Below are 57,135 nucleotides of genomic sequence, written 5' to 3'. Positions count from 1 at the left end.
TTCAGGCGCACCAGGTCGCCATGGCGCCACAGCTCGGCCATGCGGCCGCGCGGCTGGTCGGCGTGGCGCGCGGGCTCGGGCGGGACGACCCAGAGCACGACGGCAATGCCCGCCAGCGCCAGGGCGCAGGTCAGGCCGAAGATGCCGGGCAGCCCGCCCCAGGCAGCCAGCAGGGGACTGAGCACCAGGGCCAGCGCAAACATGAGTCCGATGCTGCCGCCCACCATGGCCATGGCCTTGGTGCGCACGCTGTCGCGCGTGAGGTCGGCCAGCAGCGCGGTCACGGCCGCCGAGACGGCGCCCGCGCCCTGCAGGCCCCGGCCCCACATCAGACCCAGCAGCGAGTCGGCCGTGGCCGCCAGCAGGCTGCCCGCCGCAAAGACCAGCAGCCCGGCGACGATGACGCGCTTGCGCCCGAACTGGTCCGAAGCCAGGCCCAGGGGCAGCTGGAACACGGCCTGGGTGAGCCCGTACAGGCCCATGGCCAGGCCGATCATGGCCGGATCATCCCCTCCCGGGTATTTGCGCGCCTCCAGCGCGAACACCGGCAGCACCAGGAACAGGCCCAGCATGCGCAGCGCAAAGATCAGCGCCAGGCTGGCGCTGGATCGGCGTTCCTGCGAGGTCATGCGGCCCGATGCGGCCGAGGAGGGGGCGGGCGCCTGGGCGCCGTGGACGGGTGTGGGGGAATCGAGCACGGGGTGCACTGTTGTGGGGGCAAGCAATCCGCCATTCTCGCCCATAGGCCGGCGCTGCGGGGTGGCTGGGTTATGCAAGGCAGTGCAAGACAGTTTTGTGAAGGGGCGCCGCAGAAGGCCCTGCCGCCCCGCAGACCGAGCCGCCATGCGGTGGCACGGGTTCTGACCTATCATGGCGGGTTCGCCTTCGCAGGGGTTTTCCCGATGCCTGGTTCCCACACGATTTCCGAAGACGGCGGCCTGGACCGGGCCGCCGACTCCCGCTCCCAGCCCGACGGCCGCTACCTCGGCCAGGCGCTGGCGCAGTCACGCATCGCCATCCGCGGTGCGCGCACGCACAACCTCAAGAACATCGACCTGGACATTCCGCGCAACCGCCTGGTGGTGATCACCGGGCTGTCGGGCTCGGGCAAGTCCAGCCTGGCTTTCGACACGCTGTATGCCGAGGGCCAGCGCCGTTACGTGGAGAGCCTGTCGGCCTATGCGCGCCAGTTCCTGGGGCGGCTGGACAAGCCCGATGTGGACCTGATCGAGGGCCTGTCGCCCGCCATCAGCATCGAGCAGAAGGCCACCAGCCACAACCCGCGCTCCACCGTGGGCACGGTGACCGAGATCAACGACTACCTGCGCCTGCTGTTCGCACGCGCCGGCACGCCCTACTGCCCCGACCACAACCTGCCGCTGCAGTCCCAGACCATCAGCCAGATGGTGGATGCGGCCCTGGCCCTGCCCGAGGACACGCGCCTCATGGTGCTGGGGCCGCTGGCGCGCAACAAGAAGGGCGAGTTCGCCGAGCTGTTCGCGCAGATGCAGGCCCAGGGCTATGTGCGCTTTCGCATCGACGGCAAGATCCACGAGTCCCATTCCCTGCCCGCGCTGGAGAAGAACGAGCGCCACGACATCGACGTGGTGATCGACCGCCTCAAGGTGCGCGCCGACGCCCAGCAGCGCCTGGCCGAGAGTTTCGAGGCCGCCCTGCGCGCGGGCGGCGCCGACGCCGGCGGCCGCGTGATCGCCCTGGAGATGGACAGCGGCAAGGAACACCTCTTCAGCGCCAAGTTCGCCTGCCCGCTGTGCAGCTATTCGCTGCCCGAGCTGGAGCCGCGCCTGTTCTCGTTCAACTCGCCCATGGGCGCCTGCCCGGGCTGCGACGGCCTGGGCTGCACGGAGTCCTTCGACCCCGAGCGCGTGGTCGCCTTCCCCACGCTGAGCCTGGCCAGCGGCGCCGTCAAGGGCTGGGACCGGCGCAACGGCTACTACTTCTCCATGCTGGAGAGCGTGGCGCGCCACTACGGCACCGATGTGGAACTGCCCTTCGAGGAGCTGCCCGAGAAGGTGCGCCATGTGGTGCTCTGGGGCTCGGGCGAGGAGGAAATGCCCTTCAGCTATGTCTTCGACAGCGGCGCGCGCAAGGGCGAGTCCATGGTCAAGAGCCATCCCTTCGAGGGCATCATCCCCAACATCACGCGGCGCTGGCGCGAGACCGAGTCCAGCGTGGTGCGCGACGATCTGGCGCGGCTGCGCAGCGTCGCCGTCTGCCCCGACTGCGGCGGCACGCGGCTGCGCCGCGAGGCGCGCTTCGTGCGCATCGGCGAGGGCGAGCAGGCACGCGCCATCTACGAGGTGGGCCATGCCACGCTGGCCGAGGCCCATGCCTGGTGCGCGTCCCTGCAGCTGTCGGGCGCCAAGGCCGAGATCGCGGGCAAGGTGGTGCGCGAGATCGCCTCGCGCCTGCTGTTCCTCAACGACGTGGGCCTGAGCTACCTGAGCCTGGAGCGCGGCGCGGACACCCTGTCCGGCGGCGAGGCCCAGCGCATCCGCCTGGCCAGCCAGATCGGCAGCGGCCTGACGGGCGTGATGTATGTGCTGGACGAGCCCAGCATCGGCCTGCACCAGCGGGACAACGACAAGCTCATCGGCACGCTGCAGCACCTGCGCGACATCGGCAACAGCGTCATCGTGGTCGAGCACGACGAGGACATGATGCGCGCGGCCGACCAGATCATCGACCTGGGCCCCGGCGCGGGCGTGCATGGCGGCCGCGTCATGGCCCAGGGCAGCTACGAAGAGGTGCGTGCCAACCCCGATTCACCCACGGGCCGCTACCTGGCGGGCACCCAGCGCATCGAAGTGCCTGCGCGGCGCACGCCCTGGCAACCCGTGCTGGAGGCAACGGCCGAGGGCGAGGCCCGGCCAGCGGCCAAGGGCTTCCCGGCCCGCGCCCAGCAGCCCCCCGCCAATCCCGATAACGCAACCGCGCCCGGCGCGCCGCAACTGCAGGCCCTGCGCGTGGTGGGTGCGCGCGGTCACAACCTCAAGGGCGTGACGGCGGACTTTCCCGTGGGCCTGCTGACCTGCGTGACCGGCGTCTCGGGCTCGGGCAAGAGCACCCTGGTCAACGACACGCTCTATACCGAGGCGGCGCGCCAGATCCACCGCGCCGGCGGCGAGGCCGCGCCGCACGACGACATCATCGGCATGGGCCATTTCGACAAGGTCATCAATGTGGACCAGTCGCCCATAGGCCGCACGCCGCGCAGCAACCCGGCCACCTACACGGGCCTGTTCACGCCCATCCGCGACCTGATGGCCGAGACCAACACCGCCAAGGAGCGCGGCTACGGCCCCGGGCGCTTCTCGTTCAACGTGGCCGGCGGCCGCTGCGAGGCCTGCCAGGGCGATGGCGTGGTCAAGGTGGAGATGCACTTCCTGCCCGATGTCTACGTGCCCTGCGACATCTGCAACGGCCAGCGCTACAACCGCGAGACGCTGGAGGTGCAGTGGAAGGGCCGCAACATCTCCCAGATCCTGGAGATGACGGTGGAGGACGCCCATGCCTTCTTCAAGGACGTGCCCACCATCGCCCGCAAGCTGCAGACCCTGCTGGACGTGGGCCTGTCCTATATCCGCCTGGGCCAGAGCGCGACCACGCTGTCGGGCGGCGAGGCGCAGCGCGTCAAGCTGGCCCAGGAGCTGTCCAAGCGCGACACGGGGCGCACGCTCTACATCCTGGACGAGCCCACGACGGGCCTGCACTTCGCCGACATCGCCCTGCTGCTCAAGGTGCTGCAGCAGCTGCGCGATGCGGGCAACACCATCGTGGTCATCGAGCACAACCTGGACGTGATCAAGACGGCCGACTGGATCATCGACATGGGCCCCGAAGGCGGCTCGGGCGGCGGCCAGGTGGTGGCCACGGGCACGCCCGAGGACGTGGCGGCCAACCCGGCCAGCCACACGGGGCGCTATCTGCGGCCCTACCTGGAGGCAGCGGCGGCTCCCGCGCAGGCCAAGCCAGGCCGCAAGAACGCAAAGTGAGGCCGGCCATGGACAGCAGCATCCGTGATTTCGTGGTGGTGGGCGCGGGCATGGCCGGTGCCTCGGTGGCCTGGCAGCTGGCGCGCGATGGCGGCGCCTCGGTGCTGGTGCTGGAGCGCGAATCCCAGCCTGGCTACCACAGCACGGGCCGCTCGGCCGCGCTGTATGAGGAGCACTATGGCCCGCTGCAGGTCCAGGCGCTGACGCGGGCCAGCCGCGCCTTCTACGAGCAGCCGCCGCAAGGCTTTGTGCAGGCGCCCATCCTGGCGCCGCGCGGCGTGCTCTATGTGGGCACGGCCGCGCAGAAGGACCTGCTCGATGCCGCCCATGCCGAGGCGCTCCTGCACTCGCCCCAGGCGCGGCGCCTGGGCCCCGATGAACTCAAGGCCCTGGTGCCCTGCCTGAATACCGCGCTGCTGGTCGATGGCTTTGCGGACGACGGCGCGCGCGACATCGACGTGCACGGCCTGCACCAGGGCTTCCTGCGCGGCCTGCGCCAGTGCGGTGGCGAGCTGCGCTGCGGCGCCGAGGTCCGTGCGCTGGCGCATGACGCAGGTGTCTGGACCGTGGACCTGGCCGACGGCAGCCGGGTGCGTACGCGCTGCGTGGTCAACGCGGCCGGCGCCTGGGCCGATGCGCTGGGCGCGCTGGCGGGCGCAGCGCCCATCGGCCTGGTGCCCAAGCGGCGCAGTGCCTTCACCTTTGCCGTGCCCGAAGGCATGGACGCCGCGCACTGGCCCGCCGTGATCAGCGCCGACGAGGGCTTTTACTTCAAGCCCGATGCAGGCCAGCTGCTGGGCTCGCCCGCCAACGCCGACCCCGTGGCGCCGCAGGACGTGGCGCCCGAGGAGCTGGACGTGGCCACGGGCATCTGGCGCATCGAGGAAGTGACCACGCTGCAGATTCGCCGCCCCTCCCACACCTGGGCCGGGCTGCGCAGCTTTGTGGCCGACGGCGAGATGGCCGTGGGCTGGGATGCTTCGCCTGCGCCGCTGCCGGGCTTTTTCTGGGTGGCCGCCCAGGGCGGCTACGGCATACAGAGCGCCTTCGGCTACAGCCTGCTGGCGCGCAACCTGCTGTGCGGCGAGCCGCTGGATGCGCGCCTGGCCGCGCAGGGCGTGCAGCCTGAACGGCTGTCGCCCGCGCGCTGCCAGCGCGGCTGAGGCTCGGTTGAAGCGTGCCGCTCAGAGCGGCGAGCGCCTGGCAAAGCGCACCACGGTCACGCCCGCGCGCGCCTGGCGCACCGAGGGCATGACCAGCACGCAGTCGCCATAGGGCGTGATCACCGGCTCGCCATCGTTGTCGCCGATCACCGTGCCGGCCTTCTCGAAGCGCTCCAGCCCCGTGAACGGCGCCGTGAAGCGAAAGCCGCTGCTCTTGGCCACCACGGGCGCCGTGACTTCCAGCGCCCACTGGGCCGGTGCGTCGGCCTGCTTCCAGCCGGGCAGGGCGGCGTGCAGCGCGCCGTTGTCGAAGATGGCGGCCACTTCGAGGAAACGCAGGCACTGGTCGTGCGCCACGTCGCGGCTGGCCAGATCGCCGTGGAAGCCGCATTCGATCAGCAGCGAGCGCGAGTCGCCGGCCTCGGCGTCGGGCACGCCGAAGCGCCCGTAGTCGCGCAGCCGCGTGCCGTCCTTGTGGCCGGCATCCACGACGATGTTCGCCGGCGCGCCCATCTGGCGTGCCAGATCGCGGTTGCGCGGCTGCATGCCGGTCAGCAGCAGCGGGGCCGAGGGCTCGTGCATGGAATGCAGGTCCAGCAGCCAGTCGGCCTGCTGCACGAAGGGGCGCAGCGCGGCGGCGCGGCGGCGCTCGCGGGTGCTGCCCTCGTCGATGCGTGCGTCTATCCACTGGCGGTTCATGTCCTCGTCCACGAAGCGCGAGGCATCGTGGCTGGCCGCGTCGAAGCGGTCGAAGGCATCGAGGTTGGCCAGCACCAGGGTCAGGCGGCCGTTGTCCAGCGCCAGGCCGTTGTTCAGGGCCTGAAGCAGCCCGGACACGGCCCAGGCGCCGCAGATCTCGTTGCCGTGCACCAGCGCGGAAATCATCACGTGGCGGCCCGGGCGTCCCGAGTCGAATTGCCACACGCCCTCGGTACCGGTATTGCCCGCGCGCCAGGCGCTCAGGTCGGGCAGGGGAAGGTCAAATTGCAAAGCGTCCATGGCTGGCTCAGTTCTCGATGTGGGCAAACTGGACGATCTTGGTGTACTTGGCGATCTCGGCGTTGATGTACTTGCCGGCATCCGTCTTGGGATCGGCCACCACCGAGCCTGCCTCTTCCATCTTCTTGCGGAACTCGGGCGAGGCCATGGTCTCGTCCAGCGCCTTCTTGACCTTGGCGGCCACGGGTGCGGGCAGGCCCTTGGGCGCCATCAGCGCGAACCAGACGTTGATGTCCACGTTCTTGTACTGGGGCAGCTCGGACAGGGCCGGGATGTCGGGCGTGATGGCCGAGCGCTTGGCCTCCGTCGTGCCCAGGGCGATGACCTTGCCCGCGCGGATCTGGGGCAGTCCCGAGGACAGCACGAACATGCCGAACTCGATGTTGTTGCCCACCAGGTCCGTGGTCAGGGGCGCCACGCCCCGATAGGGGATGTGGGTCATGTGCAGCTTGCCCTGCTCCTTGATCATTTCACCGGCCAGGTGCAGTGCCGTGCCCACGCCCGAGCTGCCGTAGCTGAACTTGCCCGGGTTCTTGGCCACCAGGGCGCTGAACTCGGCGGCTGTCTTGACGCCGGCCTTCTGCGAGGCCACCAGCACCATGGGCTGCGAGCCGATCATGCCGATGGGCGTGAAGTCGCCGATGGAGTACTTGATGCTCTTGTTGATCAGCCGTGCGATGGCCAGCTCGTTGTTGGCGCCCACGAACAGCGTGTAGCCGTCGGGCGTGGCCTTGACGGCCTTTTGCGCCCCGATGGCGCCGCCTGCGCCGCCCAGGTTCTCCACCACCACGGGCTGGCCCAGGCGCGAGGCCAGGCCATCGGCCACGAAGCGGCCCACCAGGTCGGTGCTGCCGCCAGCAGGGTAGCCCACGATCATGGTGATGGCGCGGTTGGGGTAGCTGGCGGCGTCGTCGGCCAAGGCGCTGCCGGTGGCGGCGATCAGCAGGCCGCAGGCCAGGGCGGTGCGGCGCAGGAGGGATTTGCTGGGCATGGGGTTATTCCTGAAATGTATGAGATTGATTGTGCGAAGGACTACCCAGGCATTTGGTGCTGATTCGGCACGAGGTGGAGCCATTGCAGCACCAAAACCCGCTTGTTCCACAGCTCGGTGCGGGTTTGCACCAGGAGGGCGCATGCATGCACCCGTCAGGCGCCCGTGATGTCGCTCCAGAACTGCTCGGCCGCGGGGCCCAGGTGGCGCTTGGGACGGTACAGGCGCACGTCGAAGTGCACTTCCAGGCCCGGGTCGCCGGCCACGGCCAGGCGGCCGGCCTGGCAGTCGCCGCGCACCATGGACCACGGCATCCAGGCCAGGCCCAGGCCGCGCAGCACGTATTCGTAGTGGGCGTCGGCCGAGTCGCAGTCCACGCAGCGGCGCAGGCGCGGCGCCAGCGGATGCCGGGCCAGGTGGTCTTCCACCAGGCGGCCCAGGGCCATGCTGTGGGAGAAGGCCAGGTAGGGCACGGGAGCGACGGGCTGGTGGCTGGCCGACAGCTCGTACAGCGGACGGCCCTGGGCATCGGCGCGGGCCACGGGGACCAGCCTGTCCTGCATCACCGTCAGGTAGCTGAACTGGCGGCCGTCCAGGCGCACGCCAATGGCGGCGTGGTGGTAGACCAGCGTGAAGCTGACTTCGCCGCGCTGCAGCATGGCCACGGTCTCGTCCAGCGTGCGCGTGACCACGCGCAGCTCGGCCGTCTGCAGCACGCTGCCGTGGCGCGTCAGCCAGTCGGCCACGATGGTGCGCGCCAGCGTGCGCCCCGTGGCCAGGGTGATCACGCGGGCCTGGCGCCCGGCCACGGCCTGCAGTTCATCGTGCGACTGGGCCAGCGTGCGCACCAGTTGCTCGGCCGTATCGCGGAAGGCTTCGCCGGCCGGCGTCAGCCGCACGGGGCCGCCGCCGGGCTCGACCAGGGGCGTGCCGGCCCAGGCCTCCAGCGCGCGGATGCGCCGCCCGAAGGCCGGATGGGTGACATGGCGCAGCTCGGCCGCGCGCGTGAAGCTGCGCTCCTGGGCCAGCAGCAGGAAGTCTTCCAGCCATTTGCCTTGCATGGCCGGGCTTCCCTGCCGTCTCAGGCGGCGGCTGCGTCTTGCAGCGTCTGGCGCGTGGCCTGGGCGGCGGTGCGCGCGGCGGCAGCGAAGTTGTCGCCCTGCGATGCATAGAGCACCGCACGCGAGGAATTGATGATGATGGGGCCGCCGCCGATGCGCGCCGCCTTGACCGTGGCCACGGCATCGCCCCCCTGGGCGCCCACGCCGGGAATCAGCAGCGGCAGCGAGGGCGCGAATTCACGCACGCGCTCGATCTCCTGCGGGCGCGTGGCGCCCACCACCAGGCCGAGCTGGCCGTTGGTGTTCCAGGGCCCCTGCGCCAGGCGCGCCACATGCTCGAACAGGTGGGGCTGGCCCGGCAGGTCGGCCAGGCGCTGGGCCTGCAGGTCGTCACCGCCGGGGTTGGAGGTGCGGCACAGCAGGAAGGCGCCCTTGCCCTCGTACTGCAGGTAGGGCGTGATGGAGTCGAAGCCCATGAAGGGCGACAGGGTCACGGCGTCGGCGCCGTAGCGCTCGAAGGCTTCCTTGGCGTATTGCTCGGCGGTGGAGCCGATGTCGCCGCGCTTGGCGTCCAGGATGATGGGCACATGGGGCGCGACGGCGCGCATGTGCGCCATGAGCTTTTCCAGCTGGTCTTCGGCGCGGTGGGCCGCGAAGTAGGCGATCTGGGGCTTGAAGGAGTTCACCAGGTCGGCCGTTGCGTCGACGATGGCGGCGCAGAAGTCGTAGATTTTGCTTGCATCGCCGCGCATGGCCGCAGGAAAGCGGCTGGGTTCGGGGTCCAGGCCCACGCACAGCATGGATTGGTTCTGGGCGGTGGCATTGCGCAGCATGTCGAGAAAGGTCATGGGGCGCGATTTTAGCGATCGGCCCTTCCCGGGGCCTGTCGCCGGGCATCCAGCGGGCCTGGCGGCCCGCGGGCACAATCGGCGGCCTATGCCTGCCTTCACCGCCCGACAAATCCTTTTGCTGATCGCGCTGACCCTGATCTGGGGCATCAACTGGCCGGTGATGAAGCTGGGCGTGCAGCATTTCCCGCCGCTGAGTTTCCGCATGGCCTCGATGTGGGTGGGACTGCCCATCCTGGCGGCCTTCGTGGTCTGGCGCCGCCTGCCGCTGGCCGTGCCGCGCGCCTATTGGCCCCGGCTGGCGCAGCTGACGCTGTTCAACATGGTGCTGTGGAACAGCCTGATCATCATTGCCATCCCCATGCTGTCCAGCGGGCGGGCGGCCATCCTGGGCTACACCATGCCCATCTTCTCGGCCGTGCTGGGCAGCCTGTTCTTCCATGACCGGCTGGCGCCGCGTGCCTGGGCGGGTGTGGCGGCGGCCTTGGCGGGCGTGCTCCTGCTGCTGTGGCACGAGGTCGGCGCCCTGGGCAGCCGCCCCATCGGCGTGGGCCTGATGCTGGCCGCCGCGCTGAGCTGGGCCTTCGGCACGCAGAAGCTGCGCCGCGCCGAGGTGCCCGTGCCCCTGCTGACGATGACGCTGTGGATGGTGGCGCTGACCGCGCTGACGCTCACGGTGCTGGCCTTCGTCTTCGAGCGCCACCTGTGGCACTGGCCCGACGCCCAGGCCACGGGCGCCATCGTCTTCAACGGCGTGCTGGTGCTGGGCTTTGGCCAGACGGTCTGGTTCTTCCTGGCGCGCAGCCTGCCGCCCGTGGCGTCCACGCTGAGCGTGATGATGATCCCCGTGCTGGGCGTGTTCAGCGGCGCCTGGTGGCTGGGCGAGGTGCTGCACTGGCAGGACTGGACGGCCGTGGCGCTGATGGTGGTGGCCATCGCCTCGGTGCTGTGGCCGGCGCGCGGCCGCTGAGGGCAAGCAGGGGAAGGTCGGGAGAAGAAGACGCAGCCTGACTGCGCACACGGGCGCAGTCAGGCTGCAGGGCCTCAGCGTTGCGCCGTGGCCGGGGCGCCCAGCAGGCGCTGGATGTCGATGTTGTTGGGCAGCGCGTAGTCGTGGCTGCGCACGATGCGGCTGTCGTCGGTGCGAACCAGCTTCAGGCTCACATAGGTGTACTTGGCAGCCGCCGAGTACGTGCCCACCAGGACCAGGGCCGCATTGTGGTTGCGGGCGATGTCCTTGATCTCGCGCGACAGCAGCAGCTCGCCCGTGCCTTCCTTGACGTACACATCGCCGCGCAGCTTCAGCTCCTTGACGTTGTAGCCCTTGGCGGACAGCTGGGAGGCGTACAGCTCGCTGAGCGTGCGGCCCAGGGGGGCCGAGCGCGTCAGGTCGTTGACGTTGACCACGGTGGCCACGAGCACGGGCGCTTCGCCCAGTTCCTCGGTGTTCAGGCCCTTGACCAGCTCGTCCACGGCAGCGCGGCTGCTGGCGATGAAGGGGTTGGCTGCGGCCGACTGGTAGGTGGGCTCGCCGCGGCGCGCGGCCGACGATTCGGGCGTGGTCGCGGGAGCGGGCACGGCGCAGGCGGACAGCAGGGCCGCCGCAGCCAGTGCGGCAGGCAGGAGGGGCGTGCGCAGTGTCATTGGCCCACCACCTTCAGGTTCTTGGCGGGGAATTCGGGGCGCTCGTCCTCGGCCGTGAACAGCACGGCGTCGCTCTTTTCGAGGTAGTAGACGTCGGTCTTGCGCGCCAGGTACTGGTTGTTGCGCACCACCGTCGTCGTCAGCACGAGTTCGGGGTTGGGCAGGCGCTTGCCGTGGCGCACGACCTGGGCGCCGTAGCTCACCTGCAGCTGGGCCTGGGCCGGCTGCTGCATGACGGTCACGCCGCTTTGCACGAGCTTGGTGATGATCAGCTCACGAAAGCCCTTGTCGAACTGGCTGGGCTCGGCCGGCAGGGCCACGTGGACTGGCGTGGTGCGCTCGATGCCGGTCTTTTGCAGTGTTTCCAGCGTCTTGGCGACGACATCGTTGGCCACGGAGTCCCAGTGGCCGGCAGCGCCGATCTTGGGCTGGGCCGTGGCTTCGAAGTAGCTGGTCATCGGTGCATTGACGCAGCCCGCCAGGGCCAGGCAGAGGCCCGCCAGGGCCAGGCCGCCAGCGGATTTGAACGATCGCATGGATTTCTCCTCGGTGCGGGGGCGCGCTGCGGCGGATTGCTGCAGCTGCGCAAAGTGTCGATTGTGGCTTCGCCGCGAGGCACTGACAAGAAAGTGCCCCGTATCCGGATGTTGCCGTGCTCAGCCGTTGGCGCGCTTTTGCAGGATCTCGAAGGCGGGCAGGGTCTTGCCTTCCAGCACCTCCAGGAAGGCGCCGCCGCCCGTGGAGATGTAGCCGACCTTGTCCTCGATGCCGTACTTGGCGATGGCGGCCAGGGTGTCGCCGCCACCGGCGATGCTGAAGGCGTCGGACTCGGCAATCGCCTGGGCCACGACCTTGGTGCCGTTGGCGAACTGGTCGAACTCGAACACGCCCATGGGGCCGTTCCAGACGATGGTGCCGGCCTTGCGCAGTTGCTCGGCCAGGCGGGCGGCGGTCTCGGGGCCGATGTCCAGGATCATGTCGTCGTCAGCCACTTCGGTGGCCTTCTTGACGGTGGCGGGCGCGTCGGCCGCAAAGGTCTTGGAGACCACCACGTCGGTGGGAATCGGCACCTCGGCGCCGCGTGCGGCCATGGCGTCGATCACGGCGCGGGCCTCGCCGACCAGATCGGCCTCGGCCAGGCTCTTGCCGATGTTCAGGCCCGCGGCCAGCATGAAGGTGTTGGCAATGCCGCCGCCCACGATGAGCTGGTCCACGTTCTTGGCCAGCGACTGCAGGATGGTCAGCTTGGTCGACACCTTGGAGCCGGCCACGATGGCGGCCAGCGGGCGGCGCGGGTTGGCCAGGGCCTTGGTGATGGCGTCGATCTCGGCCGACAGCAGGGGACCCGCGCAGGCAATGGGTGCGAACTGGGCGATGCCGTAGGTCGTGCCTTCGGCACGGTGGGCAGTGCCGAAGGCGTCGTGCACGAAGATGTCGCACAGCGCGGCCAGCTTGCGGGCCAGTTCTTCCTTGTTCTTCTTCTCGCCCACGTTCACGCGGCAGTTCTCCAGCAGCACGACCTGGCCGGGCGCCACCTGCACGCCGTCCACCCAGTCGGCGACCAGGGGCACTTCGCGGCCCAGCAGCTCGCCCAGGCGGCGGGCCACGGGCGCCAGCGAATCGGCGGGCTTGAACTCGCCTTCGGTGGGGCGGCCCAGGTGGCTGGTCACCATCACGGCGGCGCCGGCCTTCAGCGCCATCTCGATGGCGGGCACGGAGGCGCGCACGCGCGTGTCCTCGGTGATCTCGCCGGCATCGTTCAGGGGCACGTTGAGGTCGGCGCGGATGAAGACGCGCTGGCCCTGGGCCTTGCCCTGGGCGCACAGATCGGAGAAACGGAGAATGTTCATGACGGCGGCGTTGCGATCGGTGGCGATCGCCATGGAATTGAAACGAAAAAGAGGTAAAGCGCGGCCATTGTAGGCGGCGTGCCCGCCCCGGCAGCGGGCGGGCGCACCGGCGATCCGGGGCATCGGGAGCCGCCTGTAATCCGGTTTCAGCCGGGGAGCCGGGCGCTCTCGGCCGCTCTTGGCCGCGCTGCGCCTACCAGCCCAGGCCGATATGCAGTGGCAGATAGACCGCCATGCCAAGCGCGATCGTTCCCATGATGCTGCGCTTGTAAAAAAAATACATGACCGCGCAAGCCAGGGCCGGCAGGCGCGCATCGACCACGGTGGAGATCAACCGGCCGTTGGTCATCACGATCTCGGGCGCAATCACGGCCGCCAGGGCCGCCAGCGGCGCGTACTTGAGGCCGCGCTTGAGCCATTGCGGCAAGGGCACCTCGCGCTCTGGAATCAGGAAGAAGGCGCGTGTGAACAGCGTGATGGCCGCCAGGCCCACGCAGGCCAGCCAGGGCCACAGCCAGGACAGATCCATCAGAGCGTTTCCTTTTCCTTGGTTTGCACGGGCCGGGCGTCTTCGTCCAGCGGCAGCCGGGCATGGCGCTCGCCGCGGGCTGTATCGGGCGGGAGAATCACCGGGCCTGGCTCCCCTTTTTCAGGCGCCTGCAGGGCGCGCAGGCGCTGCTGCAGCGTTTCCGCCAGCAGGCCTGCGGCCACGGCTGCCGCGATGGCCACGAGGATATTGAGCTTGAGCGGCAGCGCAAAGGCCGCCACGGCCGCGCTGGCAGCAACCACGCCTGCCACCCAGGTGGCCCGGTCGTTGAGCATGGACAGCAGCACGCCCATCAGGGCCAGCACGCCCGCAAAGCCCAGGCCCCAGGACAGGGGCACCTGGTCGGCCAGCAGGATGCCCAGCGTGGACGGGATCTGCCAGGCCAGCCAGTTGGTCGATGCGGCGCCCCAGAAATAGGGCAGCTGCTCGGGCTGGGGCCGGGCATCAGGGTAGCGCTTCATGAAGCCCACGAAGATCACGTCGCCGCTGAAATAGGCGATGGCCAGGCGGTGGCGCAGGCGCAGGTGGGCAAAGTAGCTGCGCCACATGCTGCTGAGGATGACGAAGCGCAGGTTCACGCAGATGGCCGTGAACCAGACCACCCACATGGGCGCGCCCACGGCCATCAGCGGCAGCACGGCCAGCTGGGCACTGCCGGCATAGACCAGCAGGCCCATGAACAGCGCCAGGGGCAAGGACATGCCGCTCTTGATCATGGCCACGCCCGTGACCAGGCCCCAGGCGCCTATGCCTAGCGCCGTGCCCGACATGTCGCGCACGCCGGTCATGAAGGCGGGATCGCGCGCAATGCCGCGTGCGCGCTCCACCAGGGGCTGCAGGTTCATGGCGTGCCGCCGCTGGCAGCACCGTCCAGAACGGCTCCTTCAGGCAGATCGAAGCCGCGCAGGAAATCGCCGGCCGCCAGCCGCTTGCCGCCCGCGCGCTGCAGCAGCGTCATGCACAGCACGCCATGGCCGCAGGCCACGCGCACGCCGTCGGCGCCTGCGGACAGCACGGTGCCGGGGGCTGCCGTCCCCACGGCGATGGCGGGGTCGGCGTGAGCCTCCCAGACCTTGATGGATTCATCGCCGTACTGCGTGGCGCCGCCCGGGAAGGGGTTGAAGGCGCGCAGGCGCCGGGCAATGGCCTCGGCATCCTGGCGCCAGTCGATCTGGCTTTCGGCCTTTTCGATCTTGTGCGCGTAGTTCACGCCCTCGGCGGGCTGGGGCGTGCGCGGCAGGCCGCCGCAGGCGCTCATCTCCAGCGCCTCGACGATGAGGCGCCCGCCCAGGTCGGCCAGCTTGTCGTGCAGGCTGGCCGTGGTGTCGTCGGCGGTGATGGGCAGGCGCTCGACCAGGCACATGTCGCCCGTGTCCAGGCCGGCGTCCATCTGCATGATGGTGACGCCGGTCTCGGCATCGCCGGCCTCGATGGCGCGGTGGATGGGGGCGGCGCCGCGCCAGCGCGGCAGCAGGCTGGCGTGGATGTTCAGGCAGCCGCGCGGGGGCGTATCGAGCACCCACTGCGGCAGGATCAGCCCGTAGGCGGCCACGACCATGACATCGGCCTGGGCCGCTTCGATGGCGGCGCGGGCGGCGGCGGCCTCTTCGGGGTATTTGCCGTCCAGGCGCAGGCTGCGCGGCTGGGCCACGGCAATACCATGCTCCAGCGCGCACTGCTTGACGGGCGAGGCCTGCAGCTTCATGCCGCGCCCGGCGGGACGGTCGGGCTGGGTCAGCACCAGGGGGACGGTAAAGCCCGCGGCGAGCAGGCGTTCAAGGGCAACGCGCGCGAACTCGGGCGTGCCGGCAAAAATGACTCTCATGCAATCCAGTAGGGACAGTGGGACGGTGTGCCGGCTCAGCGACGGTCGTCGTCGTTGAACACTTCGTCGGTGAACATCACGCGGCGCACCACGCCGGCGGGGTCGATATGCACATGGGCCTGGCGGCGAATGCCATTTTCCAGAATACGGTAGGTCCAGATGTCGCCGTTGAAACTGTAGACCCTCTCGATCAGCGCAGGCGGGCCGAAGAGCTGACGCACGCTTTCCCGGGTGTCCTCGCCATTGCGCAGGGCGTGGAAGCGTTCGATGGTGAGCGCCTGCTCCACGCGCACCAAGCGCTGGCTGGCGTCGAAATCCATGTGGTAGACCTGCTGGCCCGCAGGCTGCCGGCTGTAGACCAGGCGCGTGCCGCCACCGTCCAGCGGCAGGCTCAGGGTCGGGCGGCCCATGGAGCGCTCGATCTCGGAGCGCGGCGTGCCGGGCTTTTGCCACTCGGGCACGGCGCAGCCGGCAAGCAGCAGGGACAAGGCCAGGGCAAGCAGCGCCCAGGCAACGAGGCCCGCGCCGTCCATCTTCCAGCGCGGCATGAAGCGAAGCGCTGGCAGGTGGGTCATGCGCGTTCTGCCTGTTTCTGCTGCTTGAGCAGCTTGGTCTTGATGCGGTTGCGCTTGAGCGGCGACAGGTACTCGACGAAGACCTTGCCCATCAGGTGGTCCATCTCGTGCTGGATGCAGATGGCCTTGAAGCCTTCGGCCTCGATGATGCGTTCGTTGCCGTTCTCGTCCAGCGCCTTGACCTTGATGGCGGTGGAGCGCTCGACGCCGTCGTAGATGCCGGGCACCGACAGGCAGCCTTCTTCGCCCAGCTGCGTTTCCTCGCTGGCCCAGAGCAGCTCCGGGTTGATCAGCGCAAAGGGCTCGTCACGGCCTTCGGAGACATCGACCACGACCACGCGCTCATGCACGTTCACCTGGGTGGCTGCCAGGCCCACGCCCTGGGCGTCATACATGGTGGCGTACATATCCTGGACCAGCTGGCGAATGCGGTCATCGACCTTGGCAACCGGCTTGGCGACGGTGTGCAGGCGGGGGTCGGGATAGCAAAGAATGGGCAGAATGGACATGGCGTGGTCGGTGAATGTCGTTATTTTCGCCACTTTTCTGCCTGGGCGCAGCGGGACGACGCAATAAGCGTTGCCCTCTCATGGCCTTGCACGCAGAATCTTTGCTGATTTGTAAGACCTGTATGGCCGTTCATGACAAGATCGGTCGTGCCGCAGTGCCTAGGAGGGACGCTGCGTCAGCCACAAGAAGAGGAATTCCATGACTGCATTCGCCACAGCTCGTACCTGGACTGTCGCAACGGCCCTGATCGCTGCGTTCGCAGCGGCCCACGCGCAGCAGCTTCCGGTGACGGCATCGCAGCGCTCGGCCGCCCAGCAGGTGGCCCAGCAGGGCGTTCCCGTGGGCGAGCTGGCGCCCGATGCGCCCGACAGCTATACCGTCAAGCGCGGCGACACGCTGTGGGGCATCTCCGGCATGTACCTGCGCCGTCCCTGGCGCTGGCCCGAGCTGTGGGGCATGAACATGCAGGCCATCGCCAATCCCCACCTCATCTATCCGGGCCAGGTGCTGTACCTGGACAAGCGTGATGGCTATGCCCGCCTGAGCACGGCGCGTCCCATGGGCGACGGTGGCGAGCCCGGTGTGGTGCGCGTGTCTCCGAGCACGCGCAGCGAATCCCTGGCCCAGGCGGCCCTGCCCACGCTGCAGCCCCATCTGATCGAGCCCTTCCTGGCCGAGCCGCTGGTGGTGGATGCCGAAACGCTTCTGCGCGCACCCCGCCTCATCGCCACCACGGACGAGCGCGTGCTCATGGCCAGCGGTGACCGCGCCTATGCACGCGGCACGGCCGAGGCGCCGCTGCGCAAGGGCGAAGGCCTGCCGCGCCAGTACCGTGTCTTCCGCGATGCGGTGGCGCTCAAGGACCCCATCTCCGGCGAGGTGCTGGGCTACGAGGCCAAGTACCTGGGCCTGGCCGATCTCATCGAGGGCGAGACCTCGCTGGAGATCGTGGACAGCAAGGGCGAAAAGCACGAGCAGGCCTCTCCCGCCACGGTGGACCTGTCGCGCGCCAAGACCGAGATGCGTGCTGGCGACCGCCTGCTGCCCGCACCGGAACGAACCTACATGAACTATGCGCCGCATGCGCCGCAGGCTGCCGTGAAGGCCCATGTGGTGTCGCTGTACGGCGACCAGGCCGTGCGCTGGGCGGCCAACAACCAGGTCATTGCCATCAACAAGGGCACGCAGGACGGCATGGACGTGGGCACGGTGCTGGAGCTGAGCCGCCGTGGCGCGCGCATCGTGGACAAGACGGGCGACAAGAAGGAGCAGGTGCAGCTGCCCGATGAACGCAATGGCCATGCCATGGTGTTCCGCACCTTCGATCGCGTCTCCTACGCGCTGATCCTGGAGGCGCGGCGCGGCGTCGAGGTGGGCGACAGCCTGACCTCGCCGGCTCCCTGAGCCCCAGCGGCCTGCCGGCAACGCCATGGCGGCCGCCTTGCAGTCCACCGACCGGCTCGCTCCCGAGGAGCTGTCCGCCTGGCTTCGGCTGCTGCTGACGCCCGGAGTGGGCCGCACCACGGCGCGGCGCCTGCTGGCGGCCTGCGGTGGCGCGCAGAACATCTGGAGCGGCCCTCCAGCCGCCTGGCAAGGCCTGGTGACGGCGGCACAGGCCCATTCGCTGCAGACCGTGCCCCAGCGCCTGGAGCAGCTTGTGGCGGCCACGGCGCAATGGCTGGACCAGCCCGCTTCCGGGCAGTTGCATGCCGTGCTTGCGCTGGGCCATCCCCAGTATCCGCAGTCGCTGCTGCAGACCGAAGATCCGCCGCTGCTGCTGCATGTGCAGGGCAGCGAGCGCTGCATGACAGGGCCGGGCCCCTGGTTCCCCTATCCACAGTCCCTGGCCATGGTCGGCAGCCGCGGGCCGACGGTCCAGGGCGCGGCCAATGCGCGTGCCATGGCGCAGGCGCTGGCCGAGGCCGGCCTGTGCATCGTCTCCGGACTGGCGCAGGGCGTGGATGGCGCTGCCCATGAGGGCGCACTGCGAGCGGTGCTGCGCACGGGCGCCCAGGCGGCGCCCGTCACCATTGCCGTCGTGGGCACAGGCCTGGACCAGGTCTATCCACGGCGCCACATAGGCCTGGCCCGCGAAGTGGCCAGCCACGGGCTGATCGTCAGCGAGTATCCGCTGGGCACCGGCCCCATGGCCGCGCACTTTCCGCAGCGCAACCGCATCATTGCGGGCCTGTCCCAGGGCACGCTGGTGGTCGAGGCGGCCCTGCAATCGGGCTCGCTGATCACCGCAAGACTGGCCAGCGAACAGGGCCGCGAAGTCTTTGCCATCCCCGGCTCCATCCACGCGCCCCAATCGCGCGGCTGCCATGCGCTGCTGCGCCAGGGCGCCAAGCTCGTGGAAACGGCGCAGGACGTGCTCGATGAGCTGCAGGGAACGGCCGTGCGCCTGCCGATTGCCAAGCCCGTACCGGCAGCAGCGGCGGCAGCGGCAGCTGTCCAGTCCGCCCAGGACCATGAGAACGACGCCACCCTGCGCGCCCTGGCCCACGACCCGCTGTCGCTGGACGAGCTCATGGACCGCACAGGCATGGACGCCGCAGCCCTGCAGGCCCACCTGCTGGAGCTGGAACTGGAAGGCCGCGTGGAGCGCCTGCCCGGCGGCCTGTTCCAGCGCCTGGCCCACGCCTGAGCTCAAAAACTGGCGCACTCCAACATCAGGGACGCCGAGCAAGAGCCGCCTCGCGGTGGGGGCGCCTAGCCGAGGGCGTCGTCCCCCTCCCTTGCGAAGCAAGTAGAGAGGCGCCGTGCCACGGGGGGAAGGCGCGTAGCGCCTCAGGGGGAGCTTAGCCTTTCAGGGTTCGCCTGAATCTTCTCCAGCGCATCGCGCGTCGCGCGCACGGTGAGCGCCTCTTCGTCATGCACGGACAGCAGGCCGGACTGCAGGTAGGAGGCCATGCGCCGCAGCTGCAGCAGGTGGCAGGTGCCATCGAGCGCGGCGAACAGGTGCAGCTGCTTGCGGCGGCTGCGCCAGGTGTATTGCACCTGGATGCGCGCGCCGTTGTGGTCCAGCGTGAACCAGCGGCCCGGCTCCAGCGAGGTGGCCCACTCCAGCATCACCGGGTCCACGGGGGTGTTGGTGCTCGGGATGACGTTGAGACCGGCCGTGTCCACGCCCAGGATCATCTCGATGTTCTCGGGCGACAGCGGCATGTCCTCGTCGAGCATGCCGTCTTCGCTGATGTACTGCTCCAGATGGGACAGTCGCTGGGCCATGGCCTCGATGCGGGCCGGTGCGATGGTCGCTGTCTTGGAGACGAAGGCCTCGGCCAGCGTGTCGGTGACCAGCTTGATGCGTGCGGACTGCCCCTCGCCCGTGACGCCGATCAGGGCCAGCCCTTCGCGCAGCGTCTGCAGCAGCGTCGGCAGCGTCTGGATCACGCGCGAGCGTTCCTGGCGCGTGGGCTTGGCGCTGGCGGCCCAGACCAGTTCGCTGGCGGCCTGCTTGAAGCGCATGGTGCGCGCGTCCTTGGCGCCGTGGCGCACGGCGGCCAGGGCCAGCACCTCGGTCCAGGTCTTGAACAGGAACTCGCGGATCTCTTCGCGCACCGGCATGTCGGTGAGCAGGTGGCGCAGCTCGATCGTGTACTGGATGGCCAGGGTTTCCTTTTGCTCCACCTGCTGGGCCACGCTGACGATCTTGGCCTTGTCCTGCGACTGGGTCAGGTAGCGCGCCAGGAAGTCCTCGAACTCGCGCAGCACCAGCACGAAGACCTTCTGGCCGGTCTCCGGGTACTGCTCGATGACCTGGACGATGCGCCGGATCTCCGACTCCAGCGCGCTGCCGCTGATGCTGGAGGCGTCGAACCCCATCACGCACGAACCCAGGCGGTCGATCAGCAGCCTGGCCGGGTGGCGCAGGTTGCTGAAGAATTCCGGCTCGGCCAGGGCCACGCGCAGCACGGGCACCTGCAGCCGGGCAAACCATACGCGCACCGAGGGCGGGATGCGGTCCTCGGTCAGGATGGCCTGGAACATCAGGGCCACGATCTCGATGGTGGCCTTTTCGCCCGAGGTGGTGGCCTTGCGCTTGAGCTCGGCCGAGCGCTCGCGCACCTGGCCCACCAATTGGCCGATGGCGGCCGGGCTGGCATCGATTTGCAGCGTGGTCAGTCCCCGGGCCAGCATCTGCTGGTACTGCGTCTGGGCCACGACGCGCTGCTCCAGCAGGGCCTGGGTCAGCGCGGCCGATGCGGGGGCCTGCTGCAGGCCACCGCCCACGCCGCCCACGCCGGGCACCAGGCCCGGCACGCCCACGCCCGGCTGCATGAGCAGGCGGCGCAATTGGCCCACGACTTCATGGGCGCGGTGGCGTGCGCGCGAAAGTGTTGTCAGGCCCACGGGCATCTGGCCCTGGGGCAGTGCTCCGTTGGGCGGATAGGAGGCGGCAGCGCCCGGCACGCCACCCATCTGCGTGGGCGCATAGGCCGAGGAAGGCTGCGAGGTCGAGGCAGGCGCCGTGGCCGGGCCCAGGCCCATGGCTCGCGTGGAGTGGCCACCCTCGGTGCGCCGCACCCGCATGGCCACGTCCTGCGAACGGGTGACGCCCTGGCCGTCCAGCAGTTGGTGGGCCGCCTGGTATCCGGCCACCAGCAGCGGTGCCAGGGCTGTCTGCAGCAGATCGTTCACGCGCTGCAGATCGCCGCGCTGCAGGCCGCTGGCGAGCCATTGCTCGACCAGATGGCGGCACACGGACTCGCTGCGCAGAATGTCGTCGGATGGCAGTTCCTGGTTTTCGATGGCCTGCATGCGCAGGCGCAGCGTATCGAAGACGGGTGCCGTGGTTTCCCCCATGGCCAGCGCCATGCGGGAGGCCAGGATCTTGTTCTCCACCACATCGTCGCTGAGCAGCTCGAACTGCAGCGCCCCGCGCTGTGGCACGGAGGCCGGTGTGGCCCTGCCCGGCTGCAGTGCGCCCTGCAGGGCCTGCATGCAGGCATTCAGCCAGGCCGTCTGGTGCTGGCGGTAGCTGGACCAGGCCTCGCGACGCTCCTGCATTTCACGTGCGGTGCCCACGGCCTGGGCCTGTTGTTCCATCTGGGCCAGCAGCTGCTGGGCCACGCCGGGAAGGCCCTTGCACAGTCCACGCACCCAATGCAAACGCGCCTGCTGGCCCAGTGAAGACTGGGCGCCAGCAGGCGCGTTGGAAGGGGTGGGCAGGGAGGGCATGCCCGCGAGTGTAAGCCGGTCTGGAGCTAGAACATTCGCTTACACAGTGGCGCCGGCGTTGGGATCGTTGGGGTCCGTGGAAGCCTTGGGCGCCTTGATCAGATCCTCGCGCTTGACGCCCAGCCACATGGCGATGGCGGCGGCCACGAAGACCGAGGAATAGATGCCGAACAGGATGCCGATGGTCAGCGCCAGCGCGAAGTAATGCAGGCTGGGACCGCCGAAGAAGAACATGGACAGCACCATGGCCTCGGTGGAGGCGTGGGTGATGATGGTGCGGCTCATCGTGCTGGTGATGGCGTGGTCGATCACCTCGGTGGTGCTGAGCTTGCGGAACTTGCGGAAGGCTTCGCGGATACGGTCGAAGATCACGACCGACTCGTTGACCGAGTAGCCCAGCACGGCCAGCACGCCGGCCAGCACGGACAGCGAGAACTCCCACTGGAAGAACGCGAAGAAGCCCAGGATGATGACCACGTCGTGCAGGTTGGCGATCACGGCGGCCACGCCGAACTTCCATTCGAAGCGCATGGCCAGGTAGATCACGATGCCCAGCACCACGAAGCCCAGGGCCATCAGGCCGTTGTGCATGAGCTCGTCACCCACCTGCGGGCCCACGAACTCGGTGCGGCGCAGCGTGACTTCGGCGTCTTCCTTCTTGAGCGCCGTGAGCACCTGCTCGCTTTGCTGCGCGGAGGACACGTCCTTTTGCACGGGCAGGCGGATCATCACGTCGCGCGACGTGCCGAAGTTCTGCACCGTGACGTCGCTGTAGCCCAGCTTGGAGACGGTATCGCGCACCTTGGCGATGTCGGCGGTCTGGGTATAGGCCACCTCCATCACGGTGCCGCCCGTGAACTCCACGGACAGGTGCAGGCCGCGCGTGAGCAGGAAGAACACGGCCAGCGCGAAGGTGATGAAGGAGATCGCGTTGAGGACCAACGCGTACTTCATAAAGGGGATGTCTTTGCGGATGCGGAAGAACTCCATGGTCTTCCCCCTTTCAGTTGTTGGCGCCGGAATCGGCGACGCTGGAACCCTTGGCAGCCACGGAGCGCAGCTGGCTGGTGTCTTCCGGCTTCCAGACCTGGCCGATGGAGATGCTCTTGAGCTTCTTGCGGCGGCCGTACCAGAGGTTGACCAGACCGCGCGAGAAGAACACGGCCGAGAACATGCTGGTCAGGATGCCGATGCAGTGCACCACGGCGAAGCCGCGCACCGGGCCGGAGCCGAAGGCCAGCAGCGCCAGGCCCGCGATCAGCGTGGTCACGTTCGAGTCCAGGATGGTGTGCCATGCGTTCTCGTAGCCCGCATGGATGGCGGCCTGCGGCGAGACGCCGCCGCGCAGCTCCTCGCGAATGCGCTCGTTGATCAGCACGTTGGAGTCGATGGCCACGCCCAGCGCCAGCGCCATGGCGGCGATGCCGGGCAGGGTCAGCGTGGCCTGCAGCATGGACAGGATGGCCAGCAGCAGCAGCACGTTGACCGACAGGGCCACCGTGGAGATCACGCCGAACAGCATGTAGTACACGCACATGAAGGCCGCGATGGCCACCAGGCCCCAGACCACGGAGTGGATGCCGCGGTTGATGTTGTCGGCCCCCAGGCTGGGGCCGATGGTGTATTCCTCGATGATCTCCATGGGCGCGGCCAGAGAGCCGGCGCGCAGCAGCAGGGCCGTGTCGTTGGCTTCCGCCGTGGTCATGCGGCCCGAGATCTGCACGCGTCCGCCACCGATCTCGGTGCGGATCACGGGAGCCGTCACGACCTCGCCCTTGCCCTTTTCGAACAGGATGATGGCCATGCGCTTGCCCACGTTCTCACGCGTGATGTCCTTGAAGATGCGCGCGCCCTTGGCATCGAGCACCAGGTTGACCGTGGGTTCCTGGGTCTGGCTGTCGAAGCCGGGCTGTGCGTCGGTGAGGTTCTCGCCGGTCAGCACGACCTGCTTTTGCACGATCACGGCCTGGGCGTTGCGGTCCAGGTAGCGCTCGGAGCCGAAGGGCACGGGACCCGAGCCCAGCTCGGCGCCGCGCGCCTCGGAGGATTCGTCGACCAGGCGCACTTCCAGCGTGGCCGTGCGGCCCAGGATGTCCTTGGCCTTGGCCGTGTCCTGCACGCCGGGCAACTGGACGATGATGCGGTCCAGACCCTGCTGCTGGATCACGGGCTCGGCCACGCCCAGCTCGTTGATACGGTTGTGCAGGGTGACGATGTTCTGCTTGAGCGCCTGCTCCTGCACCTTGCGCAGGGCTTCGGGCTTGATGGATGCCAGCAGCTTGAAGCCGGCGCCATCAGGCTCGGAGGTGGCCGCCAGATCGGGGAACTGGTCGGTGACCAGATTGCGTGCGGCCGTGAGCATGGCCTCGTCGCGCACGCGGATCTCGACGGTGTTGCCGTTGCGCGAGACGCCGCCGTGGCGGATGTTCTTGTCGCGCAGCGAGGTGCGCAGGTCGCCGGCAAAGGAGTCGGCCTTCTTGGTCAGGGCCGCAGCCATGTCCACCTGCAGCATGAAGTGCACGCCACCGCGAAGGTCCAGGCCCAGGTACATGGGCTTGGCGCCGACGGCCGTGAGCCATTGCGGCGAGCGCGACACCAGGTTCAGCGCCACGATGTAGGCCGGGTCGTTGGCATCGGGGATCAGGGCCTTCTGGATCACGTCCTTGGCCTTGAGCTGCTCGTCGGGCGTGTTGAAGCGCGCCCGCACCGAGGTGCCCTCGATGGTCAGCACATCGGGCTTGACATCGGCGGCCTTCAAGGCCTCCTCGACCCTGTGCAGCACCGCGTTGTCCACCTTGATGGTGGCCTTGGCCGAGGAGACCTGCACGGCAGGCGCCTCACCGAAAAAATTGGGCAGGGTGTAGAGCACCCCCACCAGCAGCGCGATCACGATGATCGCGTACTTCCAGACCGGATATCGGTTCATGATCGCGCTCTTCGCTCTTTGTAGACAGCAACGCACAAAAGGGTGTGCTGCCGCCTGCGCGGTCCGCACACCCGCAAGACAGGGACAGCGCTTACTTCAGCGTGTCCTTGGGCAGCACCTGTACGACGGCGCTGCGCTGGATCTGGACTTCCACACCCGAGGCGATCTCGATGTGCAGGAATTGCTCGGACATGCGTGTCACGCGGCCGATGATGCCGCCGGACGTTGCCACTTCGTCGCCCTTGGCCAGCGCCTCGATCATGGAGCGGTGCTCCTTCTGGCGCTTCATCTGGGGGCGGATCATCACGAAGTACAGCACCACGAACATCAGTGCCAGCGGTGCCATGCCGTACAGCTGCGACATGAAGTCGCCACCGGAGGCTGCTGCTGCGGGTGCGGTCTGGGCAAAAGCGGAAGAAATAAACACGGGCAAGACTCCAGGATTGGAAGGTCGAAAAAGGGTCGCTGCGCACGCCGTATGCACGGGCCCGCGCAGGAGAACGGAGCATTGTATGCGTCAGCCCTGACCCACATGGGCTGCCAGGATCTGGCGGCTGCGGGTTTTTCGGCGACGATGGCTGCAACTGGCTGCCATCTGCCGTTTTTAAAGGGGTAGGGCGCGGTTTTTCGTGATTTTTGCGCCCGGCTTGACGGTCCATGAAACGGACCCTGACGGAGCCGCGCCGCCCACACCTTGCGGTGCGGGCGGCGGCAGCGATCTTACAGGAGGCCCCTGGAGCGGGGCGGTCCGTGTGGTTTCAGGCGACGCCGACGGCGGGCTTGCCCGTGCTGCCGGCACCCCGTGACGGTGCGCTCCAGCGTGCCATCAGCGCCTTCCACTTGATGCGGGCCGCTGCCAGGTTGCGCTCCTTGACATGGCCGTAGCCGCGGATGTCCTCGGGAATGCTGGCGATCTCCACGGCCAGCGCCATGCGCTCGGGCGTGAGTTCGGCCAGCAGGCCTTCGATGCACTGGCGGTATTCCTGGATCAGGGCGCGCTCGGTGCGGCGCTCCTGCGTGCGGCCGAAGGGGTCCAGCGCCGTGCCGCGCAGGCCCTTCATCTTCGCCAGCACTTCCATGGCCTTGCGCATCCAGGGACCGTAGGACTTCTTGACCAGATGGCCGTGCTCGTCCTTGCCGGCCGACGACGGCGGCGCCAGGTGGTGGACCACGCGGTAGTCGCCCTCGAACATGCCGGCGATGCGCTGGCTGAAGGCCGCATCGGTGTGCAGGCGCGCGACCTCGTACTCATCCTTGTAGGCCATGAGTTTGAACAGATAGCGGGCCACGGCCTCCGACAGGCGTGTGCCGGAGCCCGCCACGCCGCGCTCGGCGGCATGGACCCTGTCCACGAAGGCCTGGTACTCGGCTGCATAGGCGGCGTTCTGGTAGCCCGTGAGAAAGTCCACGCGCTTGGCCACCATCTCGGTCAGCGAGGGCTTCTTGACGAACTGGATCACCTGGGCCGTCTGGAACAGGGCGCGCACGGCAGCCAGGTCATGGGCGCAGCGGCGGCCCCACTCGAAGGCGGCCTTGTTGTTGTCGGCCTGCACGCCGTTGAGTTCGATGGCGCGCATCAGCGCGGCATGCGACAGCGGCACGCGGCCCTTTTGCCAGGCGTAGCCCAGGATCAGCGGGTTGGTGTAGATGCTGTCGCCCAGCAGCTGCACGGCCACCTGCTCGGCGTCGAAGCTGCCCAGCAGCTCGGGGCCCACGGCCTGGGCCAGTGCGCTGACGCAGCGGTCGTCCGGCGCCTGCCAGTCAGGGTTGGTGACGAAGGCTGCCGTGGGCGAGCCGTGGCTGTTGAGCGCCACGAAGGTGCGGCCCGGCTGCATCACGGACATGGTGGTCGGCGTGGCCGTGACGATGGGGTCGCAGCCGATCACCAGGTCGGCCTTGGCCATGTCCACCTTGGTGGTGTAGATGGCTTCGGGGCGGTTGGCGATCTGGATGTGGCTCCAGGTGGAGCCGCCCTTTTGCGCCAGGCCGGCCGCGTCCTGGGTGATCACGCCCTTGCCCTCCAGGTGGGCGGCCATGCCCAGCAGCGAGCCGATGGTGATCACGCCCGTGCCGCCGACGCCGGCCACGACGATGCCCCAGGCCTGCTCGGCCACGGGGAGCAAGGGCTCCGGGATGGCGGGCAGCATGGACAGGTCGCCCTTCTTCTCCTTCTTGGGCTTCTTGAGCTGGCCGCCTTCGATGGTGACGAAGCTGGGGCAAAAGCCCTTCACGCAGGAGTAGTCCTTGTTGCAGGTGTTCTGGTTGATGCGGCGCTTGCGGCCGAACTCGGTCTCCACCGGCTCGACCGACAGGCAGTTGGACTGCACCGAGCAGTCGCCGCAGCCTTCGCAGACCAATTCGTTGATGACCACGGTCTTGTCGGGCGTGGCCAGCGTGCCGCGTTTGCGGCGGCGGCGCTTTTCGGTGGCGCAGGTCTGGTCGTAGATGATGGCCGTGCAGCCCTTGAGGGTGCGGAACTCGCGCTGGATGCGGTCCAGCTCGTCGCGGTGGTGCACGGTCACGCCCTCGGCCAGCGGCACGCCGTCGTACTTGGCGGGCTCGTCGGTGACGATGACCAGTTTGGCCACGCCTTCGGACTTGAGGCTGTTCATGATCTGCAGCACCGAGTGGCCCTCGGGCCGCTCGCCCACGCGCTGGCCACCCGTCATGGCGACGGCGTCGTTGTACAGCAGCTTGTAGGTGATGTTCACGCCGGCCGCGATGCTCTGGCGTATCGCCAGCAGGCCGCTGTGGAAGTAGGTGCCGTCGCCCAGGTTGGCGAAGACATGGGCGTCCTTGGTGAAGGGCGCCTGGCCCACCCAGGTCACGCCCTCGCCACCCATCTGCGTGAAGGTGCTGGTGGAGCGGTCCATCCACACCGTCATGTAGTGGCAGCCGATACCGGCCACGGCGCGGCTGCCCTCGGGCACGCGGGTGCTGGTGTTGTGCGGGCAGCCGCTGCAAAACCATGGCACGCGGTCGCCCGTGGGCTGGCTCTGGGCCACCTTGAGCGCGGCCTCGCGGGCGTCCAGCACGGCAATGCGCTCGTGCATGCGCTGGGCGATGTGTTCGGGCACGCCGATCTTGGTCAGGCGCTGGACGATGGCGCGCGCGATGAGGGCCGGCGTCAGGTCCGCATTGGGGCGCAGCAGCCAGTCCTGGCTGGGATTGGGCACCGACCATTCGCCGCCGTGCTCATCGCTGAACTTGCCGACCACGTTGGGCCGCACGTCGGAGCGCCAGTTGTACAGCTCTTCCTTGATCTGGTATTCGATGACCTGGCGCTTTTCCTCCACCACCAGGATCTCCTGCAGGCCGCGCGCGAAGTCGCGCGTGATGGTGGCCTCCAGCGGCCAGACCACGTTGACCTTGTGCACGCGTATGCCCAGCTGGCGGCAGGTGTCGTCGTCCAGGCCCAGGTCGGCCAGGGCCTGGCGCATGTCGTTGTAGGCCTTGCCGCTGGCGATCAGGCCGAAGCGGTCGTTGGGACCGTCGATCACGTTGTGGTTGAGCCGGTTGGCGCGCACATAGGCCAGGGCCGCATACCACTTGTAGTTCATCAGCCGCTGCTCCTGCTCCAGCGGCGCATCGGGCCAGCGGATGTGCAGGCCGCCGGGCGGCATCTGGAAGTCCTCGGGCAGGATGATGTTCACGCGGTCCGGCTCCACCGACACGCTGGCCGAGGACTCCACCACCTCCTGGATGGTCTTCATGCCCGACCACAGGCCGGAGAAGCGGCTCATGGCAAAGGCGTGCAGCCCCATGTCCAGGATGTCCTGCACATTGCTGGGAAAGAACACCGGCGTGCCGCAGGCCTTGAAGATGTGGTCGCTCTGGTGGGCGGCCGTGCTGCTCTTGCTGATGTGGTCGTCGCCGGCCAGCGCGATCACGCCGCCGTGCCTGGCCGTGCCCGCCATGTTGGCGTGCTTGAACACGTCGGAGCAGCGGTCCACGCCCGGGCCCTTGCCGTACCACAGGCCGAAGACGCCGTCGAACTTCTTGGTCTCGGGATAGAGATCCAGTTGCTGCGTGCCCCAGACGGCCGTGGCGCCCAGCTCTTCATTGACGCCGGGCTGGAAGACGATGTTGTTGGATTCGAGGTGTTTTTTTGCGGCCCATAGCGCCTGGTCATAGCCGCCCAGCGGGGAGCCCCGGTAGCCGCTGATGAAGCCTGCGGTGTTCAGGCCCGCTGCAGCGTCGCGCTGGCGCTGCAGCATGGGCAGGCGCACAAGGGCCTGCACTCCGCTCATGAACGCACGGCCGTGCTGCAGAGCGTATTTGTCGTCGAGAGTGACCGTCTCCAGGGCGCGGCGCACGTCTTCGGGCAGTGGGGCATTCATGGCTTGTCTCCATCGATGGTCGGCGCCCTGTCATGTCCTGCCCGGAACGGGAAAGAGGCATGCACGGCACTCGTTGTCTGAACCAAATCGCCTTTTTTCAGTGTATTCGTGCTCGTCTGATAGGTCTTTGCTTTCTTTGCGCTGTTTCAAGTATTCTTGGCAAGAATCTTTCTTAAAAACGGTGTTTTGTGCAAACTTTGGACAAATTCGACATTGCCATCCTCGGCCACCTGCAGGCCGATGCGCGGCTGACCAATGCCGAGCTGGCCCAGCGCGTGGGCCTGTCGGCCGCGCCCTGCTGGCGCCGTGTGCGGGCGCTGGAGGAGGCGGGCTTCATCCGCGGCTACCACGCCGACATCGACCGCCACAAGATCGGGCTGGGCGTGCTGGCCTTCGTGCGGCTCGATGCCGTGCGCACGGCCGGCACGCTGACGCTGGAGATGGAGGACGCCATCCGCAAGCTGCCCGAGGTCGTGACCTGCCACTACATCAGCGGCACCGGCACCTTCGAGCTGCAGGTGGTGGCGCGCGACCTGGACAGCTTTGCGCAGTTCGCGCGCAACACGCTGCTGAACCTGCCCAATGTGAAGGACATGCAGACCAGTTTCTCGCTGGGCGAGATCAAGTCCAGCCATGCACTGCCCCTGTCCCAGCTGGGGCCCATGGCGGGCAAGGGCCTGCCGGACCAGTAGCCGCAGGCCGGCGGACTGGCCTATGAAGGTCGCGCCGAAGCGACAGTGTGCTCCTGCAAAAGTAGCGCAAAACGCCTGCCGCGCAAGGCGGTGATCGTGGTTCTTAGTGCAACAACCATTTCTGGCGCCACCCCCGCGTTTGGGCCGAGAATCAGGGGCACATGGCCGCAGAACAAACAACACCAGTCCCCGCCCAGCCGCCTGCCTCTGAATCCGAGCCTTCCACCCCGCCCCCGGCCGAGCCTTCGGGCATGGGGGCGCCGGGCACCCTGATCGAAGACCCGTCAGGCATGACGGCCGCCGACAAGGCGGCTGCCGAGGCCGAAGGCCACAAGACGGCCCAGGCCCAGCAGGGCGTCTGGGCGCCGCTGTCCGGCCCCACCTTCCGCATGCTCTGGCTGATCTGGATGGCGGCCAACACCTGCATGTGGATGAACGATGTGGCGGCGGCCTGGCTCATGACCTCGCTGACCACCTCGCCCGTGCTGGTGGCCCTGGTGCAATCGGCCTCCACGCTGCCCGTCTTCCTGCTGGGCCTGCCCAGCGGCGCGCTGGCCGACATCCTGGACCGGCGCCGCTACTTCATCGTCACCCAGTTCTGGGTGGCGGCCGTGGCCCTGGTGCTGTGCCTGTTCGTGCTGTCCGGCCAGATGACGGCGCACTGGCTGCTGGTGCTGACCTTTGCCAACGGCATCGGCCTGGCCATGCGCTGGCCCGTGTTCTCGGCGCTGATTCCCGAACTCGTGCCCAAGCACCACCTGCCCTCGGCCATGGCGCTCAATGCCGTGGCCATGAACGCCTCGCGCATCATCGGCCCGCTGGTGGCCGGCGCCATCATCGCCAGCCTGGGCAGCGCATGGGTGTTCGTGCTGAACGCCGTGCTGTCCATCCTCTCGGGCATCGTGCTGATCCGCTGGAAGCGCCGCCATGTGGCCAACCCGCTGGGCCGCGAGCGCCTGCCTTCGGCCATGCGCGTGGGCCTGCAGTTCGTACGCGAGTCGCCCCGCATGCATGCGGTGCTGGCGCGCACGGTGTGCTTCTTCCTGCAGTGCACGGCCGTGATGGCCTTGCTGCCCCTGGTGGCACAGCGCCTGCACGGTCCCACCGAGGGCGGCGGCGGCGCCGAGACCTTCACGCTGCTGCTGGCCTCCATGGGGGCGGGCGCCATCGTGGGTGCCATGTTCCTGCCGCGCCTGCGCCAGGCCATGTCCAAGGAAAGCCTGATCCGGTCGGGCTCTGCCGTGCATGCGCTGGCCACGCTGGCCGTGGCCCTGTCGCCCAATGTCTACATGGCCGTGCCGGCCATGATGCTGGCCGGCATGGCGCTGATCTCCACCGCCAACGTGCTGGGCGTCTCGGCCCAGATGGCCTTGCCCAACTGGGTGCGGGCGCGCGGCATGTCCATCTACCAGATGTCCATCATGGGCGGTACGGCGACAGGGGCCGCTCTCTGGGGACAGGTGGCCAGCATGGTGGGCGTGCGGGGCAGCCTCATGGTGGCCGCCGCCAGCGGCGTGGTCTGCATGCTGCTGGTCCAGCGCCTGGTGCGCGACCGCCAGATCGAGGAGGATTTGAGTCCCTCCAAGGCCTTCCAGCGCCCCGAGGTCAACATCCCCGAAGCCGGCCGCGTGGTCGTCACCATCGAGTACCAGATCGACCCCACCCAGGCCGAGGCCTTCCGCGCCCTCATGCAGGAAAGCCGCCGCAGCCGCATGCGCCAGGGCGCGCTGGGCTGGAGCCTGCTGCACAGCATGAGCCATCCCGAGCGCTATGTGGAGCAGATCATCGACGAATCCTGGACCGAGCACCTGCGCCGCTTCGACCGCGTCACCGCCGCCGACGTGGCCCTGCGCGACCGCAAGCTGGCCTATCACAAGGGCAAGGAACCGCCGCGCGTCACGAGGTATTTTGATACCCCCTGAGGCGCTGCGCGCCTTCCCCCTGGGGGGACGGCGCCCTCGCCGCGAGGCGGCTCTTGCTCGGCGCCCCTGGTGTTGGGCCGCGCCAGAGCGAGGGACAGTGGATAGAGGTGTGTCTGCGCTGGCCTTGTGCCATGCGTGGCGAGCCTTGGCGCAAAGGATAAAACCGGCGCACCCCAAAGCGGGGGGCAGCGAGCAAGGGCCGCCCCGCAGCGAGGCTGTCGTCCCCCTCCCTCGCGAAGCGAGTAGAGAGGGGAAGCGGCGTAGCCGCTCAGGGGGTCACCTCAAGTGCGGTGCCTGGCTGGCAAGGCTGCGCGGCCAGAAGGCCCACAGGCGCAGGTTCTGCTTGATGCGGCCGGCCAGGTCGCCGGCTTCGGGTCCCCAGCCCATGAAGTAGTCGGCACGCACGGCGCCGACGATGGCGCTGCCGGTGTCCTGGGCGAATACCAGGCGGTTCAGGGCCACGGTGGGCCCGGATGTGGACAGCCAGACCGGCGTGCCGTAGGGAATGCTCTGCTTGTCCACGGCGATGGAGCGGCCTGGCGTCAGGGCCACGCCCTGGGCGCCCTTGGGGCCGAATTGCAGGTCCAGGCCTTCCAGCGGCTCCTCGCGGAAGAAGACATAGCGCGGGTTGCTCCACAGCATTTCATTGACGCGGCCGGGATTGGCGGCCACCCAGGCGCTGATGCCGGGCCAGGTGGCGTCGCGCACCAGTCCCTGGTCCAGCAGCCAGCGGCCCACGCTCTTGTAGGGCTGGTCATTGGTGCCCGCAAAGGCGACGCGGATCGTGCGTTGCGCGCCTGTGGGCTCGGTGATGTTCAGGCGCCCCGAGCCCTGGATGTGCAGCACCATCGCATCGACGGGGTCGCGCAGCCAGGCGATGGCGCGGCCTGCCAGGGCCGCCTGGGCCTCGGGCATCGTCTCGATCTGCTGGCGCGAGAACCAGGGCTTGCGGCTGCCGAAGCCGGCGCCGGCCGGCGTCTTGTACAGCGGCACGTTGAAGCCGTCGCCCGGCAGGCGCCGTGCCTCGAACAGCGGCTCGTAGTAGGCGGTCAGCATGCCGTCCGGGCCACCGCCCAGCGCTTCGATGCGGTAGGGCTGCAGATTGGCCATGAGCCAGGCGCGCTGCTCGTCGCCCGTGGCAATGCTCAGCTGGCGCACGTCCCGGCACAGGCCCGCGAAGACCGAGCTGGGCCGTTCGCAGTTCTTGAGCCAGGCATTCCAGGCTTCGTGCAGGGCGTCTTCCTGCAGGCCGGGCAATTCGCTCCAGTCGGCTGCGATCCAGCGGCTCTTGGTGGGGGTGCTGGTGACCAGCGGGGGCCTGGGTGTCACGGTGACCGGGCCTCCCGGCTGCAGGTCGGGCACGGGCGAAGGGTCATAGACCGGCTTGGTGGTGGTCGTGCAGGCGACCAGCGTCCCTACAATCAGCGCCATCGCGGCATGGCGCAGGAGGTGGAAATTCATGGGGTTGATTTTGCTCGAAGCACTGCTGGCCTTGGTGATTCTGGTCGCTATTGTGTGGTGGACCATGTTCTCCGGGCGCCGCAAGGGCGAGTTGCCCGTGGACACGCCACGGGATTCGCATCCGTCTCCAGACAAACCCTCCCCCGGGCAGGATCGCAGCGGCCCGTGACGGCCGTGGAGGCAGCCTCGCGGAGCGGGCGCCGTCCTACGGGTATGCCCTGCCCGCACTGATAGGCTGTGCGCAGCCTGCTTTCCACAATGGGGACCCTGGCGCTACCGCACGGTGCGTTCCCAAGATTCAAAAAGGAGTTTCCCATGCGCAAGCACATCGTTCTGGCCGCCGCAACGGCTGCCGCACTGTTCATCTCCGGCTGCGCGAACATGAGCGACACCCAGCGCCGCACGGCCACGGGTGCTGGCGTGGGCGCTGCAGCCGGCGCCGTGCTGGGCGCGGTCACCGGCGGCAGGGCCGGCACGGGCGCCGTGATCGGTGCCGGCGTGGGTGCACTGGGCACCTACATCTGGTCGCAGAACATGGAAAAGCAAAAGCGCGAGATGGAGCAGGCCACCCAGGGCACGGGCGTGAACGTGAGCCAGACGGCCGACAACCAGCTCAAGCTCGACATTCCCAGCGACATCTCGTTCGATACCAACCGTTCCGACATCAAGGGCAACTTCGCCCCCATCCTGGACCGCTTCGCCGAAGGCCTGCGCAACAACCCCAATGCCGAGGTGCGCATCATCGGCCACACCGACAGCACGGGCTCGGACGCCATCAACAACCCGCTGTCGCTGGACCGCGCCAACAGCACGCGCAACTACCTGACCATGCGCGGTGTCTCGGGCGCTCGCATCGCCACCGAAGGCCGTGGCTCGCACCAGCCCGTGGCTTCCAACGACTCGGCCAGCGGCCGCGCCATGAACCGCCGCGTGGAAATCTTCGTGGGCGAGATCCCGCAGCAACAGCAGCAGCCCCAGTATCAACAGCAGCCCCAGTACCAGCAGCCGCAATACCAGCCCCAGTACCAGCAGCCCCGCTGATCCCGGCTCTGGCCCGGATGCAACGCCCCGCAACGCGGGGCGTTTTTGCGTGTGCGGCCACCTGCCTTGCCCTATGCTGGCACCCATCCATCAATGGGGAGTCGTATGAGTGAAGCAAGCACAGCAGGCATGGCCGACGTGGTCAGCCCGCTCGACAAGGGCCTGGGTGCGCTGTCGGCGCCCTGCGCTCCGCAGGACGCCGCAGCGCAGGGCTGGAACCTGCTGCGCGAGGATCTGGGCCTGCCGGCCGCCGTGCTCTCGCAGTCGCGCCTGGCGCACAACCTGGCCTGGATGCAGCGCTTTGTGGACGCCTACGGCGCCAAGCTCGCGCCCCACGGCAAGACGACCATGGCGCCCCGCCTGTTCCGCCAGCAGATCGATGCGGGCGCCTGGGGCATCACCTTGGCAACCGCCCAGCAGACACGCGTGGCCCATGCCCATGGCGTGCGCCGCGTGCTCATGGCCAACCAGCTGATCGGACGGCGCAATATGGCCGCCGTGGCCGAGCTGCTGGCCGATCCCGGTTTCGAGTTCTTCTGCCTGGTGGACTGCGCCGAGCAGGTCGAGCAACTGGCGGCCTTCTTTGGCGCGGCGGGCCAGTCCGTGCAGGTGCTGATCGAGCTGGGCCCGCCCGGCGGGCGCACGGGAGTGCGTTCCGATGCGCAGATGCAGCCGCTGCTGGACGCGCTGGCAAGGGCTGGCGCGGCCGTGCGGCTTGCCGGCATCGAGGTCTACGAGGGCGTGCTCAAGGAAGAGGATGCCATCCGCACCCTGCTGCGGCGCGCCGTTCACTGGCTTGAGCGGCTCGCAAGCGATGGACGATTGCAGCGCAGCCCGGCCGTGCTCACGGGGGCCGGCTCGGCCTGGTACGACGTGGTGGCCCAGGAATTCGGCAAGGCCGACATTGGCGGCCCCCTGGATCTGGTGCTGCGCCCCGGCTGCTATCTCACGCATGATGCGGGCATCTACCAGGCAGCGCAGCAGCGCATCGACCAGACCAACCCCGTGGCGCAGCAGATGCGTGCCAGCCTGCTGCCTGCGCTGCAGGTCTGGGCCTATGTGCAGTCACTGCCCGAGCCTGGCCGCGCCATCGTGGCGCTGGGCAAGCGCGATACCGCCTTCGAGGCTGTGCCGCCCCGGCCCGCGCTGCGCTACCGCCCCGGTGATGCCGCGCCGGTGGCCGCACCGCCCCATTGGGAGGTCACGGCCATGATGGACCAGCATGCTTTCCTGAAGGTGGCCGAGGACGATGGCCTGCGCGTCGGCGACATGCTGGCCTTCGATATCTCCCACCCCTGCCTGACCTTCGACAAATGGCGGCAGATGGCCGTCGTCAATGACCGCTATGACGTGGTGGACGTGATCGCCACGTATTTCTGAAGGAGTCAGCCGTGCGTGCGCAGCAGGTTGGCCAGTTCCACGGCCGACTTGACCTGCATCTTGTCGAAGACGCGCGCGCGGTGGACTTCGACGGTGCGCACGCTGATGTCCAGCTGGTCAGCGATGAGCTTGTTGGGAATGCCCTCCACCACCAGCCGCATCACGTCGCGCTCGCGCTCCGTCAGTTCGTTGAAGCGTGCACGCACGGCCTCGCGAGCGCGGGTCTCGGCCTGGTGCTGGGCTGACAGTTCCAGCGCCTGCTCGATGCGGTCCACGAGCGCGTTGTCCGAAAAGGGCTTCTCGCAGAAATCGAAGGCGCCGCGCTTGACCGTGTCCACGGCCGTGGGCACGTCGGCATGGCCGGTCAGGAAGATCACGGGCATGCCCGCGATCTGGTTGCGCTCCAGCATGAGGTTGAACAGCGCCAGCCCGCTCATGCCGCCCATGCGCATGTCCAGCAGCAGGCAGCAGGGATTGCGTGGCGGCGGGCGCGACTGCAGCATGGCGTCGAAGGCCTCTGCGCTGTCATAGCATTCGCTGAGCAGGCGGCGCGAGCGCAGCAGCCAGGCCAGCGCTTCGCGTACATCGGTGTCGTCATCGACGATGTAGACGGTGGCGTCGGGTACAGGTTCCATGGGCCTATTGTTCCATCTATGGTTCCACCTGTGCCGGGTTGTGGGTCGGCAGCGTGAAGGCGAAGACGGTTCCGCGCGGGCTGTGCGGGCTGTGCTGCAGGTGGCCGCCATGCTGTTCGACCACGGTGCGGCACAGGCTCAGGCCCAGGCCCATGCCCTCGTTGCGCGTGGTGAAGAAGGGCGTGAACAATTGCTCCGCCACATGCTTGGGGATGCCGCTGCCGCAGTCGATGACGGCGAATTCCACCCAGCTGCGGCGCGTGCTGGCGGCCGCACGCCGCACGCGCAACTGCAGTTCGCGGTCCACGGTCTCGGGCGAGTCCATGGCCTGCATGCCGTTGCGCGCCAGGTTGAGCAGCACCTGCTCGATCATGGTCGGATCGCAGAGCACGGGCGACAGGCCGGGCTCGATATCGGTGGTCACGCGCACGCCCAGGTTGCGCGCCTGCAGGCTGACCAGCGGCAGCACGGCGTCTATGAGTTCGGCGGCACCTATGACTTCGCGTGACTGATCGCGCCGCCGCACGAAGTCGCGCACGCTCTTGATCACGCGGCCTGCACGGTCGGCCTGGAAGCTGATGCGCTCCATGGCCATGCGCAAGTCCTGCAACTGCTGGCGCAGATGGGCTTCGTTGCCGGCGCTGCCTGCCGCACCGTCGTCGCTGCCCAGCATGTTCAGCGATCCCGTGGCGTAGCTGGAGATGGCCACCAGCGGCTGGGTGAGTTCATGGCTGAGCAGCGACGCCATTTCGCCCACGGTGGCCAGGCGTGCCGTGGCCTGCAGGCGCTCCTGCGAGGCGCGCGAGATCTCTTCCATGCGCTTTTGCTCGCTGATGTCGATGAAGGCGCTCATCCAGCCCGTGTGCTGGCCCTGGGCGTTGATCAGCGGCGCCTCGAAGATCAGCACCGGAATGCGTGTGCCGTCCTTGCGCATGAAGATGCTTTCGTGGCCCTCGCGCGGCGGCGGTGCGTTGCCGGACAGGCGGTTGTCGCGCCGGCGCGCGTAGATTTCGGCGCGCTCGGGCGGCCAGTAGGGCGCGATGCTCAGACCCAGCAGCTCCTCGGCCGTGAAGCCCACCATGTTGCAGAAGGCCGGATTCACATAGCTGATGCGGCCCTGCAGGTCGCGCGCGCGCAGGCCCGTGACCAGCGAGTCCTCCATGGCCTTGCGAAAGGCCAGCGCATCGCCCAGGTCGCGCTCGGCACGCAGGCGGCGGCGGTTGTCGCGCACCAGCACGGCGACCACGGAGACCAGTGCAATGGACATCAGCGTCACCAGGGCCGTGAGCACGTTGGGGAACACGCTGGGCGCGCGGTGCCAGCTGTCCATGCGCAGCACCAGGGTGCTGCCGGGCAGGTCCAGCAGCTGCTGCGCCGTGAACATGCGCGTGCCGCGCCAGGAGGCGCCCAGCAGGGCCAGGCGCGTGCCGTCGGGCTCGGTGAAGGACACTTCCTGGGTGCGCGGCAGGTTCTTGCTGACCTGGGTGATCAGCAGGCTTTGCAGGCTGTAGGTGCCGATGACGAAGCCGATGATGTGGCCGCTTTGCGTCAGCGGCAGGCAGACCTCCATCATCTCCGTGCCCAGGCCCTCGGCCAGCAGCTGGAAGTAGCTGGGCGAGTAGGCGGGGCCGTTCAGGCGGCGCGCGTGGGTGCAGGTCAGCACGGCCTCGGGGTGGGTGTTGTTCGTGCGCAGCTGGTCTTCCCACTGCACGTTGCGATAGGGGGTCTCGGCATGGGAGCGGATCTGCAGCCCCGCGTCGCGCCACTCGATGCGCATCAGCTCGCGGCGCACCTGCAGCAGCTCGGCGGCGCGGGTCTTCCATTCGGCGGGCTCGTTGTCGGGCGCGTTCAGCGCCTGCAGGTCCTGCAGGTTGCGGTTGAGCGCTGCGCGTATGTCGGCCACGGCATTGGCCGTGTCGCGCTCCAGCTTGTCCTGGACCTGGGAGGCCTCGTAGCGCCCGGCCAGCCAGACCATGGTGACGAGCATGCTCAGGACCAGGGCGACCAGCAGGCTCCACAGCGACCAGCGGCGCCAGGCCGTGCGCCAGCGGCGCCAGGGCCAGCGGCCTTCGGGCGTGGGCGACATCGGTGACATGGCCGGCATGGGCGGGTGCGTTGGATTCACAGGACGCGGTGCTCCAGGGCCGGCAACTGGCGGCGCACATGCGCCAGGCGCTCGCGCTTGATCTCGCCCAGCACCACGCCGGCGCCCTCGGCCTGCTGGGCCAGCACCATGCCCCAGGGATCGGCCAGCAGGCTGTGGCCCCAGGTACGGCGGCCGTTTTCATGGTGGCCGCCCTGGGCGGGCGCCAGCAGGTAGGCCTGGTTCTCGATGGCGCGGGCGCGCAGCAGCACTTCCCAGTGCGCCAGACCCGTGATGTGGGTGAATGCGGCGGGCACCAGCAGCAGGTCGGCGCCCTGCTCGGCAAGACGGCGGTACAGCTCGGGAAAACGCAGGTCGTAGCACACGCTCAGACCCAGGCGCCAGGTCTCGCCCTCGCGCGAGGTGATGTCGCAGGTCACGGGCGTGTGGCCCGCCTGGACCACGGCGGCTTCCGTGTAGCGCTCGCGTCCGTTGTCGTAGTGGAACAGGTGGATCTTGTCGTAGCGTGCCACGCATTCGCCCTGGGGCGAGAACACCAGCGAGCTGTTGAGCACGTGGGCATCGTCATCGGCCACCAGGGGCAGGGTGCCGCCCACGATCCACAGCTGCAGCTCGCGTGCTGCGCGGCGCAGGAAGTCCTGGATGGGGCCTGCGCCGAAGCTCTCGCGGTAGGCCAGCTTGTCGGTGTCGCGCAGGCCCATGGCGCAGAAATACTCGGGCAGGGCCGCGAGTTCGGCCCCCTGGTCGCGCGCCTGGCGCAGCAGTGCCAGCGCCTGGTCGAGGTTGGCGCGCACATCGGGTTCCGACACCATTTGCAGGGCTGCGATTTTCATGGGTTCTCTCCTGAAGAAGCGGGCTCGGTGGCGCCGGAGGGCGTGCTGGCGGGGCTGCTGGCGGCAGGATCGGAGGGTGTCGTGGCCCGGCGCCGCGGCAGGGCCGTGACCTGGGGCTCGTCCCAGCTGCCGTCGATGCGGAATTCCTTGGTGGCCGCCGCGATCAGAGGGCCGCGCAGCAGCACCTGCGCCAGGAAGCTGCCCAGGCCGACCACGGGATTGATGGCCGTGGCCACCAGGGAGGCCGTCATGGCATTGATCTCGGGCACCACCACCACATGCAGATTCTGCGTCTCCTGGACCAGGTCGGCCGTGCCCTCCATCAGCACGGCGGCGTTGACGCCCTTCATCTGCATGTTGTTGGTGCGCGCCACGCCGTCGGTGATCTGCACGTCGCCGCGCATGAAGTCGAAGGCGAAGCCGTTGCTGAACACATCGCGGAAATCCAGGGTCAGCCGGCGGGGCAGCGCCTGCAGGCTGAGCACGCTCAGCAGCTTGGCCAGGCCCGGCTCGGCCTTGAGGAACTGGCCGGTCTGCACATCCAGGTGCATGGAGCCAGAGAGGCTGCGGAAGTCGGGCGTGATGGGCGAGCCCGTCCAGCCCGCCGATCCCTGCAGCACGCCCTTGCCGTTGCCCACCACGCCAGGCATATCGAAGCGCGTGAGCAGCTTGCCCACGTCGCGCAGGTCCAGCTGGAACTGCAACTGGCTGCGTCCCGGGTGCTCGGACTGGCCCTGGGGCAGGCGCCACTGGCCGCTGGCCGTCAGCGTGGCCTCGGGCGTGGCGATGTTGAAGCGCGACAACTGCCATTCGCGCGCCGCCGCATTGCCGGGAACGGGGCGGTTGCGGGCCTCCACTTCCAGGCGGCCCAGGGCGTGGCCTGACAGGTGCATGTCGTCCACCACGATCTGCAGGGCCGGCAGCTGGCGCGGCCCCTCGCTGAACAGGGCGTCCACGCGGTCGGATTTGGCCTCGGGCACCGTCAGGCGCGACAGCCGGGCCACCAGCTGCCCTTCGGGCTGGGCATCCGTGCCTTCGCGAAAGCCCACGTAGCCGTCAAGCTCCTGGGAGGCGAGGTTGCTGTGCCACGAGCCGCCATCGCGCGAGATGCCCGCCACCACGTCGTGCAGCTGCCGCCCCTTGGCCTGCAGCTGCTTGACGCGCAGGGTCAGCCGGTCGGGGAGGTATTCGCGCGCAGGGTCCGCGGCATCGGCGGGCTCCGGCTTGGCGCCGCTGGACTGCGGCGCCAGTGCCAGCCAGTCGTCGAGATTGAAGAGCGGCAGCTGCACGTGGGCCTGCACGCCCTGGCCCGAAGTGGAAGCCGTGCCCGCTTCCTGGCCGATGAGGATGCTGCCGTGCAGCACACGGCTGTGCTTGCCACTGATGTCGCGCTCATAGAACACCGAGCCCGTATCGCCCAGTTGCACGCTGATCTGGTCGCGCAGCGGGGCATCGGGCGAGGTGAAGCTGGCGGGTGCGAGCTGGTGGCTCACGTTCAGTGGCTGGATGGACTCCGCTGCCTTGCCCAGCGGGGCGGGCAGGTTGATGCGCATGCCTTGCAGGCTGGACTGGACCTGGATTTCGGGTGTTCCGCGCCGCACCTTCAGCAGCAGGGAATAGGGCGACTGGCCTTCGGCATGGCGGGCCAGGTCGGCCACCCAGCCCAGTTCCCTGGCATCGCGCAGCCCCTGTGCCGTGGCCGTGCCCTGCACACGCACCTTCACGGAGGATTCGGTGGCCGGCGCATTGCGCGCCAGCGCCTGCATGCCGCCATCGGCGCGCAGCTCACCGCCCAGCGCGCGCGCCTGCAGGCCGGCCAGCGAGAAGCCGGTTTCGGAGAACTTGACGGCCCCGCGCAGCTGACTCAGATGGGGCGTCTGATCATCGAGCTGCAGGGAGTTGCCCGCCAGCGTGACCTGTCCAGACACCTTGCTGCGGTCCAGGTGGTCGATGGGCAATTGCAGCTGCAGGGCCAGTTGCGCGGCGCCCGTGGCCTCGCTGCCGTCCAGAACGTGCCCGGTCAGCGCCGACAGGGCCGAGGTCTTGACCACGCCCAGCATGTCGGCCAGCGGGCCCTGGCCCTTGGCGGTCACGGCCACCTCGGTGTGGCCCAGGTTGGGAATGCTGGCCTGAATATCGCGCATCTGCAGCTGCGGGTAGCCCGCGAACTCGCCGCGTGCATTGCGCACGGCCATCGACGAGCGGTCGAAGACCAGCTCGCCCGACAGATCGACCAGGGCCGGCCAGGGCACCTCGCCATGCGTGAGCAGATGGGGCGGCACATATTCATAGTGCACGTCATGCAGCTTGGCAGCGATATGGAACTCGCCCTGGCTGGGCTTTTCGGCCGGCACGTGGTCCAGGTGGCCGCGCACCTTGAAGTTCACCGTGCTTGCGCGCCCGGCGTGGATGGCTTCTCGCACGTAGTGGCGCGCGTCGGCGGGGATTTCCAGCGGAAGGTAGCGGTGCACGCGCGTGCCGTCTGCGTTGCGCAACTGGCCCTGCAGGTCCAGCACGCCCGGAAAGCGCGGGTGCTTGTCGCTGCCGTCGCCGGTGTGCCATTGCGCACGGGCCTCGCCCTCGGTGTCATCGTTGGCAAAGCGCAGGCTGGGCACCTGCACGCTGATGGCCTGTCCGCGCAACTGCCAGCGCAGGCTGGCCTGCAGGCGGTGCAGAGGGATCTCGGGTTGCTCGAAGACGCCAGGAAAGGACAGCGCGGCCGGCTGCTGCCCCGTGCCCTCCATCTCCAGCTGGGCCTGTCCGCCGTCCTGGTCCAGCGAGAAGCGCGCGTTCAGGCCCTTGATGCCGGGCATGCCCGGCTTCGTGGGGCCTTCGGACGATGCCACTCCGTCGATCGACAGCTGCTGCAGCTCGCCGCTGGCCTTGTACTGCTGCACAGCCTGCAGCGGGCCGCGCCAGCTTGTCTGGAACTGGCGCAGTTGGCCGGCCGGGGCCATGTCGGCCAGATGGCGCTGCAGCTGCTCGGGCAGCGGCAGGCGCTGGCCCAACTGCGCAAGGATGGCCAGGTCAATGCCATCGGCCTGGAACTCGCCCTGCTCGCCCAGCGCCCCCTGCGTGCTGGCGCCCGCAGGGTTGTAGCGCGCGCGCAGGTTGCCGGCAGGCCAGTGCAGGCCGTCACCCGTGGAGAACTCCAGGTTCTGCGCGGCGAAGCGCCAGCCATCCTGGTGCTGCACGCTCAGCCGGCCCGTCAGCGCCTGCAGTTGCAACGGCTCCAGGTTCTCGCGCCACTGCAGTTGCAGGGCATTCACCGCCACATCGGCCATGGCACCCACGGGCTGGCCCTGGCGCAGGTCGATCCAGGCGCGCAGTGCGCCCCGGCCCTGCTGCACGCGCAGGTCGGACGTATCCATGTACTGCCCGAGCCGGGACAGGTCGATCTGCGTGAACATCGCATGGGCCTGTCCGCTCCAGCGCTGCCAGTTGCCCTCGTGCGTGGACAGCAGCGGCTCGCGGAACAGGCCGGCAAGCATGAAGCGCTCGCCCCAGCCTTCGGGCGGCGTGGCATCCAGGCGGATTCCGTGGCTCCAGCCCTTGTTGCGCAGCACCAGGTCAACATCGCGCAAGGCCAGCGGCGGTGCCTGGCGCATTTCGTCCACCCACAGCAGGCTGCCGCCACGCAGGGCCAGCTCGGTCTGGGAAAACAGCCAGTCGGCGGCGGCATTGTCCCCGCCCGATGAAGGGCTGATCTCGATGCCGGCCACGAAGACACGGCCATCGGCCGCGCGGCGGACCACGAGTTCGGGGCGGTCGATATAGATCTGCTCCACGCCCAGGCGCATCAGCGAGCGGGCCGAGACGGCCACCACCACGCTGGGCAGGCGCAGGGCGTCCGCGGTGTGTTCTGGGTCTTCGACCACCACGTCGCCCAGCTCGAACCGGGGGACCAGTCCCTCGCTGCGGGCCGTGATGCTGCCTATGCGCACGGGTAGGCCCAGCGTGCGTGAGGCCAGGGATTCCAGCTGAGGACGCCATTCGCCGATTCGCGGCACAATCCAGCCATGGAGCACCCCCCACACGGAGCCCAGGACCAGCCAGAAGGCCAGGACCAGCCCCAGTGACCACCGCGCAAGGCCGGCCATCCAACGGGTCAGGCGTGTGGGGTGCGGTTTCGGTTCGATCATCGGCGGCATCAGCTATGACGGGAATTATGACCGGCACCCTCGGGGACCGGACGGTAACCAAGGGTTGCTGCGATCCCTCTGCGCGTGAGTGGCCGCTTCTTTCGCGTTCCGTATGCAATCCTCAGAGCACGCAATGGCAGACACGGCCTTGAATGTCCCCGCACAGGCCGCCTATTCCCGTTTCCACCAACGGCTGCATCGTCGCTATGGCGACGAGTTGAGCCTGTTGCCGCCGGGCCCGCCCGAGCGTGCCTCCATGGAGCAGGCCCTGACGGCGCTGCTGGAGCGCGGGCTGGACCTGTCGGCCGCGCTGCGCGTGCTGCGCCAGCTGGTCATGGAGCGCACCATGGTGCTCGACTGCGAGCAGCAGGCGCCGCTGGCCGTGGTCACGCGGGCCGTTACCGAGCTGGCCGAGCTGGCGCTGGAGCGCGCCTGCATCCAGGTGCGCGCCGAACTCGATGCGCGCCATGGCGCACCGCAAGGCCCCGAGGGCCGGCCCGTGCAGCTGTGGATCATCGGCATGGGCAAGCTGGGCGCGCGCGAGCTCAATGTCTCCAGCGACATCGACCTGATCTACGTCTACGAGCAGGACGGCGACACGGCCGGCCTGCCTGACGGGCGCGGCGTTCTCTCCAACCATGAGTACTTCGCGCGCGTTGTCAAAGGCATCTATGGCCTGATCGGCGACACCACCGAGCACGGATTCGTGTTCCGAGTGGACCTGGCGCTGCGGCCCAACGGCAACTCGGGGCCGTCGGCTGTCTCGCTGGCCTCGCTGGAAGAGTATCTGCAGACCCATGGCCGCGAATGGGAGCGCTTCGCCTGGCTCAAGAGCCGGGTGGTGGCGCCCATGGACAGCGTGCGCTCCACGCAGGTGCAGGCGCTGCGCGCCGTGGTCCTGCCCTTCGTCTTTCGCCGCTATCTGGATTACGCGGTCTTCGATGCGCTGCGTTCGCTGCACCGCCAGATCCGCGAGCATGCGGCGCGGCGCAGCGCGGGGCATCCCGGCCGCTCCAATGACGTCAAGCTCTCGCGCGGCGGTATCCGCGAGATCGAATTCACCGTGCAATTGCTGCAGGTGGTGCGTGGTGGCCAGTTCCCCGAGCTGCGCTGCCGCCCCACGCTGGAGGCGCTGGGGCGCCTGGCGCGCGCCGGCCTCATGAGCCAGGAAGTGGCCGACGCCCTGGGCGCGGCCTATACCTTTTTGCGCCGTGTCGAGCACCGCATCCAGTACCTGGACGACCAGCAGACCCATGTGCTGCCCACGCGCGATGACGACCTCGAGTGGATTGCGCGCACCATGGGCTTTGCCGATACCTGCGCCTTCCTGCACCAGTTCGACGCCCACCGCGAAAAGGTGGCCGAGGAGTTCGACACCCTGCTCGGCGGCTCGGCCCCGCCGCAATGCAGCGCGGGCCGATGCAACGGCGCCCGCAGCCCTGCCCAGGGCGGAACGCCGCGCGAGATCGATGGACTCATGGAGCAGCTGCCGCCCGCCCTGGCCGCCCACGTGGCCGACTGGCGCGGCAACGCCCGCATCGCCAACCTGCGCGACGAGGCGCGCAGCCGGCTGTTCCGCCTTGTGCAGCGCACGGCGCAATGGGTGGCCGAGCGCAGCGTGCCCGAAGACGCCGCAGTGCGCTTTCTGAACTGGCTGGAGCCGCTGCTGCGCCGCGAAAGCTATCTGGCCCTGCTGCTGGAGCGCCCTGCCGTGCACGAGCGGCTGCTGGACCTGCTGGGCGCGGCGCGCTGGCCCGCGCGCTACCTGCAGCAGCACCCGGGCGTGATCGACGAACTGGCCAACGACGCCATGCTGGGCGAGCGCTTCTCTCCCATGGATTTCGAGCATGAGCTGGCCCTGCGCCTGGCCGCGCTGCAGACCACGGGCGAGGACGACGACGAAACCCTGCTGAACCTGCTGCGCCGCGCCCACCATGCCGAGGTCTTTCGCACGCTGGCGCGTGATATCGAGGGCCGCATCACGGTCGAGCAGGTGGCGGACGACCTCAGTGCGCTGGCCGACTGCGTGCTGCGCGTGACGGCCAGCTGGTGCTGGAGCCGGCTCAAGAACCGCCACCGCGAGTCGCCGCAGTTCGCCATCATTGGCTACGGCAAGCTCGGCGGCAAGGAGCTGGGCTACGGCAGCGACCTGGACATCGTCTTCGTCTTCGATGACGACGACGAGCACGCCTCCGAGATCTATGCCGCCTTTGTGCGCAAGCTCATCAACTGGCTGGCCGTCAAGACGGGCGAGGGCGATCTGTTCGAGATCGACACCGCGCTGCGCCCCAACGGCAACTCCGGCCTGCTGGTGACCAGCTTTGCCTCCTATGCCAACTACCAGCAGCAGCGCGGCAGCAACACGGCATGGACCTGGGAGCACCAGGCCATGACGCGGGCGCGCTTCGTGCTGGGCAGCGACGATCTGCAGGCCCGCTTCGACGCCGTGCGCGAGGCCGTGATCACCGCGCCGCGCGACGCTGCGGCCCTGCGCGACGAGATCGTGGCCATGCGCGAACGTGTGCGCAGTGCGCATCCGGTGCGCGGCGGCCTTTTCGACGTCAAGCACAGCCCCGGTGGCATGGTCGATGTGGAGTTCGCTGTCCAGTACCTGGTTCTCTCGCAATCGGCCCTGCATCCGGGGCTGATGGCCAATCTGGGCAACATCGCGCTGCTGCAGCGTGCGGAAGAGGCGGGCCTGCTGCCTGCAGGCGTGGGCCAGCAGGCCGCCCGGGCCTACCGTGAACTGCGCCGCCTGCAGCACGTGGCGCGGCTGGACGAGCGGACGGCCCAATTGGTGCCGGGCCAGGCCGAGCCGCTCAGTGCGCCGGTCAAGGCCCTGTGGGAAGCGGTTTTCACGGGGGCCGCTCTGGTGTGAGGATGCTGGGAGGGAAGGTGGTCGGCCCTGGCCGACGCCGTCCCGTCAGCATCCATCGAACACGGCCTACAGCAGAATGACGCTCCTCGTCAAAATGTTACATTTTTCCCCCCCCCGACCCCTGGAACTTCTGCAAAAGTAGCTCATCTATTGGACAGGTTGACGAGAGAGGGTATCCAGACCGAATTTCACGTTGCGAAGCCTCTGGGGCCACAGTCCTGAACTGTTCCGCCCGAAGCGCTTCTCCTCCCTCCCTCTCTTTATTCGTTTCGGGATGCTTCGCAACTTTTTTATGCCAGCAAAAAGGCCACCCATAGGGTGGCCTTTTTTGTTGCCGCTGCAGCTGCAGTTGTCGTTGCGGGGGTGACCCGTTTTCAGGGCTGGGGCGGGCGTGTGGCTGCAAAGCTGGCGCGCTCCGCCAGCTTGGCCTGCAAGGTGGCCAGATTGGGGTGGTCGGCGCGCCAGTCCAGCTCGGGAAAGCGAAAGTCCAGCCAGCCCAGGGCACAGCCCACGCACACGTCGGCCAGGGTGAAGTGGATGCCGCAGCAATAGGGCTTGTCGCCCAGGCCCTGGGACATCACGTTCAGTGCGGCGCGCACCTTGGCCAGCTGGCGGTCTATCCAGGCCTGGCAACGCTGCTCTTCGCTGCGGCCATCCCAGGTGGCTTCGAGGCGGGCCAGGGCTCCGGCGTCCAGCACGCCATCGGCCAGGGCTTCCCAGGTCTTGATCTCGGCACGCTCGCGGCCTGTGCCGGGGATCAGCTTGCCTACCGGGGAAAGTGTGTCCAGATATTCGACGATCACGCGCGAGTCGAACATGGCATCGCTGCCGTCCATGACCAGGCGCGGCACCTTGCCCAGCGGATTGCCGGTGCCCGGCGACAGCTCGCGGCTCCAGGGGTTTTCCTCGACGAACTGATAGTCGAGCCTTTTCTCGGCCAGTACGACGCGTACCTTGCGTACGTAGGCGCTGGTGGAGGAACCTATCAGTTTCATGGCTGTTTTCCGTGGCGAAGAGGCGGCCCATGGGCGGGCAGCCGATTCTATGCGCTGCCCGGCGATCTCCCCCTACAGCCCCCGTTTTTGCCGCGCGCACCTACAATCACGGCCCATGAATCTGCCGCACATCTCCGCCCTGTCCCCGCTCGACGGCCGCTACGCCGCCAAACTGTCTCCTCTGCGCCCGATCATGAGCGAGATGGGATACATGCACCGCCGCGTGCAGGTGGAGGTGACCTGGTTCATCGCCCTGTCGGACGCCGGCTTTGCCGAGTTCAAGCCCCTGACCGAAGGCGCCCGCGTCTATCTGCAGGATCTGGTGAAGAACTTCTCCGAGGCCGATGCCGTGGCCATCAAGGACATCGAAAAGACCACCAACCACGACGTCAAGGCCGTGGAGTACTGGATCAAGGGCAAGTTCGACGGCCGTCCCGAACTGCTCAAGGCCGCCGAATTCGTGCATTTCGCCTGCACCAGCGAAGACATCAACAACACCAGCCATGCGCTGCAACTGCGCGCCGGTCGTGACAGCGTGCTGCTGCTGGCCTTGGCGGGCATCACTGCCAAGCTGCGCGAGATGGCCCACGCCTACGCGGCCGTGCCCATGCTCAGCCGCACGCACGGCCAGACCGCCAGCCCCACCACCGTGGGCAAGGAAATCGCCAACGTGCTGGTGCGTCTGGAAAAGGCCGCTGCCCGCATCGCCGAGGTCAAGCTCCTGGCCAAGATGAATGGCGCCGTCGGCAACTACAACGCCCATCTGTCGGCCTGGCCCGAGTTCGACTGGGAAGCCTTCAGCAAGAAGGTGATCGAGTCGCCCGAGCCCCAGGGCCTGGGCCTGAGCTTCCAGCCCTACTCGATCCAGATCGAGCCGCATGACTACATGGCCGAGCTGTTCGACGCCATCGCGCGCGCCAACACCATCCTCATCGACTTCTCGCGCGATGTCTGGGGCTATGTGTCCCTGGGCTACTTCAAGCAGCGCCTGAAGGCCGGCGAGATCGGCTCGTCCACCATGCCGCACAAGGTCAACCCCATCGACTTCGAGAATGCCGAAGGCAATCTGGGCCTGGCCAACGCACTGCTCAAGCACCTGGCCGAAAAGCTGCCCATCTCGCGCTGGCAGCGCGACCTGACCGACTCCACCGTGCTGCGCAACATCGGCGTGGCCATGGGCTATGCCACGCTGGCCTACAGCTCGCTGATGACGGGCCTGAACAAGCTCGAACTCAACGAAGAGCGCCTGCAGGAAGACCTGGATCACGCCTGGGAAGTCCTGGCCGAGCCCATCCAGACCGTCATGCGCCGCTACGGCGTGCAGGGCGCCTACGAAAAGCTCAAGGAAGTCACGCGCGGCAAGACCGTGCAGGCCGAAGACCTGCACCGCCTGATCAACGGCCTGGAAATCCCCCAGGCCGACAAGGACCGCCTGCTGGCCATGACGCCTGCCTCCTATGTGGGCAAGGCGGCCGAGCTGGCCCGCCGTGTCTAATCCATCCTTTGCCGCGCCATGAAGGGCGCGCTTCAACCATTCAGGGCTGCCGATGCAAGCACAGGCTTGCTGCGGCAGCTCTTGTTTTTGATAGGTTCTGTCTCATGGCCCTCAAATCCACCATCTTCAAGGCGAACCTGTCCATCGCCGACATCGACCACGGCTACTACGCCGACCATGCGCTGACCCTGGCGCGCCATCCCAGCGAGACGGACGAACGCATGATGGTGCGCCTGGTGGCCCTGGCCCTCAACGCACACCAGCTCAATGACATGTGCAAGGGCGACGGCACGCTGGCGTTTGGGGCAGGCCTGTCCGATCCTGAAGACCCCGATGTCTCGCTGACCGACTTCACAGGAGCCAAGCGCCTGTGGATCGAGGTCGGCCAGCCCGAGGAAAAGCCCATCGCCAAGGCCTGCAACAAGTCCGATGCGGTGGTGCTCTACGCCTTCCACCATGCGGCCGAGGTCTGGTGGAAGGGCCTGGAGGGCAAGCTGGCGCGGCTGAACAAGCTGCAGGTCTGGCGCATTCCCTCCGAAACATCCCAATCCCTGGCGGAACTGGCCGAGCGCAGCATGCAGCTGCAGGCCACCATCCAGGAAGGCGCGCTGACGCTCAGCAGCAACCTGGGCACGGTCTTCGTCGAGCCGCTGCGCTGGAAGTAAACGGGCTCCCGCTCAAGTCCACGTTTCAACCCGGCAACTGCATCCGGACGGCCTGGGCGAAGGACTCCACGGTCCAGCCCGCGCCCAACAGCATGCGGCGCGTGGACAGGCGGTCCATGACATCGTCCGGCACATTGCGGCCCAGATGGATGAGCGACTTGCTGTCCGCAATGCCCACATATCGGCCGTCATAGCTTCGCGCCAGATGGTTCCACAGGCCGTGGGCGCCCGGCGACTGGCGTGCGCCGCTGACCAGGCAGGTGCCTTTGTCCAGCACGCTGCGATACACGGCGCTGGCAATGCCGCGCCGCTGGTAGTCCGGAGCAAAGCGCGAATGCGGCGAGCGCACGCGGCGGTCGGTGCGCTTGTCCACCTCGACCAGGCGATTGAACACCGTGTAGCCGGCCAGGCAGCGCCGCTCCATGTCTTCCACGTAGGCAAACCATTCGCCGTCGGCTTCACGCCAGTGCAGCTGGAACTGCGGGTCGTGCAACGGGCGGCGCTCCAGGCCATGGAGCTTGTTGCCGGGCTGGTACAGGCGCTCGTGAATGGCTTCGAGCTCGCCCTCCACCAGCGGCTGCATCACGTCGATGCGCAGCTCGGTGACGTGGCGTGGCGCGCAGCGGGGCAGGGCGCGCCGCGCCACGGTATCGCTCAGATGGCGCAAGAGCGTGGAAAAAGAGGTGTCGGCAAAAGAGGGCCCGGCTGGGGCAAGGGCTAGACAGGTCACGGCAGGGCTCGCTTCGTCGGCTGGCCGTCGGCTGGCCTTGAGGCCGGGCAGACGCGTGAAAATCCAACCGCCTTCAGCCTAGGGATGAAGGCGGCGCAAGAAGAGCGGATTCAGTGAAGCGACGCTGCCCGGTTCCGCGCAGGGCAGCGCATCAAGACCGTGCGGCCTGTCGGGGGCCGATGTTCAGCCGTGCCGCATCACGCTCGCGCAGGCGCGTGGCCGTGGCGGGCCAGGCCTTGCCGGCCGGCACGCGCGTCTCGCCCGCATCACGTGCCGTGAGGCGCAAGCAAAGGCGGAGGTGGCTGGGGCGGTAAGCGGCGGTCTGCAGCATGGCGGCCGATGTTAGGCCGTCTGCAACATCGCACTGGTCCGGTGCGGTATCCGGCAGATCAGCCGGCAATCAACCAGCAATCAGCCAGAGTCACGCGATGTGTCCGTGCGCTCGGCCGCACGTTCTGCATAGCGGGTGAAACGCCAGGAGTCGCCCTCTGCCGTGATCCTGCGCCAGACCATCCGCTTTTGTGCCGGCTCCATCGCGGTCCACAGCTGCACTTCATCAAAGCTGCGGCCGCAGCCCTTGCATCTTTCGTCGCCCTGGCTGGTGGAGCAGATGGCGATGCAGGGCGTATCGGGCGTGGTGTCGTACCAGGCCAGCCAGGCCGCCATGGCGTGCGAGGGAAAGCCCTCAACCTGTACTTCGCTCTCATGCCAGAAGATCATCAGCGCGTACACCTCGGCCAGGGCCCGTACTTCGGGCTGCAGCAGCACGCCGTCCGGGGACGGATGGCGCTCACGCCAGTAGTTGATGGCGGCTTCGATGTCGGTGATGTGCAGTGCGGTCATGGACGGTCAGGGGGAAGGGACAGCGATGATAAGACGCCTGCCCGCGCGTGGCCGGGCATGGCTGCAACACTCCGTTGGCTCAAGGGTTGCTATGGATAGTGAAGCATTCGAGGTAGGCAGATAAATGGTCTGGGGGATGCGCGACTTGCGCTTCCCGTGGAAATGAAGGGTTTTTTCACTTGCGTGCCGTGGCGGCTTTGTGTTGCAATCCACAGGTTCGAAGGGGAGTAGCTCTCTGCCGGCGGGGGTGGTTTTTGCAAAGCCACCGTGCCGGCATCGGAATGGTCGTCAATACGAAGCGCAAGCTTCCGGCCTTCCGGGTTGCGGTGCATACCGCAGCCGAGCAAGACCTTTGATGGACCTGATGACGGTCGATCAATGTGTTCTCCCCTGAGCCAGGCATGTCCTTGCCCGGGTAGGCGCTGCGGCGTTGCATCGGTCTTTCTGTGCCGGTGGGTGTTTCTCCAGGAGGGAGGAGTTCTCGCCGGCCTTACTCAACAGCGAGGACCTTATGGACTTGGACTTTCTGACTCACGCCCCGTTCTGGGTGGCCCTGGGCCAAATCATCATCATCGACATCCTGCTGGGCGGCGACAACGCGGTCGTGATCGCGCTGGCCTGCCGCAAGCTGCCGCCCGAGCAACGCAAGAAGGGCATCATCTGGGGCACGGCGGGTGCCATCATCCTGCGCGTCATCCTGATCGCCTTCGCGATGACATTGCTGGCGCTGCCCTTCCTGAAGTTCGTCGGCGCACTGCTGCTGGTGTGGATCGGCATCAAGCTGATTGCTCCTGATGAAGACGGCCACGACAACATTCAGGGCAGCGACAAGCTGCTGGCCGCCATCAAGACCATCATCGTTGCCGACCTGGTGATGAGCGTGGACAACGTGATCGCCATCGCTGGCGCTGCCCAGAGCTCGGGCGAGCACCAGATGCTGCTGGTCGTGCTGGGCCTGTTGATCTCCATCCCCATCATCGTCTGGGGCTCGCAGCTCGTGATCAAGCTGATGGAGCGCTTCCCCATCATCATCGTGGCCGGCGGCATGCTGCTGGGCTGGATTGCCGGCGGCATGCTGGTCACCGACCCCGTCTTCGCCAATACGGAGAAGTGGGACTGGATGGTCAAGCTGCCCCAGACCGACATGCTCAAGTACGGTGCCAGCGTGTTCGGGGCCCTGCTGGTGCTGGCACTGGGCAAGTACATCGCTTCGCGCCGCCCTGCTCCCAAGGCCGGCGCCCACGGAGCCTGATCCGCTGAAAAGTTGAGGTGGGCGCCGGGTTGGCCCGATGGGCCGCCCGCGCCGATTCGCGACAATCCATGGCAAGGGCGGCCCCGGCCGCCTGCCTCTCCCACTCCCGCAAACCCAGTTCGACAAGGACTTGCTTTGAACCCCATCATCGTCTACGTGGATGACGCTTCCTACGCTCTGCCTCTGGTACAGGCCCTGGCCGCCTCGCCGCAGGCCCAGGCCTCGCACTGGCTGCTGGTGGCCTGCGCGCCGCGCATTACCCACCGGGTCAGCAAATGGGTGAGCCACAGTGCGCGCGAAAGCTGGCGCGGCAAGTGGGCGGACAAGCTGTTCGCCCAATTGCTGCCGGTGTTCGGTGACAGCGCTGGCAGGATCACGCCGGTGCTGGCCAAGGGCCCGCTGGCCGAACTGGTGGCCCAGCTCCAGCAGGAGCACGGCACGGCCCAGATCGTCGATGCACGCCGCCCCAAGCAGGAAGCCACGGCTCCCGCCGTGGCGCCTGCCGCCCCGCTGGGCCGGCGCTGGAATCTTCCGGGAACGCTGGCGGCCATCGGCGCGCTGATGGGACTGGTGTTCGAGGAAGCGATGATCTAAAGGCTGGCGTCTGCCTGGCCGCTCTGATCAGGCGATCACTTTCAGGACGGCATCCCGAAAAACGGGATGCCGTTTTTCATGGGGTTCTCCGGTCCACGGTTTCCAGTGCGCCGCCTCAACCCGGATCTGCCGGCTGCTGCTATGCTGCCCGCATGAAAATCCTGATCAAATGGCTGCTCAGCGCCGGTGCCCTGCTGGTCGTGGCCTATCTTTATGGTGGCGTGCAGGTCAACAGCTTCAGCTCGGCCATGATCGCGGCGCTGGTCATCGGCCTGCTCAATGCGGTGCTGCGCCCCATCCTCGTGGTGCTGACGCTGCCCGTGACCATCGTGACGGTCGGGCTGTTTCTCTTCGTGGTCAACGGACTGATGTTCTGGGCAGCCTCGGGCCTGCTCAGCGGCTTCCACGTCGCGGGCTTCTGGGCGGCCATGCTGGGCGCGCTCATCTACTCGCTGCTGGGCCTGGCCATCGAATCACTTCTCGCGCGCCTGTTCCCTTAGCAGCTCCTCCACGGCACGCAGTCGCGTGTCCACGATGGAGGCTTCAATGAAATCCACCTTGGGCCCGCCCTTGCGGGCCAGGTCCTGCGCGGCCTTGAAACGGTCCACTGCCGCCGCGTAGTCGTAGTGCGCGACCTGGGCCTCGGCCTCGGCGCGCAGCGCGCGCAACTCCTGGCCCTGGGCGCGCTGCACCTGGGCCAGCAACTGCCAGGCGCTGGCATCACGCGGGTGGTCCGTCACCCAGGTCTGCAGCGGGCCTGCCATGCTGGAGGCGCCCTGCTCGCGCAGCAGGATCTGGGTGCGCATCAGCAATTCCGGCCTGCGCACGGCGCGGTTTTCGACCACATTGACGGTGGCCAGGCTGGGGCCGCTCTCCGTTGTCTTGGCGGGGATGGATTCCGTGGGATTGGCCTGGGCAGGCGCAGCTGCCGGCAGGTAGAGCGGTGGCAACGCCTGCAACGCGGCGCCGGGCTTGCCGGCCGTCAGCTCCATTTCGGCCTGCAGCAGCCTGGCCTGCCGCTGGGCGCCGGCATCTGCGGCGGTTGCCACTTGAAGCCGCCCGGACATTTCCCGCGCTTCGGCCCAATCGCGCAATTGCACGGCGCTCAGCGTGGCGGCATATAGCTGCGCCACCTGCTGGGTTTGGGTTTGGCTGCCAAAGCTGGTGGAGCGCGGCTGCTCGGCCCACTGGCGCAGCACATCCACGCCGGGGCGCGACAGCACGCGGGCCCGTGCGGCCATCATCACGTGTTCCAGGGATGGTGCTGGCGCAGGCGCAACGCCACGCGGCAGGCGCGAATGCATGTCGGCCATGCGTTCCGTGGTCAGCGGATGGCTGCGCAGATAGGGCCAGCTGCCGTTGTCATTCAGGCGGTTGGCCTGCTGCAGCTTGTCGAACATGGTCACAAAGCCCTGTGGCGCGAACCCTGCCGGCGCCATCAGCCCGTAGCCCATGCGGTCGGCCTCGCGCTCCATGTCGCGCGAAAAATTCAACTGGTTCTGCACGGCCAGCGCCTGGCCGCCCATCATCATGGCCATGGCGGCATCGGGGCTGCGGCTGGCGGCCAGGGCGCCCAGAATCATCGAGCCGATCATCAGCGGCGTCTGCTTGCCCTGTTGGGCAATGAGCCGCGCAATGTGCCGCTGCGTGACGTGGCTCAGCTCGTGTGCCAGCACCGATGCGAGCTCGTCGCGTGTGCTGACCACGCCTATCAGGCCCAGGTGAACCCCCAGATAGCCGCCGGGCAGCGCAAAGGCGTTGACCGATCGGTCCCGCCCCAGCAGGATCTCCCAGGCAAAGCGCTCTTCCAGCTCATCCGACAGTTCGCCGCGCGTGCGTGCCGCATCGACCAAGTGCTGCCAGATGCCTTCCACATATTCCTGCAGTACCGCATCGTCGATGTAGTCCGGATCGCGGTACAGCGAGCGGATGATGCGGTCACCCAGGCGCCGCTCGTCACTGGTCGTCGTGGCCGCGCCATCGCCCAGCGTGGGCAGGCGCAATTGGGCCTGTGCCGGTGTATGCGTTGCGATGGTGAGAGAGGCCGCCAGCAACTGCAGGCCGACGGCGATACGTGTCTTCAGGCGTGATGGGCGCATGGGCAGGTAAGAACCAAGGGGCCGGGCCCGTGCATCGGCACGGGGCGGTGAAACACCCCACTATGATGCCTCGGTTCGCCGAACGTTCACGGCAGGACTGACCAGCGTGTCAGGACTGCCGTAGACCGGCCCGTGCATTTTTTGGAGTTGCCATGTCTTCCCTCACCCATTTCGACGCCCAGGGCCAGGCCCACATGGTCGACGTCGGCGCCAAGCCGGCAACCCACCGCATCGCGGTCGCCGAAGGCCGCATCACCATGCAGCCCGCCACCCTGGCCATCATCCAGAGCGGCACCGCCAAGAAGGGCGACGTGCTGGGCATCGCGCGCATCGCCGGCATCATGGCCGCCAAGAAGACCAGTGACCTGATTCCGCTGTGCCATCCGCTGGCGTTGACGCGGGTGGCGGTGGATTTCGAACTGTTGCCCGAAACGTCGTCCGTCCGCTGTCTTGCCACTGTCGAGACCGTTGGTCCGACCGGGGTGGAGATGGAGGCGCTCACAGCCGTGCAGGTGGCCTTGCTCACGGTCTATGACATGTGCAAGGCGGTGGACAAGGGCATGGTGATGGAGGGAATCAAGGTGCTGGAGAAGCACGGAGGCAAGACGGGGAGCTTTGTGGCGCAGTAGCGTCTGTCGTGCGATTGCCGGTACCAGGGAAAGAGCGGCCGGTTCACAATAACTGCTGGAAGGTCGCGGGACGTCCGTGACAGAGAACGACAAGAAATCAGAGGGAAACACCAATGCATGCTGGCAACCCGGGGGCCCTTGCGCGCCTCAAGGAAAAGATCTCCCATGGCTCCGTGCGCGTGGGTATCTATGGGCTGGGCTATGTGGGCCTGCCTCTGGCCCTTCGCTTCGCCGAGGTTGGCGTCAAGGTGGTGGGCTTTGATATTGATGAAGCGAAGGTCCGTACGCTGGGCGAAGGCGGCAGCTATATAGAGCGAATCACTCCCGAGCAGATCAGACGTGCGCTGGAACAGGGATTCGAGGCCACCACTGACTTTGCACGGACAGAAGCAATCGATGCTCTGATCATCTGCGTGCCCACGCCCCTGAATGTTCACCGCGAGCCCGACCTGAGCTTCATCATCAACACGGTGGAGGCGGCGCTGCCTCACATGCGCGAAGGTCAGTTGCTGAGCCTGGAGAGCACAACCTGGCCCGGCACGACGGACGAAGTGCTGGCACCGCGCCTGCGCAGCCGTGGACTGGAGCCTGGCGCCAGTTGCGCTCTGGTGTTCTCTCCGGAGCGCGAAGACCCTGGCAATCCGCATTACGGCACCAAGGACATCCCCAAGGTGATCGGAGGGTGCACTGCCAGCTGCCTGGAACTGGGCATGGCGCTGTACCAACATGCCATCCAGACCATGGTGCCCGTCAGCAGTACCAAGGCGGCTGAAATGACCAAGCTGCTGGAGAACATCCACCGCAGCGTCAACATCGGCCTGGTGAACGAGATGAAGATCGTGGCCGACAAGATGGGCATCAACATCCATGAAGTCATCGATGCAGCTGCCACCAAGCCCTTCGGCTTTGTTCCCTATCGACCCGGCCCCGGCCTCGGCGGCCACTGCATTCCCATCGATCCCTTCTATCTGACATGGAAGGCGCGTGAATATGGCGTAAATACGCGCTTCATTGAACTGGCCGGTGAAATCAACCACTATATGCCGCACTGGGTGGTGGGCAAGGTCGCCGATGCACTCAATGAACGGGGCAAGGCCGTCAAGGGGAGCCGTATATTGGTGCTGGGGCTGGCCTACAAGAAGAATATTGATGACACACGGGAATCCCCAGCTGTGGAGATCATGGATCTGTTGCAGGCAAAGGGGGCGGATATAGATTACAGCGATCCGCATGTGCCGGTGTTTCCTCATAAGCGGGATTACCATTTTGACCTGAGGTCTGTTCCGCTGAATGAGGAATCAGTGGATCGCTATGACTGTGTGGTCCTGGCCACGGACCATGACGCGTTTGATTATGCGCTACTGGCCAGCAAGGCGAAGATATTTGTGGATACACGTGGGCGAATGCAAGGTGGATTCAATGTCATTGCTGCTTGAATCGTTGTTGTTATCGCACCGTTCTCCGGATGTTCCTCGAATTTCGGTGAATATGTGGGAGATGTTAATTAATATTTCAACCGAAATTACCCAAGAATCGACGTTCCTGTGCGACGAACGATGATCCAATAAAGGAGGGGCCATGGATAGTTCCAATTACAGGCCTGACATTGAGGGAATGCGGGCGGTCGCCATCATCCTTGTCGTTCTGTCTCATCTTTCCATCGATGGATTCTTCGCGGGGTTTATCGGGGTGGACGTTTTTTTTGTGATCTCTGGTTACCTGATAACTGGAGTGTTGGTGCGGGAATATGAATCTTCTGCAAAGATAGAACTGCTCCGTTTCTTCTCCAATCGTATGCGCAGGCTTCTGCCCGCGCTGATGCTGGTTATATTGGTCGCTGGTGCTGTTGTTTATAATATTGAGCCTGAAACAACGCATCTAAGTCAAAGTATGGCGGCCGCAATGGCCGTTGCATGGATGAGTAATATATATTTTGCATTTTCTGATGCAAATTATTTCTCGTCGGAATCTGGCGAGAATGCATTCCTCCATACATGGTCTCTGGGTGTGGAAGAGCAGTTCTACATTGTCTGGCCTTTGATAATTCTGACGTATTTCAAGCTGCATAGAAAATACTTAAAGGTAACTGCACTGGTTCCTTTGTTTTCGATTATTGCGATCTTGTCATTGCTGGCTTGCATATTAATATCGCAGTTCAATTCCATATTTTCTTTTTACATGATGCCAACCCTGTCTCTTATACACATCTAAAAAGGGGGGGGGGGGGGGGGGGGGGGGGGGGGGGGGGGGGGGGGGGGGGGGGGGG

47 protein-coding genes (1 of these 47 only partly in view) are annotated in these 57,135 nt (G+C 67.5%); 19 read left to right on the top strand and 28 right to left on the bottom strand.

Annotated elements, in window-relative coordinates; all coding sequences use genetic code 11:
- Window positions 1-629: the 5' portion of an MFS transporter gene (locus JHD82_RS13165; RefSeq protein ID WP_199136879.1), read on the bottom strand. It extends 547 nt beyond the left edge of the window; the window shows 629 of its 1,176 coding nt (coding positions 1-629); the start codon lies at window positions 627-629; its stop codon lies beyond the left edge, outside the window.
- Between the two features lie 273 nt (window positions 630-902).
- Between JHD82_RS13165 and uvrA the strand changes: the two genes are divergently transcribed.
- On the top strand, window positions 903-4,016 hold the full coding sequence (gene uvrA, locus JHD82_RS13160; RefSeq protein ID WP_199136865.1) for an excinuclease ABC subunit UvrA: 3,114 nt from the start codon (window positions 903-905) through the stop codon (window positions 4,014-4,016).
- 8 nt (window positions 4,017-4,024) lie between these two features.
- Window positions 4,025-5,179, top strand: a complete 1,155-nt coding sequence (locus tag JHD82_RS13155) for an FAD-binding oxidoreductase (RefSeq protein WP_199136863.1) — start codon at window positions 4,025-4,027, stop codon at window positions 5,177-5,179.
- A 21-nt stretch (window positions 5,180-5,200) separates the two neighbouring features.
- Here the strand turns inward: JHD82_RS13155 and JHD82_RS13150 are convergent, their stop codons facing one another.
- The 4 genes from JHD82_RS13150 to pyrF all read right to left on the bottom strand — a co-directional run bounded on the left by JHD82_RS13150 (window position 5,201) and on the right by pyrF (window position 9,078).
- A complete protein-coding gene (locus JHD82_RS13150) occupies window positions 5,201-6,178 on the bottom strand; it encodes a succinylglutamate desuccinylase/aspartoacylase family protein (RefSeq protein ID WP_199136861.1) in 978 nt (325 codons plus the stop codon).
- 7 nt (window positions 6,179-6,185) lie between these two features.
- A complete protein-coding gene (locus tag JHD82_RS13145) occupies window positions 6,186-7,169 on the bottom strand; it encodes a tripartite tricarboxylate transporter substrate binding protein (RefSeq protein ID WP_199136859.1) in 984 nt (327 codons plus the stop codon).
- A gap of 155 nt (window positions 7,170-7,324) precedes the next feature.
- Complete coding sequence (locus JHD82_RS13140) at window positions 7,325-8,230, bottom strand: LysR family transcriptional regulator (protein ID WP_012202755.1); 906 nt, start codon at window positions 8,228-8,230, stop codon at window positions 7,325-7,327.
- Between the two features lie 20 nt (window positions 8,231-8,250).
- On the bottom strand, window positions 8,251-9,078 hold the full coding sequence (gene pyrF, locus JHD82_RS13135) for an orotidine-5'-phosphate decarboxylase (RefSeq protein WP_199136857.1): 828 nt from the start codon (window positions 9,076-9,078) through the stop codon (window positions 8,251-8,253).
- Between the two features lie 88 nt (window positions 9,079-9,166).
- Between pyrF and JHD82_RS13130 the strand changes: the two genes are divergently transcribed.
- Entirely contained in the window at window positions 9,167-10,048 is an 882-nt protein-coding gene (locus JHD82_RS13130; RefSeq protein ID WP_034389732.1) for a DMT family transporter, read from the top strand.
- 74 nt (window positions 10,049-10,122) lie between these two features.
- Here the strand turns inward: JHD82_RS13130 and JHD82_RS13125 are convergent, their stop codons facing one another.
- From JHD82_RS13125 to def, 8 genes are all read right to left on the bottom strand, one after another.
- Window positions 10,123-10,722 carry a FlgO family outer membrane protein gene (locus JHD82_RS13125; protein ID WP_012202758.1) on the bottom strand — a complete coding sequence of 200 codons (600 nt, stop codon included), beginning with the start codon at window positions 10,720-10,722 and terminating at the stop codon, window positions 10,123-10,125.
- Window positions 10,719-11,258 carry a hypothetical protein gene (locus JHD82_RS13120; RefSeq protein WP_012202759.1) on the bottom strand — a complete coding sequence of 180 codons (540 nt, stop codon included), beginning with the start codon at window positions 11,256-11,258 and terminating at the stop codon, window positions 10,719-10,721. Before JHD82_RS13120 ends, JHD82_RS13125 begins: the two co-directional genes overlap by 4 nt.
- Window positions 11,259-11,378: 120 nt before the next feature.
- Complete coding sequence (locus tag JHD82_RS13115) at window positions 11,379-12,572, bottom strand: phosphoglycerate kinase (RefSeq protein WP_043783159.1); 1,194 nt, start codon at window positions 12,570-12,572, stop codon at window positions 11,379-11,381.
- 193 nt (window positions 12,573-12,765) lie between these two features.
- Window positions 12,766-13,101 (bottom strand): AzlD domain-containing protein, encoded by a 336-nt coding sequence (locus JHD82_RS13110; RefSeq protein WP_012202761.1) that lies wholly within the window; start codon window positions 13,099-13,101, stop codon window positions 12,766-12,768.
- Window positions 13,101-13,964 carry an AzlC family ABC transporter permease gene (locus JHD82_RS13105; RefSeq protein ID WP_012202762.1) on the bottom strand — a complete coding sequence of 288 codons (864 nt, stop codon included), beginning with the start codon at window positions 13,962-13,964 and terminating at the stop codon, window positions 13,101-13,103. The genes JHD82_RS13110 and JHD82_RS13105 overlap by 1 nt, the downstream gene beginning before the upstream one ends.
- Window positions 13,961-14,944, bottom strand: coding sequence for a methionyl-tRNA formyltransferase (gene fmt, locus JHD82_RS13100; RefSeq protein WP_199136855.1), 984 nt, complete (start codon window positions 14,942-14,944; stop codon window positions 13,961-13,963). The genes JHD82_RS13105 and fmt overlap by 4 nt, the downstream gene beginning before the upstream one ends.
- A 35-nt stretch (window positions 14,945-14,979) precedes the next feature.
- On the bottom strand, window positions 14,980-15,519 hold the full coding sequence (locus tag JHD82_RS13095; protein WP_063327534.1) for a hypothetical protein: 540 nt from the start codon (window positions 15,517-15,519) through the stop codon (window positions 14,980-14,982).
- A complete protein-coding gene (def, locus tag JHD82_RS13090) occupies window positions 15,516-16,028 on the bottom strand; it encodes a peptide deformylase (RefSeq protein WP_012202765.1) in 513 nt (170 codons plus the stop codon). The genes JHD82_RS13095 and def overlap by 4 nt, the downstream gene beginning before the upstream one ends.
- A 199-nt stretch (window positions 16,029-16,227) precedes the next feature.
- On the opposite strand from def, the gene JHD82_RS13085 reads away from it, so the two are divergent.
- Complete coding sequence (locus JHD82_RS13085) at window positions 16,228-17,433, top strand: LysM peptidoglycan-binding domain-containing protein (protein WP_199136853.1); 1,206 nt, start codon at window positions 16,228-16,230, stop codon at window positions 17,431-17,433.
- A gap of 25 nt (window positions 17,434-17,458) precedes the next feature.
- Window positions 17,459-18,676, top strand: coding sequence for a DNA-processing protein DprA (gene dprA / locus JHD82_RS13080; RefSeq protein WP_199136851.1), 1,218 nt, complete (start codon window positions 17,459-17,461; stop codon window positions 18,674-18,676).
- Between the two features lie 143 nt (window positions 18,677-18,819).
- On the opposite strand, the gene JHD82_RS13075 is transcribed toward dprA, so the two are convergent.
- The 5 genes from JHD82_RS13075 to JHD82_RS13055 form a co-directional block, all read right to left on the bottom strand.
- Complete coding sequence (locus tag JHD82_RS13075) at window positions 18,820-21,213, bottom strand: DUF1631 family protein (protein ID WP_199136849.1); 2,394 nt, start codon at window positions 21,211-21,213, stop codon at window positions 18,820-18,822.
- A gap of 39 nt (window positions 21,214-21,252) precedes the next feature.
- Complete coding sequence (gene secF / locus JHD82_RS13070; protein ID WP_012202769.1) at window positions 21,253-22,203, bottom strand: protein translocase subunit SecF; 951 nt, start codon at window positions 22,201-22,203, stop codon at window positions 21,253-21,255.
- Window positions 22,204-22,216: 13 nt separating this feature from the next.
- A complete protein-coding gene (secD, locus tag JHD82_RS13065) occupies window positions 22,217-24,139 on the bottom strand; it encodes a protein translocase subunit SecD (protein WP_043825337.1) in 1,923 nt (640 codons plus the stop codon).
- A gap of 91 nt (window positions 24,140-24,230) precedes the next feature.
- The gene (gene yajC / locus JHD82_RS13060) at window positions 24,231-24,566 is read right to left on the bottom strand and encodes a preprotein translocase subunit YajC (RefSeq protein ID WP_012202771.1); all 336 of its coding nucleotides are present in this window, start codon (window positions 24,564-24,566) and stop codon (window positions 24,231-24,233) included.
- Between the two features lie 331 nt (window positions 24,567-24,897).
- Window positions 24,898-28,479, bottom strand: a complete 3,582-nt coding sequence (locus JHD82_RS13055; protein WP_199136847.1) for an indolepyruvate ferredoxin oxidoreductase family protein — start codon at window positions 28,477-28,479, stop codon at window positions 24,898-24,900.
- A 188-nt stretch (window positions 28,480-28,667) separates the two neighbouring features.
- Between JHD82_RS13055 and JHD82_RS13050 the strand changes: the two genes are divergently transcribed.
- Together JHD82_RS13050 and JHD82_RS13045 are read left to right on the top strand one after the other, a co-directional pair.
- On the top strand, window positions 28,668-29,171 hold the full coding sequence (locus JHD82_RS13050) for an Lrp/AsnC family transcriptional regulator (protein WP_012202773.1): 504 nt from the start codon (window positions 28,668-28,670) through the stop codon (window positions 29,169-29,171).
- A 251-nt stretch (window positions 29,172-29,422) separates the two neighbouring features.
- Window positions 29,423-31,093, top strand: a complete 1,671-nt coding sequence (locus tag JHD82_RS13045; protein WP_374191646.1) for an MFS transporter — start codon at window positions 29,423-29,425, stop codon at window positions 31,091-31,093.
- Between the two features lie 276 nt (window positions 31,094-31,369).
- Here the strand turns inward: JHD82_RS13045 and JHD82_RS13040 are convergent, their stop codons facing one another.
- Window positions 31,370-32,554, bottom strand: coding sequence for a murein transglycosylase A (locus JHD82_RS13040; protein WP_034389752.1), 1,185 nt, complete (start codon window positions 32,552-32,554; stop codon window positions 31,370-31,372).
- Here JHD82_RS13040 and JHD82_RS13035 point away from each other — a divergent pair.
- The 3 genes from JHD82_RS13035 to JHD82_RS13025 all read left to right on the top strand — a co-directional run bounded on the left by JHD82_RS13035 (window position 32,553) and on the right by JHD82_RS13025 (window position 34,975).
- Window positions 32,553-32,723 carry a hypothetical protein gene (locus JHD82_RS13035; RefSeq protein WP_016449371.1) on the top strand — a complete coding sequence of 57 codons (171 nt, stop codon included), beginning with the start codon at window positions 32,553-32,555 and terminating at the stop codon, window positions 32,721-32,723. The two genes, JHD82_RS13040 and JHD82_RS13035, sit on opposite strands and share 2 nt — an antisense overlap.
- A gap of 146 nt (window positions 32,724-32,869) precedes the next feature.
- Window positions 32,870-33,595, top strand: coding sequence for an OmpA family protein (locus JHD82_RS13030; RefSeq protein ID WP_034389754.1), 726 nt, complete (start codon window positions 32,870-32,872; stop codon window positions 33,593-33,595).
- 105 nt (window positions 33,596-33,700) lie between these two features.
- The gene (locus JHD82_RS13025) at window positions 33,701-34,975 is read left to right on the top strand and encodes an amino acid deaminase (protein ID WP_199136843.1); all 1,275 of its coding nucleotides are present in this window, start codon (window positions 33,701-33,703) and stop codon (window positions 34,973-34,975) included.
- 5 nt (window positions 34,976-34,980) lie between these two features.
- Here the strand turns inward: JHD82_RS13025 and JHD82_RS13020 are convergent, their stop codons facing one another.
- From JHD82_RS13020 to JHD82_RS13005, 4 genes are read right to left on the bottom strand one after another with little or no spacing between them, the layout of a single operon-like run.
- Window positions 34,981-35,610: a response regulator transcription factor gene (locus JHD82_RS13020; RefSeq protein ID WP_012202778.1), complete on the bottom strand. Its 630-nt coding sequence runs from the start codon at window positions 35,608-35,610 to the stop codon at window positions 34,981-34,983.
- A 16-nt stretch (window positions 35,611-35,626) separates the two neighbouring features.
- On the bottom strand, window positions 35,627-37,696 hold the full coding sequence (locus JHD82_RS13015) for a nitrogen regulation protein NR(II) (protein ID WP_199136877.1): 2,070 nt from the start codon (window positions 37,694-37,696) through the stop codon (window positions 35,627-35,629).
- Between the two features lie 35 nt (window positions 37,697-37,731).
- Window positions 37,732-38,547, bottom strand: a complete 816-nt coding sequence (locus tag JHD82_RS13010) for a carbon-nitrogen hydrolase family protein (RefSeq protein WP_034389761.1) — start codon at window positions 38,545-38,547, stop codon at window positions 37,732-37,734.
- The gene (locus tag JHD82_RS13005) at window positions 38,544-42,689 is read right to left on the bottom strand and encodes a YhdP family protein (RefSeq protein WP_199136841.1); all 4,146 of its coding nucleotides are present in this window, start codon (window positions 42,687-42,689) and stop codon (window positions 38,544-38,546) included. Before JHD82_RS13005 ends, JHD82_RS13010 begins: the two co-directional genes overlap by 4 nt.
- A 133-nt stretch (window positions 42,690-42,822) precedes the next feature.
- Between JHD82_RS13005 and glnE the strand changes: the two genes are divergently transcribed.
- A complete protein-coding gene (glnE, locus tag JHD82_RS13000; RefSeq protein ID WP_141830870.1) occupies window positions 42,823-45,567 on the top strand; it encodes a bifunctional [glutamate--ammonia ligase]-adenylyl-L-tyrosine phosphorylase/[glutamate--ammonia-ligase] adenylyltransferase in 2,745 nt (914 codons plus the stop codon).
- Window positions 45,568-45,941: 374 nt separating this feature from the next.
- Here glnE and JHD82_RS12995 read toward each other — a convergent pair whose 3' ends face one another.
- Window positions 45,942-46,562, bottom strand: a complete 621-nt coding sequence (locus tag JHD82_RS12995; RefSeq protein ID WP_013804599.1) for a glutathione S-transferase family protein — start codon at window positions 46,560-46,562, stop codon at window positions 45,942-45,944.
- A gap of 115 nt (window positions 46,563-46,677) precedes the next feature.
- On the opposite strand from JHD82_RS12995, the gene purB reads away from it, so the two are divergent.
- Both purB and JHD82_RS12985 read left to right on the top strand, forming a co-directional pair.
- Entirely contained in the window at window positions 46,678-48,057 is a 1,380-nt protein-coding gene (gene purB, locus JHD82_RS12990) for an adenylosuccinate lyase (RefSeq protein ID WP_199136839.1), read from the top strand.
- 104 nt (window positions 48,058-48,161) lie between these two features.
- Window positions 48,162-48,722, top strand: a complete 561-nt coding sequence (locus JHD82_RS12985; RefSeq protein ID WP_199136837.1) for a YaeQ family protein — start codon at window positions 48,162-48,164, stop codon at window positions 48,720-48,722.
- Window positions 48,723-48,747: 25 nt separating this feature from the next.
- Here the strand turns inward: JHD82_RS12985 and JHD82_RS12980 are convergent, their stop codons facing one another.
- From JHD82_RS12980 to JHD82_RS12970, 3 genes are all read right to left on the bottom strand, one after another.
- Window positions 48,748-49,452, bottom strand: a complete 705-nt coding sequence (locus tag JHD82_RS12980; protein WP_199136836.1) for an N-acetyltransferase — start codon at window positions 49,450-49,452, stop codon at window positions 48,748-48,750.
- 151 nt (window positions 49,453-49,603) lie between these two features.
- Entirely contained in the window at window positions 49,604-49,738 is a 135-nt protein-coding gene (locus JHD82_RS30305) for a hypothetical protein (RefSeq protein WP_256974509.1), read from the bottom strand.
- Between the two features lie 125 nt (window positions 49,739-49,863).
- Entirely contained in the window at window positions 49,864-50,295 is a 432-nt protein-coding gene (locus JHD82_RS12970; protein WP_012202788.1) for a DUF3717 domain-containing protein, read from the bottom strand.
- 511 nt (window positions 50,296-50,806) lie between these two features.
- Here JHD82_RS12970 and JHD82_RS12965 point away from each other — a divergent pair.
- From JHD82_RS12965 to JHD82_RS12955, 3 genes are all read left to right on the top strand, one after another.
- Window positions 50,807-51,547 (top strand): TerC family protein, encoded by a 741-nt coding sequence (locus tag JHD82_RS12965; RefSeq protein ID WP_012202789.1) that lies wholly within the window; start codon window positions 50,807-50,809, stop codon window positions 51,545-51,547.
- Between the two features lie 135 nt (window positions 51,548-51,682).
- Window positions 51,683-52,141: a hypothetical protein gene (locus tag JHD82_RS12960; RefSeq protein WP_013804594.1), complete on the top strand. Its 459-nt coding sequence runs from the start codon at window positions 51,683-51,685 to the stop codon at window positions 52,139-52,141.
- A gap of 152 nt (window positions 52,142-52,293) precedes the next feature.
- Window positions 52,294-52,641: a phage holin family protein gene (locus tag JHD82_RS12955; RefSeq protein ID WP_012202791.1), complete on the top strand. Its 348-nt coding sequence runs from the start codon at window positions 52,294-52,296 to the stop codon at window positions 52,639-52,641.
- On the opposite strand, the gene JHD82_RS12950 is transcribed toward JHD82_RS12955, so the two are convergent.
- A complete protein-coding gene (locus JHD82_RS12950; RefSeq protein WP_199136835.1) occupies window positions 52,615-54,240 on the bottom strand; it encodes a M48 family metalloprotease in 1,626 nt (541 codons plus the stop codon). The two genes, JHD82_RS12955 and JHD82_RS12950, sit on opposite strands and share 27 nt — an antisense overlap.
- Window positions 54,241-54,392: 152 nt before the next feature.
- Here JHD82_RS12950 and moaC point away from each other — a divergent pair, with 152 nt between their 5' ends.
- From moaC to JHD82_RS30475, 3 genes are all read left to right on the top strand, one after another.
- The gene (gene moaC / locus JHD82_RS12945; RefSeq protein WP_199136834.1) at window positions 54,393-54,869 is read left to right on the top strand and encodes a cyclic pyranopterin monophosphate synthase MoaC; all 477 of its coding nucleotides are present in this window, start codon (window positions 54,393-54,395) and stop codon (window positions 54,867-54,869) included.
- Between the two features lie 113 nt (window positions 54,870-54,982).
- Entirely contained in the window at window positions 54,983-56,305 is a 1,323-nt protein-coding gene (locus JHD82_RS12940; RefSeq protein ID WP_199136833.1) for a nucleotide sugar dehydrogenase, read from the top strand.
- A gap of 142 nt (window positions 56,306-56,447) precedes the next feature.
- On the top strand, window positions 56,448-57,080 hold the full coding sequence (locus JHD82_RS30475) for an acyltransferase (protein ID WP_199136832.1): 633 nt from the start codon (window positions 56,448-56,450) through the stop codon (window positions 57,078-57,080).
- Window positions 57,081-57,135 lie beyond the last annotated feature (55 nt).

Origin of the sequence: Delftia sp. ASV31, from assembly GCF_016428765.1 — a bacterium.
Classification (GTDB): domain Bacteria; phylum Pseudomonadota; class Gammaproteobacteria; order Burkholderiales; family Burkholderiaceae_C; genus Comamonas; species Comamonas acidovorans.
Note: the sequence above shows the minus strand (reverse complement) of the source record. Positions and strands in the feature narration are given on the sequence as shown.

Excerpts from the sequence above, each read along its gene's own strand:
- uvrA (WP_199136865.1), top strand. The coding sequence starts at position 903 with ATGCCTGGTTCCCACACGATTTCCGAAGACGGCGGCCTGGACCGGGCC.
- JHD82_RS13155 (WP_199136863.1), top strand. The coding sequence starts at position 4,025 with ATGGACAGCAGCATCCGTGATTTCGTGGTGGTGGGCGCGGGCATGGCC.
- JHD82_RS13150 (WP_199136861.1), bottom strand. The coding sequence starts at position 6,178 with ATGGACGCTTTGCAATTTGACCTTCCCCTGCCCGACCTGAGCGCCTGG.
- JHD82_RS13145 (WP_199136859.1), bottom strand. The coding sequence starts at position 7,169 with ATGCCCAGCAAATCCCTCCTGCGCCGCACCGCCCTGGCCTGCGGCCTG.
- JHD82_RS13140 (WP_012202755.1), bottom strand. The coding sequence starts at position 8,230 with ATGCAAGGCAAATGGCTGGAAGACTTCCTGCTGCTGGCCCAGGAGCGC.
- pyrF (WP_199136857.1), bottom strand. The coding sequence starts at position 9,078 with ATGACCTTTCTCGACATGCTGCGCAATGCCACCGCCCAGAACCAATCC.
- JHD82_RS13130 (WP_034389732.1), top strand. The coding sequence starts at position 9,167 with ATGCCTGCCTTCACCGCCCGACAAATCCTTTTGCTGATCGCGCTGACC.
- JHD82_RS13125 (WP_012202758.1), bottom strand. The coding sequence starts at position 10,722 with ATGACACTGCGCACGCCCCTCCTGCCTGCCGCACTGGCTGCGGCGGCC.
- JHD82_RS13120 (WP_012202759.1), bottom strand. The coding sequence starts at position 11,258 with ATGCGATCGTTCAAATCCGCTGGCGGCCTGGCCCTGGCGGGCCTCTGC.
- JHD82_RS13115 (WP_043783159.1), bottom strand. The coding sequence starts at position 12,572 with ATGAACATTCTCCGTTTCTCCGATCTGTGCGCCCAGGGCAAGGCCCAG.
- JHD82_RS13110 (WP_012202761.1), bottom strand. The coding sequence starts at position 13,101 with ATGGATCTGTCCTGGCTGTGGCCCTGGCTGGCCTGCGTGGGCCTGGCG.
- JHD82_RS13105 (WP_012202762.1), bottom strand. The coding sequence starts at position 13,964 with ATGAACCTGCAGCCCCTGGTGGAGCGCGCACGCGGCATTGCGCGCGAT.
- fmt (WP_199136855.1), bottom strand. The coding sequence starts at position 14,944 with ATGAGAGTCATTTTTGCCGGCACGCCCGAGTTCGCGCGCGTTGCCCTT.
- JHD82_RS13095 (WP_063327534.1), bottom strand. The coding sequence starts at position 15,519 with ATGACCCACCTGCCAGCGCTTCGCTTCATGCCGCGCTGGAAGATGGAC.
- def (WP_012202765.1), bottom strand. The coding sequence starts at position 16,028 with ATGTCCATTCTGCCCATTCTTTGCTATCCCGACCCCCGCCTGCACACC.
- JHD82_RS13085 (WP_199136853.1), top strand. The coding sequence starts at position 16,228 with ATGACTGCATTCGCCACAGCTCGTACCTGGACTGTCGCAACGGCCCTG.
- dprA (WP_199136851.1), top strand. The coding sequence starts at position 17,459 with ATGGCGGCCGCCTTGCAGTCCACCGACCGGCTCGCTCCCGAGGAGCTG.
- JHD82_RS13075 (WP_199136849.1), bottom strand. The coding sequence starts at position 21,213 with ATGCCCTCCCTGCCCACCCCTTCCAACGCGCCTGCTGGCGCCCAGTCT.
- secF (WP_012202769.1), bottom strand. The coding sequence starts at position 22,203 with ATGGAGTTCTTCCGCATCCGCAAAGACATCCCCTTTATGAAGTACGCG.
- secD (WP_043825337.1), bottom strand. The coding sequence starts at position 24,139 with ATGAACCGATATCCGGTCTGGAAGTACGCGATCATCGTGATCGCGCTG.
- JHD82_RS13055 (WP_199136847.1), bottom strand. The coding sequence starts at position 28,479 with ATGAATGCCCCACTGCCCGAAGACGTGCGCCGCGCCCTGGAGACGGTC.
- JHD82_RS13045 (WP_374191646.1), top strand. The coding sequence starts at position 29,423 with ATGGGGGCGCCGGGCACCCTGATCGAAGACCCGTCAGGCATGACGGCC.
- JHD82_RS13035 (WP_016449371.1), top strand. The coding sequence starts at position 32,553 with ATGGGGTTGATTTTGCTCGAAGCACTGCTGGCCTTGGTGATTCTGGTC.
- JHD82_RS13040 (WP_034389752.1), bottom strand. The coding sequence starts at position 32,554 with ATGAATTTCCACCTCCTGCGCCATGCCGCGATGGCGCTGATTGTAGGG.
- JHD82_RS13030 (WP_034389754.1), top strand. The coding sequence starts at position 32,870 with ATGCGCAAGCACATCGTTCTGGCCGCCGCAACGGCTGCCGCACTGTTC.
- JHD82_RS13025 (WP_199136843.1), top strand. The coding sequence starts at position 33,701 with ATGAGTGAAGCAAGCACAGCAGGCATGGCCGACGTGGTCAGCCCGCTC.
- JHD82_RS13020 (WP_012202778.1), bottom strand. The coding sequence starts at position 35,610 with ATGGAACCTGTACCCGACGCCACCGTCTACATCGTCGATGACGACACC.
- JHD82_RS13015 (WP_199136877.1), bottom strand. The coding sequence starts at position 37,696 with ATGTCGCCCACGCCCGAAGGCCGCTGGCCCTGGCGCCGCTGGCGCACG.
- JHD82_RS13010 (WP_034389761.1), bottom strand. The coding sequence starts at position 38,547 with ATGAAAATCGCAGCCCTGCAAATGGTGTCGGAACCCGATGTGCGCGCC.
- JHD82_RS13005 (WP_199136841.1), bottom strand. The coding sequence starts at position 42,689 with ATGATCGAACCGAAACCGCACCCCACACGCCTGACCCGTTGGATGGCC.
- glnE (WP_141830870.1), top strand. The coding sequence starts at position 42,823 with ATGGCAGACACGGCCTTGAATGTCCCCGCACAGGCCGCCTATTCCCGT.
- JHD82_RS12995 (WP_013804599.1), bottom strand. The coding sequence starts at position 46,562 with ATGAAACTGATAGGTTCCTCCACCAGCGCCTACGTACGCAAGGTACGC.
- purB (WP_199136839.1), top strand. The coding sequence starts at position 46,678 with ATGAATCTGCCGCACATCTCCGCCCTGTCCCCGCTCGACGGCCGCTAC.
- JHD82_RS12985 (WP_199136837.1), top strand. The coding sequence starts at position 48,162 with ATGGCCCTCAAATCCACCATCTTCAAGGCGAACCTGTCCATCGCCGAC.
- JHD82_RS12970 (WP_012202788.1), bottom strand. The coding sequence starts at position 50,295 with ATGACCGCACTGCACATCACCGACATCGAAGCCGCCATCAACTACTGG.
- JHD82_RS12965 (WP_012202789.1), top strand. The coding sequence starts at position 50,807 with ATGGACTTGGACTTTCTGACTCACGCCCCGTTCTGGGTGGCCCTGGGC.
- JHD82_RS12955 (WP_012202791.1), top strand. The coding sequence starts at position 52,294 with ATGAAAATCCTGATCAAATGGCTGCTCAGCGCCGGTGCCCTGCTGGTC.
- JHD82_RS12950 (WP_199136835.1), bottom strand. The coding sequence starts at position 54,240 with ATGCGCCCATCACGCCTGAAGACACGTATCGCCGTCGGCCTGCAGTTG.
- moaC (WP_199136834.1), top strand. The coding sequence starts at position 54,393 with ATGTCTTCCCTCACCCATTTCGACGCCCAGGGCCAGGCCCACATGGTC.
- JHD82_RS12940 (WP_199136833.1), top strand. The coding sequence starts at position 54,983 with ATGCATGCTGGCAACCCGGGGGCCCTTGCGCGCCTCAAGGAAAAGATC.
- JHD82_RS30475 (WP_199136832.1), top strand. The coding sequence starts at position 56,448 with ATGGATAGTTCCAATTACAGGCCTGACATTGAGGGAATGCGGGCGGTC.